Origin of the sequence: Mycobacterium sp., assembly GCF_025965855.1 — a bacterium.
GTDB lineage: Bacteria > Actinomycetota > Actinomycetes > Mycobacteriales > Mycobacteriaceae > Mycobacterium.
In genome coordinates this window covers 1-57,671 of sequence record NZ_JAOPWB010000192.1, presented here as the reverse complement: position 1 = coordinate 57,671, position 57,671 = coordinate 1, and the positions used below count along the sequence as shown (strand labels likewise).

General features: G+C 65.8%; 54 protein-coding genes and 2 pseudogenes (1 of these 56 running past the window's edge). 20 read left to right on the top strand and 36 right to left on the bottom strand.

From position 1 onward, the window contains the following. Both JWP83_RS16480 and JWP83_RS16475 read left to right on the top strand, forming a co-directional pair. A protein-coding gene (locus JWP83_RS16480; protein WP_297731855.1) for an SRPBCC family protein crosses the window boundary here: on the top strand, positions 1–185 show its 3' portion. 262 nt of this gene lie to the left of the window's left edge; 185 of the gene's 447 nt are visible here — the last part of the coding sequence; the start codon falls outside the window, past its left edge; it ends in the stop codon at positions 183–185. Continuing rightward, positions 169–726: a TetR/AcrR family transcriptional regulator gene (locus tag JWP83_RS16475; RefSeq protein WP_297731853.1), complete on the top strand. Its 558-nt coding sequence runs from the start codon at positions 169–171 to the stop codon at positions 724–726. Before JWP83_RS16480 ends, JWP83_RS16475 begins: the two co-directional genes overlap by 17 nt. On the opposite strand, the gene JWP83_RS16470 is transcribed toward JWP83_RS16475, so the two are convergent. Then, positions 686–1,258, bottom strand: coding sequence for a TetR/AcrR family transcriptional regulator (locus tag JWP83_RS16470; protein ID WP_297731851.1), 573 nt, complete (start codon positions 1,256–1,258; stop codon positions 686–688). The genes JWP83_RS16475 and JWP83_RS16470 overlap by 41 nt on opposite strands. A 101-nt stretch (positions 1,259–1,359) precedes the next feature. On the opposite strand from JWP83_RS16470, the gene JWP83_RS16465 reads away from it, so the two are divergent. Next, complete coding sequence (locus JWP83_RS16465; protein ID WP_297731848.1) at positions 1,360–2,298, top strand: SDR family NAD(P)-dependent oxidoreductase; 939 nt, start codon at positions 1,360–1,362, stop codon at positions 2,296–2,298. A 110-nt stretch (positions 2,299–2,408) separates the two neighbouring features. Here JWP83_RS16465 and JWP83_RS16460 read toward each other — a convergent pair whose 3' ends face one another. From JWP83_RS16460 to JWP83_RS16430, 7 genes are all read right to left on the bottom strand, one after another. After that, complete coding sequence (locus JWP83_RS16460; RefSeq protein ID WP_297731846.1) at positions 2,409–2,867, bottom strand: universal stress protein; 459 nt, start codon at positions 2,865–2,867, stop codon at positions 2,409–2,411. Between the two features lie 156 nt (positions 2,868–3,023). Then, a complete protein-coding gene (locus tag JWP83_RS16455; protein WP_297731887.1) occupies positions 3,024–4,577 on the bottom strand; it encodes an NAD(P)/FAD-dependent oxidoreductase in 1,554 nt (517 codons plus the stop codon). Positions 4,578–4,691: 114 nt separating this feature from the next. Then, on the bottom strand, positions 4,692–5,429 hold the full coding sequence (locus JWP83_RS16450; RefSeq protein WP_297731844.1) for a TetR/AcrR family transcriptional regulator: 738 nt from the start codon (positions 5,427–5,429) through the stop codon (positions 4,692–4,694). Between the two features lie 198 nt (positions 5,430–5,627). Continuing rightward, a complete protein-coding gene (nrdE, locus tag JWP83_RS16445; protein ID WP_297731841.1) occupies positions 5,628–7,793 on the bottom strand; it encodes a class 1b ribonucleoside-diphosphate reductase subunit alpha in 2,166 nt (721 codons plus the stop codon). Further along, positions 7,763–8,215, bottom strand: coding sequence for a class Ib ribonucleoside-diphosphate reductase assembly flavoprotein NrdI (nrdI, locus tag JWP83_RS16440; RefSeq protein ID WP_297731839.1), 453 nt, complete (start codon positions 8,213–8,215; stop codon positions 7,763–7,765). Before nrdI ends, nrdE begins: the two co-directional genes overlap by 31 nt. A 41-nt stretch (positions 8,216–8,256) precedes the next feature. Next, positions 8,257–8,496 (bottom strand): glutaredoxin-like protein NrdH, encoded by a 240-nt coding sequence (gene nrdH / locus JWP83_RS16435; protein WP_297731836.1) that lies wholly within the window; start codon positions 8,494–8,496, stop codon positions 8,257–8,259. A 510-nt stretch (positions 8,497–9,006) separates the two neighbouring features. Beyond that, a complete protein-coding gene (locus JWP83_RS16430; RefSeq protein ID WP_297731834.1) occupies positions 9,007–9,573 on the bottom strand; it encodes an NAD(P)H-dependent oxidoreductase in 567 nt (188 codons plus the stop codon). A gap of 90 nt (positions 9,574–9,663) precedes the next feature. On the opposite strand from JWP83_RS16430, the gene JWP83_RS16425 reads away from it, so the two are divergent. Together JWP83_RS16425 and JWP83_RS16420 are read left to right on the top strand one after the other, a co-directional pair. After that, positions 9,664–10,266 (top strand): TetR/AcrR family transcriptional regulator, encoded by a 603-nt coding sequence (locus JWP83_RS16425; RefSeq protein WP_297731832.1) that lies wholly within the window; start codon positions 9,664–9,666, stop codon positions 10,264–10,266. A gap of 7 nt (positions 10,267–10,273) precedes the next feature. After that, the gene (locus JWP83_RS16420; protein WP_297731830.1) at positions 10,274–11,311 is read left to right on the top strand and encodes a DNA polymerase IV; all 1,038 of its coding nucleotides are present in this window, start codon (positions 10,274–10,276) and stop codon (positions 11,309–11,311) included. Here the strand turns inward: JWP83_RS16420 and JWP83_RS16415 are convergent. Both JWP83_RS16415 and JWP83_RS16410 read right to left on the bottom strand, forming a co-directional pair. Then, positions 11,273–12,187, bottom strand: coding sequence for an SDR family oxidoreductase (locus tag JWP83_RS16415; protein WP_297731828.1), 915 nt, complete (start codon positions 12,185–12,187; stop codon positions 11,273–11,275). The genes JWP83_RS16420 and JWP83_RS16415 overlap by 39 nt on opposite strands. Before the next feature lie 18 nt (positions 12,188–12,205). After that, positions 12,206–12,862 carry a TetR/AcrR family transcriptional regulator gene (locus JWP83_RS16410; RefSeq protein ID WP_297731826.1) on the bottom strand — a complete coding sequence of 219 codons (657 nt, stop codon included), beginning with the start codon at positions 12,860–12,862 and terminating at the stop codon, positions 12,206–12,208. A gap of 126 nt (positions 12,863–12,988) precedes the next feature. Here JWP83_RS16410 and JWP83_RS16405 point away from each other — a divergent pair, with 126 nt between their 5' ends. After that, the gene (locus JWP83_RS16405) at positions 12,989–14,470 is read left to right on the top strand and encodes a cytochrome P450 (RefSeq protein WP_297731823.1); all 1,482 of its coding nucleotides are present in this window, start codon (positions 12,989–12,991) and stop codon (positions 14,468–14,470) included. Between the two features lie 6 nt (positions 14,471–14,476). On the opposite strand, the gene JWP83_RS16400 is transcribed toward JWP83_RS16405, so the two are convergent. The 4 genes from JWP83_RS16400 to JWP83_RS16385 form a co-directional block, all read right to left on the bottom strand. After that, positions 14,477–14,953: a homocitrate synthase gene (locus JWP83_RS16400; protein WP_297731884.1), complete on the bottom strand. Its 477-nt coding sequence runs from the start codon at positions 14,951–14,953 to the stop codon at positions 14,477–14,479. A 334-nt stretch (positions 14,954–15,287) separates the two neighbouring features. Beyond that, on the bottom strand, positions 15,288–16,292 hold the full coding sequence (locus JWP83_RS16395) for a sensor histidine kinase (protein ID WP_297731821.1): 1,005 nt from the start codon (positions 16,290–16,292) through the stop codon (positions 15,288–15,290). Positions 16,293–16,399: 107 nt separating this feature from the next. Next, complete coding sequence (locus tag JWP83_RS16390; protein ID WP_297731882.1) at positions 16,400–17,833, bottom strand: FadR/GntR family transcriptional regulator; 1,434 nt, start codon at positions 17,831–17,833, stop codon at positions 16,400–16,402. A 33-nt stretch (positions 17,834–17,866) separates the two neighbouring features. Continuing rightward, positions 17,867–19,060 carry a thiolase family protein gene (locus JWP83_RS16385; RefSeq protein ID WP_297731819.1) on the bottom strand — a complete coding sequence of 398 codons (1,194 nt, stop codon included), beginning with the start codon at positions 19,058–19,060 and terminating at the stop codon, positions 17,867–17,869. Between the two features lie 64 nt (positions 19,061–19,124). Here JWP83_RS16385 and JWP83_RS16380 point away from each other — a divergent pair, with 64 nt between their 5' ends. Then, complete coding sequence (locus JWP83_RS16380; protein WP_297731817.1) at positions 19,125–19,457, top strand: OB-fold domain-containing protein; 333 nt, start codon at positions 19,125–19,127, stop codon at positions 19,455–19,457. A gap of 84 nt (positions 19,458–19,541) precedes the next feature. On the opposite strand, the gene JWP83_RS16375 is transcribed toward JWP83_RS16380, so the two are convergent. Both JWP83_RS16375 and JWP83_RS16370 read right to left on the bottom strand, forming a co-directional pair. Then, positions 19,542–21,707 (bottom strand): acyl-CoA dehydrogenase, encoded by a 2,166-nt coding sequence (locus JWP83_RS16375; RefSeq protein WP_297731815.1) that lies wholly within the window; start codon positions 21,705–21,707, stop codon positions 19,542–19,544. A gap of 109 nt (positions 21,708–21,816) precedes the next feature. Further along, positions 21,817–22,584 (bottom strand): SDR family NAD(P)-dependent oxidoreductase, encoded by a 768-nt coding sequence (locus JWP83_RS16370; RefSeq protein WP_297731813.1) that lies wholly within the window; start codon positions 22,582–22,584, stop codon positions 21,817–21,819. Between the two features lie 110 nt (positions 22,585–22,694). Between JWP83_RS16370 and JWP83_RS16365 the strand changes: the two genes are divergently transcribed. The 6 genes from JWP83_RS16365 (at position 22,695) to JWP83_RS16340 (ending at position 30,582) form a co-directional block, all read left to right on the top strand. Beyond that, positions 22,695–24,233, top strand: a complete 1,539-nt coding sequence (locus JWP83_RS16365; RefSeq protein WP_297731811.1) for an ATP-dependent DNA ligase — start codon at positions 22,695–22,697, stop codon at positions 24,231–24,233. A gap of 39 nt (positions 24,234–24,272) precedes the next feature. Then, entirely contained in the window at positions 24,273–26,525 is a 2,253-nt protein-coding gene (locus tag JWP83_RS16360; protein WP_297731809.1) for a carbon starvation CstA family protein, read from the top strand. 179 nt (positions 26,526–26,704) lie between these two features. Then, a complete protein-coding gene (locus tag JWP83_RS16355; RefSeq protein WP_297731807.1) occupies positions 26,705–27,004 on the top strand; it encodes a hypothetical protein in 300 nt (99 codons plus the stop codon). 229 nt (positions 27,005–27,233) lie between these two features. Continuing rightward, positions 27,234–28,763 (top strand): Hsp70 family protein, encoded by a 1,530-nt coding sequence (locus JWP83_RS16350; RefSeq protein ID WP_297731805.1) that lies wholly within the window; start codon positions 27,234–27,236, stop codon positions 28,761–28,763. 30 nt (positions 28,764–28,793) lie between these two features. Beyond that, positions 28,794–29,672 (top strand): polyphosphate kinase 2, encoded by an 879-nt coding sequence (gene ppk2, locus JWP83_RS16345; protein WP_297731803.1) that lies wholly within the window; start codon positions 28,794–28,796, stop codon positions 29,670–29,672. Positions 29,673–29,754: 82 nt separating this feature from the next. Then, on the top strand, positions 29,755–30,582 hold the full coding sequence (locus JWP83_RS16340; protein WP_297731801.1) for an oxidoreductase: 828 nt from the start codon (positions 29,755–29,757) through the stop codon (positions 30,580–30,582). A gap of 3 nt (positions 30,583–30,585) precedes the next feature. Here the strand turns inward: JWP83_RS16340 and JWP83_RS16335 are convergent, their stop codons facing one another. Then, complete coding sequence (locus JWP83_RS16335; RefSeq protein WP_297731799.1) at positions 30,586–31,542, bottom strand: LLM class F420-dependent oxidoreductase; 957 nt, start codon at positions 31,540–31,542, stop codon at positions 30,586–30,588. 359 nt (positions 31,543–31,901) lie between these two features. Here JWP83_RS16335 and JWP83_RS16330 point away from each other — a divergent pair, with 359 nt between their 5' ends. Continuing rightward, positions 31,902–32,147 carry a hypothetical protein gene (locus tag JWP83_RS16330; RefSeq protein WP_297731796.1) on the top strand — a complete coding sequence of 82 codons (246 nt, stop codon included), beginning with the start codon at positions 31,902–31,904 and terminating at the stop codon, positions 32,145–32,147. Here the strand turns inward: JWP83_RS16330 and JWP83_RS16325 are convergent. Both JWP83_RS16325 and JWP83_RS16320 read right to left on the bottom strand, forming a co-directional pair. Next, a complete protein-coding gene (locus tag JWP83_RS16325; protein WP_297731794.1) occupies positions 32,104–32,568 on the bottom strand; it encodes a DoxX family protein in 465 nt (154 codons plus the stop codon). The genes JWP83_RS16330 and JWP83_RS16325 overlap by 44 nt on opposite strands. Continuing rightward, a pseudogene (locus JWP83_RS16320) lies at positions 32,565–32,737 on the bottom strand (alpha/beta hydrolase); the annotation flags it as partial. The pseudogene JWP83_RS16320 and the gene JWP83_RS16325, both read right to left, overlap by 4 nt. Positions 32,738–32,864: 127 nt before the next feature. On the opposite strand from JWP83_RS16320, the gene JWP83_RS16315 reads away from it, so the two are divergent. Continuing rightward, positions 32,865–33,578 (top strand): hypothetical protein, encoded by a 714-nt coding sequence (locus JWP83_RS16315; protein ID WP_297731792.1) that lies wholly within the window; start codon positions 32,865–32,867, stop codon positions 33,576–33,578. Positions 33,579–33,752: 174 nt separating this feature from the next. On the opposite strand, the gene JWP83_RS16310 is transcribed toward JWP83_RS16315, so the two are convergent. Further along, positions 33,753–35,252 carry an MFS transporter gene (locus JWP83_RS16310; RefSeq protein ID WP_297731789.1) on the bottom strand — a complete coding sequence of 500 codons (1,500 nt, stop codon included), beginning with the start codon at positions 35,250–35,252 and terminating at the stop codon, positions 33,753–33,755. Positions 35,253–35,272: 20 nt separating this feature from the next. Here JWP83_RS16310 and JWP83_RS16305 point away from each other — a divergent pair, with 20 nt between their 5' ends. Together JWP83_RS16305 and JWP83_RS16300 are read left to right on the top strand one after the other, a co-directional pair. Next, positions 35,273–35,503, top strand: coding sequence for a hypothetical protein (locus tag JWP83_RS16305; protein ID WP_297731786.1), 231 nt, complete (start codon positions 35,273–35,275; stop codon positions 35,501–35,503). Positions 35,504–35,692: 189 nt separating this feature from the next. Next, positions 35,693–38,179 carry a glycogen/starch/alpha-glucan phosphorylase gene (locus tag JWP83_RS16300; protein ID WP_297731880.1) on the top strand — a complete coding sequence of 829 codons (2,487 nt, stop codon included), beginning with the start codon at positions 35,693–35,695 and terminating at the stop codon, positions 38,177–38,179. On the opposite strand, the gene JWP83_RS16295 is transcribed toward JWP83_RS16300, so the two are convergent. Continuing rightward, the gene (locus JWP83_RS16295; protein WP_297731783.1) at positions 38,176–38,988 is read right to left on the bottom strand and encodes an SDR family oxidoreductase; all 813 of its coding nucleotides are present in this window, start codon (positions 38,986–38,988) and stop codon (positions 38,176–38,178) included. The two genes, JWP83_RS16300 and JWP83_RS16295, sit on opposite strands and share 4 nt — an antisense overlap. A gap of 7 nt (positions 38,989–38,995) precedes the next feature. Next, positions 38,996–40,495, bottom strand: coding sequence for a PE-PPE domain-containing protein (locus tag JWP83_RS16290; RefSeq protein ID WP_297731877.1), 1,500 nt, complete (start codon positions 40,493–40,495; stop codon positions 38,996–38,998). A 101-nt stretch (positions 40,496–40,596) separates the two neighbouring features. On the opposite strand from JWP83_RS16290, the gene JWP83_RS16285 reads away from it, so the two are divergent. Further along, on the top strand, positions 40,597–40,878 hold the full coding sequence (locus tag JWP83_RS16285) for a hypothetical protein (RefSeq protein WP_297731781.1): 282 nt from the start codon (positions 40,597–40,599) through the stop codon (positions 40,876–40,878). 152 nt (positions 40,879–41,030) lie between these two features. On the opposite strand, the gene JWP83_RS16280 is transcribed toward JWP83_RS16285, so the two are convergent. From JWP83_RS16280 to JWP83_RS16230, 11 genes are all read right to left on the bottom strand, one after another. Beyond that, positions 41,031–41,669, bottom strand: coding sequence for a sigma-70 family RNA polymerase sigma factor (locus tag JWP83_RS16280; protein WP_297731780.1), 639 nt, complete (start codon positions 41,667–41,669; stop codon positions 41,031–41,033). Positions 41,670–41,704: 35 nt separating this feature from the next. Continuing rightward, a complete protein-coding gene (locus JWP83_RS16275) occupies positions 41,705–42,289 on the bottom strand; it encodes a MaoC family dehydratase (RefSeq protein ID WP_297731778.1) in 585 nt (194 codons plus the stop codon). A gap of 106 nt (positions 42,290–42,395) precedes the next feature. Then, on the bottom strand, positions 42,396–43,064 hold the full coding sequence (locus JWP83_RS16270; RefSeq protein WP_297731776.1) for an NADPH-dependent FMN reductase: 669 nt from the start codon (positions 43,062–43,064) through the stop codon (positions 42,396–42,398). A gap of 454 nt (positions 43,065–43,518) precedes the next feature. After that, the gene (locus tag JWP83_RS16265; protein WP_297731774.1) at positions 43,519–44,523 is read right to left on the bottom strand and encodes a pirin family protein; all 1,005 of its coding nucleotides are present in this window, start codon (positions 44,521–44,523) and stop codon (positions 43,519–43,521) included. A 2-nt stretch (positions 44,524–44,525) separates the two neighbouring features. Further along, positions 44,526–46,016 carry a CoA transferase gene (locus tag JWP83_RS16260; RefSeq protein WP_297731772.1) on the bottom strand — a complete coding sequence of 497 codons (1,491 nt, stop codon included), beginning with the start codon at positions 46,014–46,016 and terminating at the stop codon, positions 44,526–44,528. Positions 46,017–46,123: 107 nt separating this feature from the next. Continuing rightward, entirely contained in the window at positions 46,124–47,098 is a 975-nt protein-coding gene (locus JWP83_RS16255) for a 3-hydroxyacyl-CoA dehydrogenase NAD-binding domain-containing protein (protein ID WP_297731770.1), read from the bottom strand. A 15-nt stretch (positions 47,099–47,113) separates the two neighbouring features. Beyond that, entirely contained in the window at positions 47,114–47,998 is an 885-nt protein-coding gene (locus JWP83_RS16250) for a 3-hydroxyacyl-CoA dehydrogenase (RefSeq protein WP_297731768.1), read from the bottom strand. Between the two features lie 388 nt (positions 47,999–48,386). Then, positions 48,387–50,321, bottom strand: coding sequence for a potassium transporter Kup (locus tag JWP83_RS16245; protein ID WP_297731767.1), 1,935 nt, complete (start codon positions 50,319–50,321; stop codon positions 48,387–48,389). Between the two features lie 235 nt (positions 50,322–50,556). After that, positions 50,557–51,087, bottom strand: coding sequence for an NAD(P)H-dependent oxidoreductase (locus tag JWP83_RS16240; RefSeq protein WP_297731766.1), 531 nt, complete (start codon positions 51,085–51,087; stop codon positions 50,557–50,559). A 325-nt stretch (positions 51,088–51,412) separates the two neighbouring features. Beyond that, complete coding sequence (locus tag JWP83_RS16235) at positions 51,413–51,898, bottom strand: hypothetical protein (protein WP_297731765.1); 486 nt, start codon at positions 51,896–51,898, stop codon at positions 51,413–51,415. 138 nt (positions 51,899–52,036) lie between these two features. Beyond that, positions 52,037–52,714, bottom strand: coding sequence for an HdeD family acid-resistance protein (locus JWP83_RS16230; RefSeq protein ID WP_297731764.1), 678 nt, complete (start codon positions 52,712–52,714; stop codon positions 52,037–52,039). Between the two features lie 1,067 nt (positions 52,715–53,781). Between JWP83_RS16230 and JWP83_RS16225 the strand changes: the two genes are divergently transcribed. Together JWP83_RS16225 and JWP83_RS16220 are read left to right on the top strand one after the other, a co-directional pair. Then, positions 53,782–54,156, top strand: a complete 375-nt coding sequence (locus JWP83_RS16225) for an FHA domain-containing protein (RefSeq protein WP_367185647.1) — start codon at positions 53,782–53,784, stop codon at positions 54,154–54,156. Between the two features lie 595 nt (positions 54,157–54,751). Next, a complete protein-coding gene (locus JWP83_RS16220) occupies positions 54,752–54,898 on the top strand; it encodes a hypothetical protein (protein ID WP_297731763.1) in 147 nt (48 codons plus the stop codon). A gap of 553 nt (positions 54,899–55,451) precedes the next feature. Here JWP83_RS16220 and JWP83_RS16215 read toward each other — a convergent pair. The 3 genes and pseudogenes from JWP83_RS16215 to JWP83_RS16205 all read right to left on the bottom strand — a co-directional run bounded on the left by JWP83_RS16215 (position 55,452) and on the right by JWP83_RS16205 (position 57,615). Then, the gene (locus tag JWP83_RS16215; RefSeq protein ID WP_297731875.1) at positions 55,452–56,339 is read right to left on the bottom strand and encodes an LLM class F420-dependent oxidoreductase; all 888 of its coding nucleotides are present in this window, start codon (positions 56,337–56,339) and stop codon (positions 55,452–55,454) included. Positions 56,340–56,450: 111 nt separating this feature from the next. After that, a pseudogene (locus tag JWP83_RS16210) lies at positions 56,451–56,768 on the bottom strand (PPOX class F420-dependent oxidoreductase); the annotation flags it as partial. Between the two features lie 121 nt (positions 56,769–56,889). Continuing rightward, complete coding sequence (locus JWP83_RS16205; protein WP_297731762.1) at positions 56,890–57,615, bottom strand: SDR family oxidoreductase; 726 nt, start codon at positions 57,613–57,615, stop codon at positions 56,890–56,892. Between the last annotated feature and the right edge of the window lie 56 nt (positions 57,616–57,671).

Here is a 57,671-nt window from a genome sequence, read left to right as displayed (position 1 = left end):
ACTACGTCACCGCCCTACCTGGCGGCCGCACCCTCGTGCGCCAAGAGCTCGATCAGCGGGGTGTCCTCGGCGCGCTGGTCGGGCAGTTGACGGTCAAGCGCACCAAGCGCTTCCTCGCCATGGAGGCCAGGGGCCTCAAGGCCCGGTCCGAGCAGGCCAGCCGCGCCAATGGCCCGCACGCCTGACCTGGAACGGCGCCGGGAACTACTGCATGCGCTATTCGACGAGTTCGCCGCGAACGGCATCGGCGACCGCTCTCTGCGCGATGTCGCCGCCAAGGTCGGTACCAGTCACCGGATGCTCTTGCACCACTTCGGTTCTCGAGAAGGCCTGTTGATTGCGATCGTCGAGGAGGCCGAGCGCCGCCAGATGGCCCTCGTCCCCGATTTGCCGGTGAATCCGGCCGACGGCTTCGCCGTGATGTGGGCCGACCTCCGTCGCCCCGAATTGCGCCAATTGGAACGCCTCTTCTTCGAGTGCTATTCGCGCGCCGCCCAGGGCGAAAAGCCGTTCACGCGAATGATTCCCGGCGCCGTCGACGGCTGGCTGCGCGAGGTCGAGGCCACCGCCGACGTTCCCTACGACGGCGCGATGGCAAGGCTCGGGCTGGCCGTCACTCGTGGCCTGCTGCTGGATCTGGTGGCCACCGATGACGATGCCGGCGTGGACGCTGCCGCGCGGGCGTTCATCGAGCTTTTGGCAACACCGAGATCAGAGTGTCGATGAGTTCCTCGGCGCTGGTGTGCCACTTATCCAAATCCATGTGGCCGCTCAAGTCCAAACCCGTGATGCCGTGGGCGCTGGTCAAAACCAGCGCTCCATAGCGTCTCGCCCGCCGGGGACCGGTGATGCGACCCACGATGTCGAGAAACAGGTCCTGAGCGCGTTCGGCTGCCTGGACCGCTGCGGCCGGATCACCCGCCGGCGTGGTGAACATCAGGCGGTACAGGTGGGGCCGGGTGCGGCCGAGGGTGACCAGCGAAAGCAGAGCGGATCGCAAGGATTCCTCGGGGGAGTCGCCGCTGCTGACCAACACCTCGAGCGCATCGCCCAGTTCGCTCAAGGCATTGGTGGCCAGAACTGTGAGCAGCGATTCCTTGTCCGCGAAGTGGCGATATGCCGCCGAGCGTGACACGCCACTGCGAGCACCCACCTCGCGCAGCGTCACAGCCTCGACCCCGCCGAGGTCGAGGAGGACCCCCGCCGCCTCGAGCAACGAACGGCGTGTGGCCGCAGCACTCTCCGATCGTGTCGTCACTCGCCGAGCATAAGCCGCCGCTTGAGTTGACAACGTCAACTCAACTGCTAGTTTGAGATGACAGCGTCAACTCAAACGCCCACCATCGGATGGAGACCGCCATGAATGCCTCGAATCGCGCCGGCCGTCGTGAGCTGGTCGTCGTCACCGGCGCCTCGACCGGTATAGGCGCAGCCACAGCTAAAGAATTGGCCCGCAAGGGTTTTCACGTGCTCGCCGGTGTACGCCGCGAGGCCGACGCCGACGCGCTGCGCGGCTTGAGCATTGAGGGCATCGGAGGCATCGAGCCGCAAATCCTCGACATCACCGTTGAATCGGACGTGGCCGCGATCGCAGACCGCGTCGCGCGAGATCCGCTCCATCGTCCCCTTCGCGCGCTGATCAACAACGCCGGGATCGCGATCAATGCGCCAGTCGAAACGCTGCAGCCGGCCGAGTGGCGCCGCCAGTTCGAGGTCAATCTGTTCGGTCACATCGCGATGACCCAGGCATTGTTGCCGGCCCTACTCAGTAGCTCGGGCACCGTCGTGAACATCAGTTCCGTTGGCGGGAAGGTGGTCTTGCCGACTTATGGCGCATACGCCGGTTCGAAGTTCGCGCTCGAGGCGGTCAGTGACGCGCTGCGCCGCGAGCTCGGCCATGCCGGGATCAAGGTCGTCGTCGTCGAACCGGGCGCAGTCAAGACCGAGATGGCCGAGCGCGGCATCGCCGCCGCGGAGGGACTGAAGGCAAACATGACCGCGACGCAACTCGCACGCTACGGCGATCTCATCGCAGCCGTCACCGCACAAGCCCGGTCGTTCAACGACATCGGCGTTTCGGCCGAACACGCCGCAATGGTGATCGCCAAGGCCGCGACCGCATCTCGTCCCCGGACTCGCTACACCGTCGGACGCGACGCCGCGATCCTCGTGCGGATCGCCCGCGTGGTGTCCGACCGGGTCCTGGACCGCATCGTGCGCCTGAACCTTCGGTCCTTTGCAAAAGGCTCGGAGTCAACGGAACGGCACGGCGCGCAGGTAACTTCAGCCGACGTCTAGGCGATTAGCCCGGGTACAACTGACAACTTTAAACGAGGACCTGCTAGACGTTCGGGTTCGCTGATCATGAGGCGGTGACGCTTATCGACCTCAATGAGGCCGAACATGCTTCAGTCGGCGGTGTGGACGATCAGGACGTCGGTCTTGGCCCTGCGGGAGACTTCGGACGGGACTGACCCCAGCAGCCGGCCGGCGACGCTGCTGAGCCCAACGTTGCCGACGACCAGCAGGTCGGCATGGACCTCCTCGGCGAGCTGCACCAGCGCATTGATGGGGGCACCGACGATCGGCCTCTCCTGCACGTTCTTGGCCCCGACTCGGTGCGCGCGCTCCCTGGCGTTCTGCAGGATCGCGTAGAAGGGGGCCTCGCCCACCGTCCGGTAGTCCTGACCGTGGTCGCTCCCCGGCGGGATGGCGTAGCGACCGCGTTCCTCGGGGACGGGGGGATGCGCCGTCGCAACGATCAATTTCGCGCCGTGGTCCGCAGCGATCGCGGCTGCGCGGTCGACCGCACGCAGCGACGAATCCGAGCCATCGGTGCCGACCACGACGGTCTGATAGGCGCTCATTTCCCTCCCAGTGTAAAGCCCGACAACGGTTCAACCGCCAGACGAAGAAGAACGAATCGGTGAATAGCCCCGAGCCGCCGCGGCCTTCAGTCCCCCATTACTGAGTGGTTTCCCTTTAACAGTCCTGAACTGGGGTTATGCCTAACCGGCGGGGCCTCAGCCTTGAGCGGCCACCGCTGAGTGCTTGGCGCGGGATCCTGTCCGCACGCCGAAGAACCGGTACTCGCTGCGTTTGACCGATCGGGTCGCCCGCCAGTACTGCCAGGTGTAGCCGCCCCACAGGACGGTGTTCTTGCCGTGCTCGTCGAGGTACCAGCTGCTGCAGCCGCCGCTGTTCCACACCGAGCCCTTCAGCTGTTGCTGCAACTCGTCGTTGAACTTGTCCTGCGCGGCGCGCGTCGGGGCCAGCGCCTGGGCGCCGAGTTTGTCGCAGGTCTTGATCGCATCGGCCACGTAGTGGATCTGGGATTCGATCATGAACACCACGGAGTTGTGGCCGAGCCCGGTGTTGGGGCCCAGCAGGAAGAACAGGTTCGGCACGTCGGCGACGGTGATACCCCGATGCGCGCCGATGCCCTCGCGGTTCCAGCGGTCGACCAGGTCCTCGCCGTTGCGCCCCTTGATCTGGACGTAGGTATAGGAGTCGGTGACGTGAAAGCCGGTGCCGTAGACGATCACGTCCGCCTTGCGCTCCCTGCCGTCCGCCGTGACGATCCCGTCGGGCGTGATCCGGCTGATGCCGTCGGTGACAAGTTCGGTCTTCGGGTCGGCCACCGCACCGTAATACGTGGAGGAGTTCAGGATTCGCTTGCAACCGATGCGGTAGAGCGGGGTCAGCTTGCGGCGCAGCTCGCGATCCTTCACCGAGCGCCGGATGTTGTATTTCGCGTAGGCCTCGATGAACTTCAGCGTGTTCGGTCGCTTCGTCATGCCGAAGGCCAGCGCCTCCTGCGCCCAGTAGAGCGCGAGACGCACCGCTGCACGCAGCCCGGGAACGTTCGCCATGGCCCGGCGCAGCGCCGCGGGGAGCTCGGGATTGGACCGCGGCACCACCCACGGCGGGGTGCGTTGGTAGAGCTGAAGTTCGGCGACCTGCCCGACGATCTCGGGCACGATCTGGATCGCGCTGGCGCCCGTGCCGATCACGGCCACCCGCTTGCCGGTCAGGTCGACGCTGTTGTCCCATTCCGCGGAATGGAAAGCGGGACCGGCAAATTCGTCGCGGCCCTCGATGTCGGGGAACGACGGAACGTGCAACGCGCCGGCCCCGGAGATCAGGAACTGCGCGACGTACTCCCGTCCGTCGGTGGTGAACACGTGCCAGCGGTTCTCGTCGTCGTCCCAGTGGCCCCGGTCGACCAGCGAGTTGAACACGATGTAGCGGCGCAGCCCGTATTTCTCGGTGACCCCCTTGAGGTAGTCCCAGATCTCGGGCTGATACGAGAACGGGTTCTTCCAGTCGGGCTTGGGCTCGAACGAGAAGGAGTACAGGTGCGAGGGGATGTCGCAGGCGCAGCCGGGATAGCTGTTGTCGCGCCACGTGCCGCCGACGTCGTCGGCCTTCTCCAGGATGACGAAGTCCACGCCCTGTTGTTGCAGCCTGATCCCCATGCCCAGACCGGAGAACCCGGTCCCGATGATGAGGGCGCGGGTATGAACCGGCGTCGGGGCCTCATGCCCCGACAGAGGATAGGCCTCGGCTTGTGTGATGGCATCGGTCACGGTGGATCGGTCTTCCTGTTGGCTCACGCAAATACCCAGTACCCAGGGTATCGGATAAGGCGAGTGTTATCGACGGCCGCGGCGATGTCAACGCCGCGGGTGTCAGCTGGCGGCGGGGTTGCTGGGCACCACGCTGTGAATCGGCCGGTCGGGATCCAAGGAGATGCCCAGCGCCTCGGCGGTGCCGACGATGACCCCCATCATGATGGTCGTCAGGTGCGCGACGAATTGCTCGCGCGGCATGCGTCGCGGGCTGTTGGCGTCGGGGCCTAACCACCATTCGGTGGCCGACGCGGCCGATCCGAAGGCCGCGTGGCCGGCCAGTTCGATCGCCGCGTGGTCCAGCTCCATCTCCCGCAGCTCGTTGTCGAACATGTCGGCTATGGCCAGGGTGATCCCGCGGCCCTCGTCGAGGATCTGGGGGCTCGCTGCGGAGCGGCCCTGGATGAAGACACGCAGCACGTTGGGGTGCTGGTCGACGAGGTTGACGTACTCCTCGACGCTGCGCCGGGTCACCTCGCGGGCCGAATCCGTCCTCAGGTCGATCGACGGGAAGATCGCCGCCCACAACATGTCGCGCAGACGTTCGCCGATGGCCTGAAACAGGTCGGACTTGTCGTGGAAATGCCGGTAGATCTTCGGTTTGGCGGTGCCGGCCTCTTCGGCGATCTCCCGCACGCTCAGCTCAGGACCCAGCCGGTCGATGGCCCGGAACGCCGCGTCGACTATTTCGCCGCGCACCTTCTTGCGGTGCTCGCGCCAGCGTTCGCTGCGCGCGTCGACCTTCACCCCGGGCTTCACGCTCGGATGGGGTCGAGAGGGTCGGGGAATTCTCACCACATCAAGCACCATACCGCGCAGGAGTCGCTGACCTGGGCAGACCGGGCGTTCCGCGGCTCGCGATTGTGAATCTCACGACGCGACACGCCGAGCCGTCGCCAGATTCACACTCGGCACGGGGCGGTCGCGTCAGCCCGCGATAACGCGGCGCTTGCCGACGACTAATTGGCTTGTGGGCACCGCCGTGCCGGCGCGGCGTCACAGCATGCAGGAGACGCAGCCCTCGACCTCGGTGCCCTCCAGCGCCATCTGCCGCAGCCGGATGTAGTACAGCGTCTTGATCCCCTTGCGCCAGGCGTAGATCTGCGCCTTGTTCACGTCGCGGGTGGTGGCGGTGTCCTTGAAGAACAGCGTCAGCGAGAGCCCCTGGTCCACGTGCTGGGTGGCCGCGGCGTAGGTGTCGATGATCTTCTCGTAACCGATCTCGTAGGCGTCCTGGTAGTACTCCAGGTTCTCGTTGGTCATGTAGGGCGCCGGGTAGTAGACCCGCCCGATCTTGCCCTCCTTGCGGATCTCGACCTTCGACACGATGGGGTGGATCGACGATGTGGAGTGGTTGATGTAGGAGATCGACCCGGTCGGCGGCACCGCCTGCAGGTTCTGGTTGTAGATGCCGTGTGCGGCCACCGACTCCTTCAGCCGCTTCCAGTCGTCCTGAGTGGGGATGCGAATGTCCGCATCGGCAAAGAGCTGGCGCACCTTGTCGGTCGCCGGCTCCCACACCTGCTCGGTGTACTTGTCGAAGAACTCCCCCGACGCGTACTTGGACCGCTCGAAACCCTTGAAGTGCGTGCCTCGTTCGATCGCGATGCGGTTCGAGGCCCGCAAAGCGTGATACAGCACCGTGTAGAAGTAGATGTTGGTGAAGTCGATGCCTTCCTCGGAGCCGTAGAAGATGCCCTCACGCGCCAGGTAACCGTGCAGGTTCATCTGCCCGAGCCCGATCGCGTGAGAATCGTTGTTGCCCTGCTCGATTGAGGGCACCGACGTGATGTGCGTCTGGTCGCTGACCGCGGTGAGCGCGCGGATGGCCACCTCGATCGTCTGGGCGAAGTCCGGTGAGTCCATCGCCTTGGCGATGTTCAGTGACCCCAGGTTGCACGAAATGTCCTTGCCCACCTTGGCATACGACAAGTCATCGTTGAACAACGACGGCGTGGACACCTGCAGGATCTCCGAGCACAGGTTCGAGTGCGTGATCTTGCCCTCGATGGGGTTGGCCCGGTTCACGGTGTCCTCGTACATGATGTACGGATAGCCGGACTCGAACTGCAGCTCGGCCAGCGTCTGGAAGAACTCCCGCGCCTTGATCTTGGTCTTGCGGATGCGCGCGTCGTCGACCATCTCGTAGTACTTCTCGGTCACCGAGATGTCGGCGAACGGCACGCCGTAGACGCGTTCGACGTCGTACGGCGAGAACAGGTACATGTCCTCGTTCTTCTTGGCCAGCTCGAAGGTGATGTCGGGGATCACCACCCCCAGGCTCAGCGTCTTGATCCGGATCTTCTCGTCGGCGTTCTCCCGCTTGGTGTCCAGGAAGCGGTAGATGTCGGGGTGGTGAGCGTTCAGATACACCGCGCCGGCGCCCTGGCGCGCCCCCAGCTGATTGGCGTAGGAGAACGAGTCCTCCAGCAGCTTCATGATCGGGATGACACCCGAGCTCTGGTTCTCGATGTTCTTGATCGGTGCGCCGTGCTCGCGAATGTTACTCAGCAGCAACGCAACTCCCCCGCCGCGCTTGGACAGCTGCAGGGCGGAGTTGATGGATCGCCCGATCGACTCCATGTTGTCCTCGATGCGCAAGAGGAAGCAACTCACTGGCTCGCCGCGCTGCGCCTTGCCGGAGTTCAAGAACGTCGGGGTGGCCGGCTGGAAACGCCCGTCGATGATCTCGTCGACCAGCTTCTCGGCCAGCCCGGTGTCACCGGACGCCAACGTCAGCGCGACCATGACGACCCGGTCCTCGAAGCGCTCGAGGTACCGCTTGCCGTCGAACGTCTTCAGTGTGTACGAGGTGTAGTACTTGAACGCGCCCAGAAACGTTGGGAAGCGGAACTTCTTGGCGTAGGCACGGTCCAGCAACTCCTTGACGAAGTTGCGCGAGTACCGGTCGAGAACCTCACGCTCGTAGTAGTTCTCGCGAATCAGGTAGTCCAGCTTCTCGTCCTGATTGTGGAAGAAGACCGTGTTCTGGTTGACGTGCTCCAGGAAGTACTGGCGCGCCGCGAGCACGTCCTTGTCGAACTGAATCCTGCCGTCCTTGTCGTACAGGTTCAGCATCGCGTTCAGAGCGTGGTAGTCCGTCTCTTCGGGCGACACATGCGTGCCGGCGGCTACAGGCTCTGCAGTGACGGTTGGTGGCACGTCTGTTCCTTCCAGAAGTCGGCGAGACCGGCGCGGACGGCATCCACGTCGTCCGGGGTCCCCATCAGTTCGAAGCGGTAGAGGTAGGGAACGTCGCACTTGCGGGAGATGACGTTGCCCGCATAGGCGAATTCGGCCCCGAAGTTGTTGTTGCCCGCGGCGATGACGCCGCGGATCAACGACCGGTTGTGCTCGTTGTTCAAAAAGGCGATGACCTGTTTAGGGACGTAGCCACCGTCGTTGAGGTCCGGCGTGGCCCGGCCGCCACCGTAGGTAGGCAGTACCAACACGTACGGCTCGTCGACCTCGATGCGCCCGTGCAGCGGTATCCGCGTGGCGGCAACACCCAGCTTCTGCACGAAGCGATGGGTGTTCTCCGACACCGAAGAGAAATAGACCAGGTTGCGCCCGGGGATGTCCATGGCACCGCAACCTTCCTGACCTAATGCCTGCCGCTAACTGCTCAGGCGCTGAGCGCCGACCCCGCGAGCGCCTTGATGCGATCGGGCCGGAAACCCGACCAGTGGTCGTTTTCCGCCACCACCACGGGAGCCTGCAGATAACCCAGCGCCATCACGTAGTCCCGCGACTCGGCGTCCAGCGTGATGTCGACCTTCTGGTAAGCAATGCCCTGCTTGTCCAAGGCCTTGAAGGTCGCGCTGCACTGCACGCACGCCGGCTTGGTGTACACGGTGATGCTCATGGATGCCGCTCCTTTGCGGAAGGTGGGAACGTGTCACGGACTGGCAACTACTTGGTTACTGCAAAAACTCGGTCTTCGCTGTGTTCAGCGGCCCGTCAGGCTCCCAGATTCCCGTCCTGCGGCTGTCGTGGTCGAAGGACCTGACGAGCCGATTTTGGGAGGTTCACTAGGCCCGGCCGGCCTGGTGAACCTGGGATCTGCCGGTGCTCGAGACACTACACCTAGTGGCTGACAAGATCTGCAGATACAAGATGTTCTGAATAACAATTCTGAAATTCCCTGGTCGTAAGCGTTGAGACCGACACGCGCTCGGCGTGTCGCAAATCACAACGGGGTCGATGACGTCCATGCGGATTGGTATATCACCGGCTACCGACAACGCCGGGGCGCGATTGCCGCCGAGCACGGCACCAGCAAAGCCGCCAGCTTCAGCTGGCGGCTTTGTCTATCCGGCTATCGAAACGATGCTGGTCACCGGCGAAGCGGGTTGTTGACTATCCCTAAATGTATTCAGTTGACTTCGGCGGCGAGCTTGCCGACGGCGTCACGCACATTCGCCGAGAGCTCGGCATCTTGCGCGGGCGCCTTGCCTTCCAGGGTTTTGAAGGGCACGGACAGTTTGATCGTCTCGATCACGCGGGCACCGGCGATTCCGAACGACTTGCGGGTCGCGTCGTGCGCCCAGACCCCGCCGTACTGACCGAAGGAGCCCCCGATGACCGCCAACGGCTTGCCCTTCAGCGCGCCGTCGCCGAACGGCCGGGACAGCCAGTCGATCGCGTTCTTGACGACCGCCGGAAAGCTGCCGTTGTATTCCGGGGTCACCACCAGGGCGGCGTCCGCGCCAGCCGCGGCGGCGCGCAGGGCGGCCACCGGAGCCACCGGCGGGGCGTCGGTGCTCATTGCGTCGTCGATGTCCTCGTTGTAGAAGGGCAGCTCCCCCAGGCCCTCAAACACCGTGACGGTGACACCCGCTGGAGCGACCGCCGCCGCCAGCTCGGCGATCTGGCGATTGATCGACGCCGCGCGCAGACTGCCCACTAACGCCAGGACCTTGATGTCGGAGTTCTCTTCCACTGAACGGTTCCCTTCGGTTGTTGGTCTACATCCTCCCACGCACGAACCGGACTATAGTCCGGTTTATTCCGGCGGCGCTAAAGTGCAGGTGTGAGCAGTGTCGAGCGGTCGCGCGAGTTACCCGTATCCATTCCTCAGGAACGGGGCGACGCGGCGCGCAATCGCGCGCTCCTGCTGGAGGCCGCCCGCGGCCTGGTCGCCGAGCGCGGCGCGGACGCGGTCACCATGGACGACGTCGCCGCCGCGGCGGGCGTCGGCAAGGGCACGCTGTTCCGCCGCTTCGGCAGCCGCGCCGGCCTGATGATGGTGCTGCTCGACCAGGACGAGCGGGCCAGCCAGCAGGCTTTTCTGTTCGGCCCGCCGCCGCTGGGACCCGATGCCCCACCACTGGATCGGCTGGTCGCCTTTGGCCGGGAGCGGATTCGCTTCGTCCACGCCCACCACGAGCTGCTGTCGGAAACCAACCGCGATCCGCAGCTGCGCCACGCCGCGGCGGTCGCGGTGCAGCGCACCCACGTGCGGGTGCTCTTGCAGTCGGCGCGAACGACCGGCGACCTCGATGCCCAGGCCGACGCCCTGCTGGCCCTGCTCGACGCCGATTACGTGCAGCATCGGCTGAGCGACGGCGGCCACACCCTGGAAACGCTCGGCGACGCCTGGGAAAGCCTGGCGCGCAAGCTCTGTGGGCGGTGAGGGCCGCATGAGCTGGGTCCTGCACGTGGACCTCGACCAATTTCTGGCGTCGGTCGAGCTGCGCCGCCACCCCGAACTGGCCGGGCTGCCGGTCATCGTCGGCGGCAGCGGTGATCCGACCGAACCGCGCAAGGTCGTCACGTGCGCCTCGTATGAGGCCCGCGAATTCGGAGTGCACGCCGGCATGCCGTTGCGCACCGCCGCCCGCCGCTGCCCCCCAAACTCGGGGGCCACGGTCCTGCCGTCGGATCCGGCCGCCTACGACGCGGCCTCCGACCAGGTGATGGGCTTGCTGCGCGACCTGGGACACCCGGTCGAGGTGTGGGGCTGGGACGAGGCCTACGTCGGCGTCAAGGGTGGGGATCCGACCGAGGTGGCGGAACAGATCCGGACGGTCGTCTCGTCGGAAACCGGGCTGTCCTGCTCGGTCGGCATCAGCGACAACAAACAGCGGGCCAAGGTCGCCACCGGCTTCGCCAAACCGGCCGGGATCTTTGCGCTCACCGACGCGAACTGGATGACGGTGATGGCGGACCGTGCCGTCGATGCGCTGTGGGGGGTGGGTCCCAAGACGGCGAAAAAGCTTGCGGCCCTTGATATCACCACAGTGCGGGAGCTTGCGAACGCCGACGCGGAGCCGCTGATCTCCACGTTCGGCCCGAGCACCGGCCTGTGGCTGCTGCTGCTGGCCAAGGGGGGCGGCGACACCGACGTCAGCGCCGAACCGTGGATACCGCGCTCCCGCAGCCACGTCGTCACCTTCCCGCGCGACCTCACCGATCGGGCCGAAATGGATACGGCGGTAACGCGATTGGCGCGCCACGCATTGGACGACGTGCTGGTCGCGGGACGGATCGTCACCCGCGTCGCCGTCACCGTGCGGACCGCGACGTTTTACACCCGGACCAAAATTCGCAAGCTGCCCGAGCCGACCACCGACGCCGACACCATCACCGACGCGGCCCTGCGCGTCCTGGACCTCTTCGAGCTGGACCGCCCGGTTCGCTTACTCGGCGTGCGACTCGAGCTGGCCATGCCGCGGTAGCGGCGCCGGGCTGGGCCGCAGCGCACGCGTGAAGATCACGTTGACCTGGCGCATCGCCAGGCTGTAGGGCCACCACGCCAGCCGCTTGAACGCATACAGCGCGCGGATATCCGGCGACGTGTAGATCAGGTATCGGTTCTTTGCGACGCCGGCCAGGATCTTCTCGGCCGCCCTTTCCGGCGACACGGCGTGACCACTGAAGCGGTCCACCCAGCGGGCGACCCGGGGGTCCTCGCGGTCGACGCCCGCGATCTCGACCGTGTCGACCAACGGGGTCTTCACCGCGCCCGGCACCACCACCGACACCCCGATGCGGTGCCGCGCCAGGTCGAAGCGCAGCACCTCGGAAAGGCCGCGCAACCCGAACTTGCTCGCGCTGTAGGCGGCGTGCCACGGCAGCGCCACCAGCCCGGCCGCCGACGACACGTTGACCACATGGCCACCCCGGCCGGCCGCCACCATTGCAGGAACGAACGTCTCGATGACGTGGATCGGACCCATCAGGTTGATCGCGATCATCTTGCGCCACTGGTCGTGGGTCAGCCGGTCGACGGTGCCCCACGCCGACACGCCGGCGATGTTCAGCACGACGTCCATGCTCGAGTGCTCGGCGTGGATGTCGGCGGCGAACGCCACCACCTGGTCGTAGTCGGCGATGTCGAGCGTGCGGTGGGCGGGCACCCGCGCGCCGAGCGCGCGGGCGTCGGCCACGGTCAGTTCCAGACCCTCCGGGTTGCGGTCGGTCAGATAAAGTTCGGCGCCCTGCGCGGCCAACCGCAGGGCGGTCGCACGCCCAATGCCGCTGGCCGCGCCGGTGACAAGACACCGCTTTCCCGCGAAATACCGCCCGGCCGCCCGCGGAAGCCTTGGTGCCATGGCCGTGACCATACCGCGTTACTTCGGGCCGCCACCCCAGAGCGAATTCAGCCACAGCTGCTCGAGCACCCGCACCCGGCGCTCCACGTCGCCTTGATGACCTTCGCGCCCGGCGAGGAGCGGGTCGCCGCTCAGCGTCAGGGCGGTGGCGCCCGCCAGGGTGCGCACCAGCGTCGGAACGTCGTCGCTGATCGGATTCGCGGTCCCCGCCGTCATCTCCGCCTCGACGATCGCGGTGATCTGGCGCAGCACCACCTCGAACTGCCCCTCCAGGATGTCGCGAATCTGCATGTCGGTGTGGCGGGCCACGTTGCAGGCCGCCATCACCGGGTCGTTGTGCGCGTAGACCGCGGCGGCGCTGCGGACCATCCGCTTGGCGAACTGCTCCGGCGACTCGCCGGGCTGGCGCGGAGCAAAGTACTGCGTGAGCTCTTCGAGTTCCTCGGCGGCCTCGGCCATGATCTGGGCGAGCACCGCGTATTTGGAGTCGAAGTAGAAGTAGAAGCCGGATCGGGCCACCCCGGCTCGCAGGCTGATGGTGCTCACCGACAGCTCCGCGAACGGCTTTTCCTCGAGCAGATCGCGCACCGCCTGCATGATCGCCTGCCGGTGTTTGTCGCCCCGCCGGCGAAGGGCCGGTTCGCCCGGCTCCGAGTTGGCGGGGTGGCTGCTCACGCCCTCGACCTTGCACCACGCCGCCGCAAAAGCAAACTTGACAGCCGTCAAGTTTGTCCCGAAGGATGTTGATCAGTGACCGCTGTCACCCGCCCCGGGCCCGCAAAGGAGCGCAAAGGAGCCTCAATGCCCGCCACCATCAGCACCCCGCACTACCTGCTTGATCAGGCGCGGCGCCGATTGACCCCGTCGATCAACAACTTCCCCGGCATGGGCCTCGTCGAACGCAGGTTGCTGAACACCGAGTTTCCGGAGCACAAGCTCGCCGATCCGCCGCCGGGAAGCGGGCTCAAGCCGGTGCTCGGTGATGCGGGGCTGCCGGTCATCGGGCACATCATCGAGATGCTGCGCGGCGGACCGGATTACCTGATGTTCCTCTACCAGACCAAGGGCCCGGTCGTCTTCGGTGACTCTCCGGTCCTGCCGGGCGTCGCGGCGCTGGGCCCCGACGCGGCGCAGGTCATCTACTCCAACCGCAACAAGGACTACTCGCAGCAGGGCTGGGTGCCGGTGATCGGGCCGTTCTTCCGCCGCGGGCTGATGCTGCTCGACTTCGAAGAGCACATGTTTCACCGGCGGATCATGCAGGAGGCGTTCGTCCGGTCCCGGCTGGTTTCCTATGTCGAGCAGATGGACAAGGTCGTGTCTCAGACGGTCGCCAACGACTGGGTGGTCAACGATGCCCGCTTCCTCCTCTATCCGGCGATGAAGGAGTTGACCCTCGACATCGCCTCGATGGTGTTCATGGGGCACGAGCCGGGCGCCGACCGCGAGCTGGTGACCAAGGTGAACAAGGCGTTCGCCGTCACCACCCGCGCCGGCAACGCGATCATTCGCACCGGCGTCCCGCCGTTCACCTGGTGGCGCGGCCTGAAGGCGCGCGAACTGCTGGAGAACTACTTCCGCGATCGCGTCAGGGAACAACGCGGGAAGAACGGCAACGACCTGCTGTCGGTGTTGTGCCAAACCGAGGACGAGGACGGCAACAAGTTCTCCGACGAGGACATCGTCAATCACATGATCTTTTTGATGATGGCCGCGCATGACACGTCGACGTCGACGGCCACCACGATGGTCTACCAACTGGCCGCCCACCCGGAGTGGCAGGAGCGGTGCCGCGACGAATCGGACCGCCTCGGTGACGGTCCGCTCGACATCGACTCCCTGGAAAAGCTGGAGTCGCTGGACCTGGTGATGAACGAGTCGATTCGGCTGGTGTCACCGGTGCAGTGGGCCATGCGTCAGACCGTGCGCGACACGGACCTGCTGGGCTACTACATCCCCAAGGGCACCAACGTCATCGCCTATCCGGGGATGAATCACCGGCTGCCGGAACTCTGGACGGACCCGCTGAAATTCGACCCGGACCGGTTCACCGAGCCGCGCAACGAGCACAAGCGTCATCGCTACGCGTTCACGCCGTTCGGCGGCGGCGCGCACAAGTGCATCGGAATGGTGTTCGGGCAGTTGGAGATCAAGACGATCCTGCACCGCCTGCTGCGCGGCTATCGGCTCGAGCTGCCCCGCCCGGGATACAAGGCGGAGTGGGACTACGGCGGCATGCCGGTGCCCAAGGACGGGATGCCGATCGTGCTGCGCCCGCTCTGACGCCTTTCAGGCCACCAGCCGGTTGGCGCACGAGATCACCGCGCGCAGCGCCGACTGGGTCGGATCCTCCGAGAGGCCCATCGCCCACTCGGCGCGAACCCCGTCGCTGCCGCGGATAAACGTGACCGTCACCGCGCCCGAGCGCACCTGGTGAAACCGCAATGTCTCCACCGTTATCCCGCGCTCGTGCAGCATCGCGGTGAGAGCGGCGATCGGACCGCTGGCGGCGGCGGTCGACGTGCCGATGTGATCGCCGACGGCGATCATGGCCCGAAAGTTACGGGCCTGCGGACCGAGCCGCCCGGCGGGCCGCTCGGTGTCGGTGCAGGCCCAGTGCCCCAGCCGCAGCGGGCCGGCCGCGTGGCCATAGGTGGCGACGAAACCCTCCCACGACATGGCGTCGGCCTCCTCCCGCAGACCGCGCGGCAACAAGGCGCCGAAGTGGTGGCCGAACCAGGAGGCCGCGGGGCACTCGCGCGCCAATGACGAGGCAGGCCCGGAAAGAGAGATGGAAAGTGATTTGGAAAGAGGCACGGTGTCGGTCTTCTCTGATCAGCAGGAGCGACCGACGGTAGTAGCGTCCGACCCACAGCGGGGGGTCGGTCTGGGATCAGACCCCGCTGCGGGTGCTGGCTACGGCACGCTGAAGAAGACGCACGAGCGCCAACATTAGACGCCGCGCGCGGGCAATGCAAATCCATTTCACGCGGAACGGTAAAGCCTTGCCGGACAGATGCTTTCGTGGTCGATGCCGACAAGCATCCGGTGCGAAGCAACGCCCGACGACTTCGCGGCCACCGATCCGGCGCGATTTCCCCTATCCGTTCGGGCCAGCCGACGCGTCAACCCGCAGGTAGGCCTGGATCGTCGTCCCGGCCGGCGTGGTGTGTGTGCGCACCAAGTCCGATATGGCGTTGACCAGGAACAGCCCGCGACTGGCGGGGCCGCTCGGGCCCGGGTCCAGGCGTCCCACCAGCGGGTCGGCCAGCCGCCCGCTGTCGCGCGCCTCACAGACCAGATGCTCGTCTTGCCGCCAGAAGGCCAGTCGGCAAGCTCCGTCGGTATACATCAAGCTGTTGGTGGCGAGCTCGGTTGCGATCAGTTGCAGATCCTCGATGCCATCCTGGGACATTCCCACCCAGCCGGCGTAGTTGACGGCGAACGAACGGGCGGGGCGAAGGTCCGCGGACTTCCTGACCATGTACGTGACGGCCCCGGGTTTGGGGGCGAGCGGTCGGTTGCAGCGGTCCAGGACGTCGTCGGGCGCATATTCGGCGCTGCGGTGCAGCGCACCGCAGCTCCACAGCAGGGGGTGCGTCGCACGGGCATCCGCCAGCACGTCGTCGTCCAGCAGGCTCGCGTCGTAAAGGCACAACGCGGTTGCGGGGTATCCGTCGAGGGCCCCGTTGACCAGCGCCTCGTGTTCGACGCAGGCGACGATTTCATCGTCGGTGCGTCCCGGCCAGGCGAGCTGGCTCACGATGCGCACCCGCCGACCCGGGTGCTCGTCGACGAAGGAACCCTCCATGGCCATGAACCGGCTCGGGTTGCGGCCGATCTCGGCGATGTCGGCCATCCGCAGCTCCGCCGGGAATCCGCCGCCGGAGCCGGGCAACGCGTCACGCAGCAAGGCCAGCTTGTCGCCCGGGACCGCCACCAGAACCGCCTCGCCCCGCGTCAACCCGTCGACGACGAAGCGAACCACGAAGTCCAGGTACTCCCACCGCGACCGGTAGAGCAGCGCGGAATGAACGAAACCCGATTGGCCGGTTCCCGTCCCCCCCAAACCCCCCGTCACCCTCGCGCTCTCGCTTTCGATCACAAGTGCCAACCCCCTGCTGGACCGGCCATCCGTTGTCCCCCTCCCCATACCCCCGAAGGGCCTTTGGTATGCGCACGAACGCATCACATCGAGGCGGGCCCGGGGCCCTACAGCCACCAGGAGGCCGCGGCGTCCAGGTGCCGACGGATGCGGTAGCGGGCGAGGCTGTCGTCGCCGGCCTCGATCGCCTGCAGAATCCGCAGGTGTGCGTGCTCCACGGCGACGGCGTCGGCCCAGGTCGGCTCGGTTTGCGCGGTGCTGGACCAGTGCCGGCGAAACAGCTCGATGATGATCCGCAGGAAAAGGTCCAGCAGCGCGTTGCCGGCCAGTTGCGCCAAGCCGAGGTGGAACCGGACCTCCTCGGCGACGGCCTTGCGCACGTCGCCCTCCTGCGTGCCGGGATGGGTTGCCAGGAACGCCGCCACCTGCGACTCGGTTCGCCGCTTGACGACTCTGGCGACGTTGTCGATCTCGATGGCGTCGCGGACGCAGCGCAAGTCTTCCCGCGTCGGCTTGCGGTACTGCAGGTACAGGGCGATGGTGTCGATGCTGGCATCGGCGTGGGGTTTGGTGACGATCAGCCCACCGCCGGGCCCGCGACGCATTTGCGCGACCGAGTGATATTCGAGCAGCCGCACTGATTCCCGGAACACGGCGCGACTCACGCGGTAGCGCTCCAGCAGCGCCGTCTCCGTTCCGAAGACCGAGCCGACCTGCCAGCCGTCGGCGGCGATCTCGTCGCCGATGGTGGCCGCCAGCATCTCGGCCAGTTTGCCGTGGGGTACGTCAGCGTCGAGCCGGCGCGGCCCGCGCGCCCGGCTCCCCCCGCCGGGGTAATGCCGCTGCAGCCAGGCGGTCACCGCTTCCACGTGTCGTTCGCTGAGCGTCCTGGCCCGCGCCGCGTCGCCGGCGGTGACGGCGGCGACGATCCCGGAGTGGTCGTGGTGCATGTGATCGATCGCCTCGATGGCCTCGGTCGCCGAGTCGGCCCGCGACTGCAGGGCGTATCGCGTGGTGAGCCGCATCAGGATGTCGATGAACAGCTGCAGGACCGGGCTTTTCGACTGCTCCGCGAGCGCGATGTGGAACTCGTCGCGCGGCGCCGGCATACCCGGCCGCCAGTGCTCCTGCGCCCGCAACACCGCCCGCAACCGGTCGATGCCGGCTTCGTCGATCCGTTCCGCCGCCAGGGACGCCGCTAGGGGCTCGAGCACCAGGCGCGCGTTCAACAGGTCGACCAGCGTCGTGCCCAGATACTCGAGGTAGATCACCACGGCACGGGTCGCGGGGCCGGCATCCGGCTCGCAGATCAGCAAGCCGCCGCCCGGTCCGCGGCGCATCCGGGCGACCTGGTGGTGTTCGACGAGGCGAACGGCCTCCCGCAGTACCGATCGACTCACGCGAAAGCGTTGTTGCAGAGCCTGTTCGGAGCCGAGCGATTCGCCGATGGTCCAGCCGCGGCGAACGATATCCGCCTCGATGTGGCGGGCAACCTTCGAAGCCAGTTTGTTCGCCCGGCCGGCGTCCGGCTCGAGACTCAGTTGAGGCTCAATTGCACTCTCCCGCAGGTTATTTCAGCATGTCAGCAACATGCATCCCGCGACGGGCCCGCCGCCCACGGACACCACGCCGACCTCGGGACGTTTCGACACCTGGCGCTCCCCCGCCTCGCCGCGCAGCTGTAGGCACCCTTCGTGGAGCGCCCAATAGCCGTGCATGCGCCCGGCCGAGAGCTGGCCGCCGTAGGTGTTCAGAGGCAGTTGGCCGTCGCGGGCGATCCGCGCGCCGCCCTCGACGAACGGCCCGGACTCGCCGTCGCCGCATACCCCCAGGGCCTCCAGCCACGCGAGGCTGAGAAATGTGAAACCGTCGTACAACTCGGCCAGATCGAGGTCGGCGGGCGTCAACTGCGTGCGCGACCACATCTGCGCGGTCGCGTCCGACATCGCCATCTTCGGGTAGTCGTCGCGGTGGAACCAGCCACCGGCACCGTCGGATCCGCCGATCGCCTCCACCGCCACCGCGCGGTGCGGACAGTCGCGGGCGTACTCCGCGTTCGACACCACCACCGCGATCGAGCCGTCGATGGGGACGTCGCAGTCCAACAGCCCGAACGGGGTCGAAACCGGGCGGGCGCCCAGGTAGTCGGCCATGGTCATCGGCCCGCGGTAGACCGCAAGGGGATTCAGCGCGGCGTTGCGCCTGCCGTTGAGTGCCACCCAGCCCAGCTGTTCCTTGGTGGTCCCGTACAACTCCATGTGCCGACGGCAGTTCAGCGCCAGCCAGTTCGCGGCGGAATATGCCTGGGCCGCAACCAAATCGTTGACGTCGTCCATCGCGCCGACGGCCGGCCGCAGCGCGCCTTCGGGGCTATCGAACATCCGCGCAAGTGCCGGCGCGGGCGCATTTTCGTCCCGCTTGACCGGGACTGTTCCGCCGAGCATTTGTATCGTCCGGTAGACCACCACATGGTGCGCGCGTCGCTCGGCGACCGCGCGGCACGCCGACATCACCGGGCTCAGCAGGCCGCCGGTGCCGAAGCCCGCTCCGCAGTCGGCCGCCTCGATCCGCAGTTCGGCGTTGACGTCCCCGGCTGGCGTGTCGCCGAGGGTGGCGATCCCGTCGATGTCGGCCGGCGCCAGGCCGGCATCCTCGATGGCGGCGCGCACCGCCTCCATGGTCAGCTCCAGGCCGGGGATGCCGGTGCGACGGCCGATGCGCGAGATGCCGAGGCCGGACAAGATCGCGTCTTTTTCGAAATAGGTCATATGCACCGCCCGTCCAAGCAATCCGCCGCCCAGGTCCGAATCAATAGAGTGTACTGTATTGGCCGTGCCCGGCGAGTTGCTCATCGAACACTGCGATGAGTGCGCGCGCTGGGTGCACCCGTCCGCCGGGGAATGCCGCGACTGCGGCGGCCCGCTGGTGGCGCGGCCGGTATCCGGACGCGGCACCGTGTTCACCTACACGGTGAATCATCACCCGTATAACCCGGACATCCCGACGCCCTACGTGATCGCCATCGTCGAGCTCGCCGAACAGAGCGGGCTGCGGGTGGCCGCCAACATCGTTGGCTGCGAACCGGATTCGGTGACGTGCGGCATGCCCGTGGCTATCCGGCCCGAGAAGGGCAGCGGGGGCGCGCCGCTATTCGCTCCCGCGTGATTCCCCCGCGACGAGCGTGCGCAGAATGCCGCGTTGCGCGGCGTGTCTTTGTACAGACACGCACGCTCGCGGGGAGAACCGGGCCTAGTTGATCAGCGGATCGCGCGGCATCCCGAGGATGCGCTCGGCGATCTGATTGCGGGTCACCTCGGAGGTGCCGCCCGCGATCGTCATGCCGCGCGAGCCCATGATCATCCGGCCGACCACCGCGCCGGGCCCGTCGAGCAGCGCGACCTCGGGCCCCAGCAGCGTCGCCGAGATCGCGCCGCCCTCGACCATGTGCTCTGCCAGCTTCAGCTTGGTGACGTTGCCCTCTGGACCGGGACCCGCTCCCTCGACGCTGCGGGCGGCGCGACGCAGATTCAGCAGCCGCAGCGCATGATCCTCGGCGAGGTAGTAGCCGACCCGAACTTCGGCGCCCGCCAACCGATCCGCATGCTTCTGCGCCAGTTCGACGAGTTTCGCCGCCAGGCCCTCGTAGAACGAGCCGCTGCCGCCGATGCTGACCCGCTCGTTGCCCAGCGTCGCCCGCGCGACGGTCCACCCGGAATTCGGCGCCCCGACGACGTCATCGTCGGGCACGAACACGTCGTTGAAGAACACCTCGTTGAATTCCGAGCCTCCGGTGATCTGACGCAGCGGCCGCACCTCGACCTCGGGGGCCTTCATGTCGATGATCACGGTGGTGATGCCGGCGTGCTTGGGAGCGTCCGGGTCGGTGCGCACGGTGGCCAGGCCCCTGGCGCAGTACTGCGCCCCGCTCGTCCACACCTTCTGCCCGTTGATCTTCCAGCCGCCGTCGACCCGGGTGGCGCGGGTCCTGACGGACGCCGCATCCGACCCGGCTTCGGGTTCGGAGAACAGCTGGCACCAGACCTCGTCTTGACGCAGCGCCTTCTCCACGAATCTTTCGATCTGCCAAGGGGTTCCGTGCTGAATCAGGGTCAGGATCACCCATCCGGTGATCGAGTAGTCGGGGCGCTTGATGCCCGCGGCCCGGAACTCTTCCTCGATCACGAGCTGCTCCACCGCGTCGGCCGCGCGACCCCAGGGCCTGGGCCAGTGCGGCATCACGTAACCCGTCTCGATCAATTTGTCGCGCTGCGCCTTCGTGTCCAGGGCGGCGATCTCGGCGGCGTCGGCATGGATCCGGGTGCGCAGCTCTTCCGCCTCCGGCGGCAGGTCCAGGCTGTTGTCCCGGACGGCGCCGGCCGCGGTGCGCTCGAAGACGTCCCGCGCCGGTGCGTCCCCGCCGAACAGGGCCGCCGTCACGAGCGCGCGGCGCAGGTGCAGGTGCGCGTCGTGCTCCCAGGTGAAGCCGATGCCGCCGTGGACTTGGATGTTGAGTTCGGCATTGCGCGTGTAGGCCGGAAACGCCAGCGCCGCCGCCGCCGCGGCGACCAGGCGGAATTGCTCCTCATCCTCCCCCGCCGCGCGCGAGGCGTCCCATACCGCGGCGGTCGCCGACTCGGCGGCCACCAACATGTTCGCGCAGTGATGCTTGACCGCTTGAAAGGTTGCGATGGTCCGCCCGAATTGCTGGCGCACCTTGGCATAGGCGACGGCGGCCTCGACGCAGTCCGACGACCCGCCCACGGCCTCCGCGGCCAGCAGCGTCCGCGCCCGGGCCAGGGCCGATAGCCGCGCGCCCGCCAAGATGTCGTCGGTGGTGACGCTCACGCCTTGCAGGCGCACGCGTCCGGAGCGCCGGGTCGGATCGAGGTTGCCCGGCACGTCCACCGACACGCCGTCGCGCGCCCGGTCCAGCAGCAGCACGTCATCACCGGCGGCGACCACCAGCAGGTCGGCGAGCCCGGCACCCAGCACGATCCCGGCGTCGCCGTCCGCCACGCCGTCCTTGACCCGGACCTCGCTCTGTAGGCCGATCCCCGCGGTGACGGTTCCATCGGTCAGCCCGGGCAGCAGCCGCGACTTCTGCTCTGCGCTGCCCTCTTTGGCGATCACCGCCGACGCGATCACCGTCGGCACGAACGGTCCCGGTGCCACCGCGCGGCCGAGTTCCTCCACGACCACGACGAGCTCGGGCAAGCCGTAGCCGGTGCCGCCGTGCTCTTCGTCGACGTGCAGACCGAGCCAGCCGAGCTCCACCAGGTTCTGCCAGAAGCCGGGCCGGCCCTCGTCGGGCGCGTCGAGCAGGGATCGCGCCGCCCAGCGCGCCTTCTGTGACGTCAGGAACGCGCGGGCCACCCCGGCGAGTTCGCGATGGTCGTCGGTCAGGGCGATACCCATGAGGGGGCCTCCTCGCTACCGGGCTGACTGCCTGCCCCGCTCCGAGGGGGAGCGGGGCGGCTGGGTAAAGAGTGTACTCATTCCCGGGAAGGGCCTCCGCCGGGGGTGGTTACTTGGGCGCGAAGCGCTGTCCGGCGTCCAGCCGCAGGCACTGGCCGTTGAGCATCGGGTTGTCGACGATGGCCGCCACCAGCTTCGCGTACTCGATGGGCCGACCGAGGCGCTTGGGGAAGGCCGCGTCCTTGGTGAGCGCCGCCGCGAATTCATCCGGTATGCCCTGGGTCAACCCCGTGGCGAAAAGGCTCGGCGCGATCGCCAGCACCCGGATGCCCAGGGAACCCAGGTCACGCGCCATGGTCAGGCACATGCCGGCGATCCCGGCCTTGGCGGCGGTGTAGGCGACCTGCCCGATCTGGCCCTCGAAGGCCGCGATCGATGCCGTATTGATGATGACGCCGCGCTCGTCGTCCTCGGGCTCGTTCTTGGCCATGTGCGCGGCGGCCAGCCGGCTGATGTTGAAGGTCGCGACGAGGTTGAGGTCGACCACGGACTGGAAGGATTCGAGGTCATGGGGACCGGACTTGGTCATCGTCCGCTTGGCGATGCCGCCGCCGGCGGTGGTCACGATGACGTGCAGGCCGCCGAGCTTGTCGACCGCGGTCTGCAACGTCTCCTCGGTTCCGGCGAAGTCGGTGACATCGACCGGGTAGAACGCGCCACCCCCACCACGGAGGCCTTCGGCTACCTCTTTGCCGTCGGAGCCCTCGCGGTCGAAGATCGCGACCTCCGCCCCGCGTTCGGCCAGCAACTCGGCGCTGGCGCGACCCATCCCCGATGCGCCGCCGATGACGACGACCTTCTTCCCGTTGATCTCCATCCGGACCTCCTTTTAGGCTTGTCAGAATCCTTGAAATTTGTAACGTTAGGTAGGCACGCTAGCGTGTCCGTCCGGCAGGGTTGTCGGCGAGCCATGCCAAGCTGAGTCGCGTGCTCCTTCTCGACGTCGCAACCACGTCGCTTGATGTCGGCGGGACGTCGTCGCGGTTGACCAAGGTCGCCCACATCGACGATCTGCTGCGCCGTGCCGTCGCCGACCCCGGTGCGGTCGGGATCATCGTGTCGTGGCTCTCCGGTGAGCTGCGCCAACGCCAGATCGGCGTCGGCTGGGCGTCGTTGCGCTACCGTCCGCCGCCGGCGCCGCACCCAACGCTGACCGTCCTCGGTGTCGACGCCACCTTCTCCGAGATCGGGTCCGTATCGGGCAAGGGCGCGCAGGCCAGGCGCGCCGAACTCGTCGCGGGTCTGTTCGCCGCCGCAACCGAAACCGAGCAGGCCTTCCTGGTGCGGTTGCTCGGCGGCGAGCTGCGCCAGGGTGCGTTGGCGGGGATCATGGCCGACGCGGTGGCCAAGGCCACCGGGATCCCGGTCGCCGCGGTGCAGCGCGCCACGATGCTGGGCGGGGATTTGCCGGCGGTCGCGGCCGCCGGTCTTTCCGGTGGGGCGGAGGCACTGGACGCGTTCACCCTGCGCGTGGGCCGGCCGGTCAGCCCGATGCTGGCGCAGACCGCGACCGGCGTCGCCGACGCACTCCAACGTCACGGCGGCACAACCATTTTCGAGGCGAAGCTGGACGGCGCGCGAGTGCAGATCCACCGCTCCGGCGATGAAGTCACGGTGTACACCCGAAGCCTTGACGACGTCACCGCCCGGCTCCCCGAGGTCGTCGAGGCCACGCTGGCACTGCCGGCAACCGACCTGATCGCCGACGGCGAGGCGATCGCGCTGCGGCCGGACAACCGGCCGCACCGCTTCCAGGTCACCGCCTCGCGGTTCGGCCGATCCGTCGATGTGGCGGCGGCCCTTGCCGCCCAAGAGGCCGAACGCCTTTCGGTGTTCTTTTTCGACATCCTGCACTGCGACGGCCTGGACCTGCTGGACGCGCCGACCGCCGACCGGCTGGCCGCCCTGGACGCCCTGGTGCCTCCCGTGCACCGGGTCGATCGGCTGATGACGTCGGACCCGGCGCAGGCCGCCGCCTTCCTGGACGCCACCCTGGCCGCCGGCCACGAAGGGGTGATGGCCAAGGCGCCGGACGCGCCGTACCTCGCGGGGCGCCGCGGCGCGGGCTGGCTGAAGGTCAAGCCGGTGCACACCCTGGATCTGGTGGTGCTCGCCGTCGAGTGGGGATCGGGGCGCCGCCGCGGAAAACTCTCCAACATCCACCTGGGCGCGCGTGACCCGGCCACCGGCGAATTCATCATGGTGGGAAAGACTTTCAAGGGCATGACCGACGCCATGCTCGACTGGCAGACGGCCCGGTTCAGCGAACTCGCCATAAGCGGTAGAGAAGGTTATGTCGTGGAGCTGCGCCCCGAGCAGGTGGTCGAGGTAGCCCTGGACGGTGTCCAGAAATCGTCGCGCTACCCCGGCGGCCTGGCGCTGCGGTTCGCGCGGGTAGTGCGCTACCGCAACGACAAAGGACCCGCCGAAGCCGACACCATCGACGCGGTGCGCGCGCTGTACTAAAACACACGTTGTCAACCTTGCGCGCGTAGGGTTTTCGCCGTGGCAGTCAAAGAGCACGACAAAGGCGTCAGCTTTATCCACACCGACGAAGATCTCCCGCCCGTCGCGATCGTCGACCGCTCCCCCATCACCATCCGGCACAAACTCGTCTTCGGGGTGATCGCGGTCCTCGGTGCCATCGCCTGGGCGATCATCGCGTTCGCTCGCGGCGAGACGGTGAACGCCGTCTGGTTCGTGGTCGCAGCGATCTGCACCTACATCATTGGCTACCGGTTCTATGCCCGGTTGATCGAGATGAAGATCGTTCGGCCGCGCGACGACCGCGCCACGCCGGCCGAGGTCCTCGACGACGGCACCGACTACGTGCCCACCGACCGGCGCGTGCTGTTCGGCCATCATTTCGCCGCCATCGCCGGCGCGGGACCGCTCGTCGGTCCGGTGCTCGCCACCCAGATGGGCTACTTGCCGGGCAGCATCTGGATCATCGTCGGCGCGGTGTTCGGTGGCTGCGTGCAGGACTACCTGGTGCTCTGGATATCCACCCGGCGCCGGGGCCGTTCCCTGGGCCAGATGGCCCGCGACGAGCTGGGCGCCGCGGGCGGGGCGGCCGCCCTGCTCGGGGTTCTCGTCATCATGGTGATCCTGATCGCGGTGCTGGCGCTGATCGTGGTGAAGGCACTGGCTCAGAGCCCGTGGGGCGTGTTCTCCATCGCCATGACCATCCCCATCGCCTTGTTCATGGGCTGCTACCTGCGGTTCCTGCGTCCCGGGCGGGTCGCCGAAGTATCCGTGATCGGCTTCGCGCTGCTGCTGACCGCCGTGGCGTCCGGCAACTGGGTCGCCGAAACATCCTGGGGCGCATCGTGGTTCACCCTGTCCCCGCTCACGCTGTGCTGGTGTCTGATCATCTATGGCTTCGCCGCGTCGGTGCTGCCGGTGTGGTTGCTGCTCGCGCCGCGCGACTACCTGTCGACGTTCATGAAGGTCGGCGCCATCGCGCTGCTCGCGCTCGGCATCTGCATCGCGCGGCCGGAGATGCAGGCGCCCGCGATCTCGCAGTTCGCCACCAGGGGCAACGGTCCGGTGTTCGCCGGCTCGCTGTTCCCGTTCCTGTTCATCACCATCGCGTGCGGCGCCCTGTCCGGGTTTCACGCGCTGATCTCATCCGGGACGACGCCGAAGCTGCTGGAGAAGGAAAGCCAGATGCGGCTGATCGGCTACGGCGGCATGATCACCGAATCGTTCGTCGCCGTCATGGCGCTGATCACCGCGTCAATCATCAACCAGCACCTGTACTTCACCATCAACGCGCCCGCCGCGCAGACCGGCGGCACCGCGGCCACCGCCGCGGAGTATGTCAACAAACTCGGCCTGTCGGGCGCCCCGGCCACAGCCGACCAAATCGGTCAGGCCGCCGCCAGCGTGGGCGAGAAGTCGATCGTGTCGCGCACCGGCGGAGCACCGACGCTGGCCTGGGGAATGTCCGAAGTGCTGCAACGCGTGTTCGGCGGCGCCGGTCTCAAGTCCTTCTGGTACCACTTCGCGATCATGTTCGAGGCGCTGTTCATCCTGACCACCCTCGACGCGGGCACCCGGGTTAACCGCTTCATGCTTTCCGACACGCTGGGAAACTTCGGTGGTCCGCTGGCCAAACTGCGAAACCCAAGCTGGCGCCCCGGCGTATGGATCTGCAGCCTCGCCGTCGTCGCCGCCTGGGGCACCACCCTCCTGATGGGCGTGACCGATCCGCTGGGTGGCATCAACACGCTGTTCCCGCTGTTCGGGATCGCCAACCAGCTGCTCGCAGGGATTTCACTGACCGTCATCACCGTGGTGGTCATCAAGAAGGGCCTGCTGAAGTGGGCCTGGATCCCCGCGATTCCGCTGCTGTGGGACCTGGTGGTCACGCTGACCGCGTCGTGGCAAAAGATCTTCTCCGGGGATCCGGCGGTCGGCTACTGGACCCAGCACTCGCAGTACTTAGCCGCAAGGAACGCGGGGAAGACCGCCTTCGGTGCGGCGAAGAACCCGCATCAGCTCGACGAGGTCATCAGGAACACGTCCATCCAGGGCACGCTGTCGATCCTCTTCGCGCTGGTTGTGGTCGTCGTGTTCATCGCCGGAGTTGCCGTCGCGCTCAGCGCAATTCGCGGTGGCGGCAGGCCGCTGACCGAGGAAGACCCGGTGCCGTCGAAGCGGTTCGCGCCGTCCGGCCTGATTCCCACCGCCGCGGAGCGCGAGCTGCAACGGCAGTGGGGCGCCGGCAGGGGCGAGCCGGGCGATCCGCACTAACCGGCGTCCAGACCTGCGTCGGTTGGCGCTCAGGAGCTTGAGCGCAGCGCCGCCCGCTCAGTTCCCGCGAAAGAGGTAGTCAACTACTCACGACCAGAGGTGCTCGTCGACCGTACGGTAGTTGCACCATCGACCGACTCACCCCGTCATCGATGCCGTACCGGAAACGAGGTACACCAATGTCGGTATCAGCAACGGGACTCGCTGGCACAGCCGATCCCGTCGAGGAGCCCATAAGTCAAGCCCCATCGGTTGAGGCGTCGTCCACCGAGGTTCTGATCAGCACACAGCAAGTGGTCTTCGGCACCGCGGCCACCGCGGGGGTGCGCCGCGAGAGCATCGGCGCCCGATTCGTCGCCATCATGCGGCGAATGGTCATGACGTCAACGGATGAAGCAAGCCCGCAGCGAAGGCACCACCCGAAGCATTACGCATTCCTCGAGCAGGCCCTCATGGCACGCGAGATGGACAGATTATGAGCGTCGTCGTCGCTGCAGCTTGCGCTGCGCTGATGATGATCGTCGCGACGGGAATCTACAACCTGCAGTGGTGGCTTGAGCGTAGCGACTACAACCGTCATTTCGAGGATTGACCGCCCACCCCTGCGACCGGTCAAGGCTCCATCGGCTCGCCGGACGCCGCCATCACAGCGGCGCGCCGGGCGGAAACATTGCGCCGAAGTGTGCTGCGCGGTCCTAACATTGCGAGATGAGAGTCGGTATCGACTTCGGCACCACCCACACCGTCGTCGCGGCAGTCGACCGGGGCAACTACCCGGTCGTCTCGTTCGACGGGGTGGACGCCTGGCCCTCGCTCATCGCCGCCGACGCCGACGGGCAGCTGCGATTCGGGGTGGACGCCGCCGCCGTCCGCCACGAGCCCGGGTGGTCGGTGCTGCGATCGTTCAAACGCCTGCTCAACGAGGCCGGACCGCAGACTGAGGTGACCCTGGCCGGCCGCGACCATCGGCTGGCCGACCTGCTCACCGGTTTTCTGGCTCAGCTGAAAAGCGACCTGCAGCGGCACTCGAACGCCACCCTCGCGCGCGGCGAGACCATCGAGGCCGCGATCAGCGTGCCGGCGAACGCCTCCAGCGCCCAACGCCTCCTGACGCTGGACGCCTTCGTCGCGGCGGGTTTCCACGTTGTCGCGCTGCTGAACGAGCCGTCGGCCGCCAGCCTCGAGTATGCGCACCGGTACCGCTCCACCATCACCGCCAAACGGGAGCACGTCCTCATCTACGACCTCGGCGGGGGCACCTTCGACGCGTCACTGCTGCGGATGACCGGGCACGAGAACGAAGTCGTCGTCAGCGAAGGCATCCAGCGTCTCGGCGGTGACGACTTCGACGAGGCGATCGTGGACCTCGTCCTCGGCAGGCTGAACCTGCACGGGGTGGATCCGCCCACGCGCGAGCTGCTCAAGGAGGAGTGCGCCGCCCGCAAGGAAGCCGTCGGGCCGCAGACGCGCCGTTTCCTGGTGGACCTCACGGGGATTGACGCGGCCGACCGGCCCCCGTTCTCCTGCGGTATCGACGACGTCTACGCGGCGTGTGCGCCGCTCGTCAACAAGACGACCGACCTGCTGCACCGCGTTCTGCACGATCCGGCGCCGGGCGGCAAGGACGTGGCCTGGTCGGAGGTGGCGGGCATCTACGTGGTGGGCGGGGCCGGGGGCTTCCCGCTGGTTGCCCGGATGCTGCGCACGGCCTGCGGTGAGAAGCGGGTGAAGCGCTCGCCGCACCCGTTTGCGGCGACGGCCATCGGCCTGGCGGTATTCCTCGACAAGGAGGCGGGTTTCGCGCTGTCCGAACGCTTTTCGCGGCACTTCGGGGTCTTCCGCGAGGCGCAGGCCGGCACCGACGTGGTCTTCGACCCGATCGTGCCCAAGGACGCGTCGCTCCCGGCGGACGGGCGCACGCCGCTGGTCGTCAGGCGGATGTACCGGGCGGCGCACAACATCGGGCACTTCCGGTTCGTGGAGTGCAGCCGCCTGGTCGACGGGCGGCCCGACGGCGACGTCACGCCCTACGATCCGGTGCTCTTCCCGTTCGATCCGGCCCTGCGCGACCGGGACGACCTCGGGCGCCAGCCGGTCGGCCGCTGGAGTGAGGGCCCGGACGTCGAGGAGCGCTACGTGGTCGCGCCCAGCGGCGCGGTGGAAGTGACGCTGACGACGCAGCCGGCCGGCTTCAAGCGCACCTTCCGGCTGGAGCGGTGTGCCGCCGCGAGTGTGTGAGCGGATGCCGCACGGGCTATAGCTCGAAGTATGGCCGAGATAGATCTGGACGACCTTTCGACGCCCGACCACGGCTACACCGTGAACGACCAAGACGACGACGATCCCGTCCTGCTCGATCGGGAGGGCAACCACGTCGAGACGTGGCGCGAGCGATACCCGTACGACCACCGGATGCCGCGCGACGAATACGAGCGCCTGAAGCGCCGCCTGCAGATTGAGCTGCTGAAGCTGCAGAACCACAGCAAGCGCATCGGCGCCCGGCACGTGATCGTGTTCGAGGGACGCGACGCCGCCGGCAAGGGTGGGACCATTCGGCGATTCATGGAGCACCTCAATCCGCGCAGCGCGCGGGTGGTGGCGCTGGAGAAGCCGTCCGAACGCGAACGAACGCAGTGGTATTTCCAGCGCTACATCACCCACCTGCCGGCCGGCGGCGAGATCGTGTTGTTCGACCGCTCGTGGTACAACCGCGCGGGCGTGGAGAAGGTGATGGGCTTCTGCACGCCCGACCAGTACGCCGAATTCATGGACCAGGCGCCTCGTTTCGAACAGATGCTGGTCGTAGACGGGATAAGCCTGACCAAGTTCTGGTTCTCTGTGTCGCCCGCCGAGCAGCGCACCCGGTTCGCGATCCGCCTGGTCGACCCGGTGCGGCAGTGGAAGTTTTCGCCGATGGACATCGAGTCGGTGAAAAGGTGGGACGACTACACCGCGGCGAAGGAGGCGATGTTCGAAGCAACCGATACCGACGACGCGCCGTGGATCGTGGTCAGGAGCAACGACAAGAAGCGGGCCCGGATCAACGCCATGCGCTACGTCCTCGCCAAATCCGACTACGACGACAAGGATCATGAGCTGGTGGGCGAGCCGGACCCTCAGATCGTGGGCCGCGCCCTGACCGACTGAGTTGCGAACCGAACGTCGAGTTGTTGCGCTGGAATGCGTCTGATAGCCCAATAACTCGACGTTGGGTGCAGAAAGGGGAGTCATGTCGACCTGGCTCATCACCGGCTGCTCGACGGGGCTCGGCCGCGCGCTCGCCGAAGCCGTCATCGGGGCCGGGCATAACGCCGTCGTCACCGCCCGCGACCCCGCAAAGGTCGCTGACCTCGCCGGCGCCGCGCCCGAGCGGGTGCTCGCCGTCGCGCTCGACGTCACCAACCCCGCGCAGGTCACCGCGGCCGTGCGCCAGGCCGACGAGCGGTTCGGCGGCGTGGACGTGCTGGTCAACAACGCGGGCTACGGCTATCGCGGCGCCATCGAAGAAGGCGACGACGCCGACGTTCGCGAGTTGTTCGAGACGCACTTCTTCGGCGGCGTCGCGATGATCAAGGCTGTCCTGCCCGGGATGCGGGCGCGCCGCGGCGGCGCGATCGTCAACATCTCCTCGATCGGCGCGACGGTGACCCCGGTGGGATCCGGGTACTACGCGGCGGCCAAGGCCGCCATCGAAGGGATGAGCGGGGCGCTGCGCGGTGAGCTCGCGCCGCTGGGCATCTCGGTGACGGTCGTCGAGCCGGGCGCGTTTCGCACCGACTTCGCCGGTCGCTCGCTCACCCAGTCGCCCACGGTCATCGACGACTACGCGGGCACCGCCGGGCAGCGCCGCAAGGAAAACGACACCATGCACGGCAACCAGGCCGGCGATCCCGCCAAGGCCGCCGCCGCGATCATCGCCGCTGTCGAATCGGACGAGCCGCCCGCGTTCCTGCTGCTCGGCCCCGACGCCCTGGCCATTTACCGCTATGTCGCGGACGCCCGCGCGGCCGAGATCGCGAAATGGGAAGAGCTGACGAGCGGCACCAATTTCGACTGAGCCTCAGCCGCGCACCTGCGGCAGCACGTCGCGTTCCCACGCCGCGAAGAACCCGTCCATGTCCGGGCCGATCTGCTGCACGTATACCTCGTCGATGTCGGCGTCGATGTACTTGCGCACCTGCGCGGCGTGCTTGTCCGGATCCGGCCCGCACGCGACGCTCTCGGCGACCTTGTCCGGGGGTACCAACGACATGAGCGCGGCGAAGTCCTTGGGACGCGGCAGGATCTGCGAGGTCTGACCCGGGAGCCCCTCGTTGGCCCACAATCGATGCGCCACCTTCAGCGCGGCGTCGGGATCCGCGTCCCAGCTGACCTTGGTACCGGCCTGCACCGGCTTGTCACCGCCCCCGGACTCCCGGAACACCTTGACCAGCTCCGCCTCGGGCATGGCGAGCGCGAATCCGTCGCCGATCCGCCCGGCCAACTCGGCGCCCTGCGGGCCGAACCCGGAGACGTAGATCGGCACCGGCTGCTCCGGGCGGGTGTAGATGCGCGCTTCTTGCACCTCGTAGTGCTTGCCGTGATGGCTCACCTCGTGGCCGCGGTGCAGCAACCGGATGACCTCGACCGCCTCCTCCAGCATTTCCTGGCGCACGCCGACGGACGGCCACCTATCGCCGAGGATGTGCTCGTTGAGCGCCTCACCGCTGCCGACCCCGAGCACGAAGCGGCCATCGAGCTGCACGGCCGCGGTGGCCGACGCGTGCGCGATGATCGCCGGGTGCGTCCGCACGGTCGGGCAGGTGACGGCTGTGCTGACGGGCAGCGACGTCGCCTCCGACAGCGCGCCGATCACTCCCCACACGAACGGGCTCTGGCCCTGCTCGTCGTTCCACGGATGAAAGTGGTCGGAGATCCACAGCGCGTCGAATCCGGCTGCCTCCGCACGCTTGGCCTGGTCGACCAATTCCTTGGGGCCGAACTGCTCACAGGACAGGAAATATCCGATCTTCGTCATGCCGGCGGGCTACCCGCTGGGCGGTGGCTTATGCACCGTCGTTCGAATGTCGGCCACCGTCGACGCGTCTGCTACGTGAATCAGGTTGCGATCCAACGTGTTCCGCTTCGCTACCACATCCGCCACACTCGTCGGGCCGCCGGGAGCACCACTCTTGGTGCCCGCCTCGCAGCGACAACTCTGGGGCTCATGTGACACATGGGATTGTGGGCGCGCGGCCGGCCTCCGGCACGCGTGGCGAGAATAGCTTCGCCGTTCAGGAAAGGGTATCGGTGGCGATCGGAGGAGATCATCGGCCAGCTCAGACGACCTGCCAATGACAAGATTCCCTGGTCACGCGAACGGGAACCTCATGAAGCATGGCCACGCCCCGAGAGGTCATCGAACTTATCGACGCACTCGCCGAAGACGTCTACGACGCTTACAACAATCCGCGCATTTACCCGGCGCCGGAGAAAGCGAAAGCGTTGACGGCGGCGCGATACCTGGCCAGAAAGCTGGTCGGGAAGGGCTGGCGGAGAGGCGGCGGTGTCTACCTGCCCTGGTGCCCCTACGGAACCGTCACGTGTTTTGACCCGGAACCGCACCGCCACTGCGAGATGTAGGGCGCCCCCCGCGTAGGGCGTCGACCGAACAGCTCCCCCCGCCGGTGAAGACCAGCAGAAAGAAACCGAAGCAGAAAAGTATCGCCAGAAGTCCACCGTTGCCGGCCGGTGGATCCCCGATGGGCCAGAGCGCTTTCGGTTGATGCATCCAGAAATAGGCGACCGCCATTTCCCCCGACGCGACGAAAGCGGCGGCGCGGGTGAACAATCCGGCTGCGATCAGGAGCCCCGGGACAAACTCGATCACGCCGGCGTACCACCCGGGCCACGCTCCGACATCGACGGGCCATGCCGGACGGACGGGCCAGCCGAAGAGCAGCATCGAGCCCTCGGCGGCGAAGAGCAAACCGTAGACCAACCGAAAAACGCTCAGCACGGCCGGCGCAAAGTGGGCGAGACGTCGGTCGAGAGTCTTGGTCACGATCCACACCTTACGATCGCAGCCCCATCGAGTAGGCGTCGCCAGAGGCGATGTCGGGGCTGCGGCGATACAGGCCGGCCTCCGCGCGCGGGTCCGGTGAGACGTCGACGACGCCATAGCCGACGAGCACCGGAACGTCGATCTGTGCGGCGTGCTCGGCGACCCCGCCGGCGACAGCCCATCGCCGGGGTAGCGCTTTGACCTGGCTGGACTTCAAAAAGTAACGCCGCGCCGCTCCTTTCAGACATTCAAGGAATCACCAGGCGCTCTCGAAATGGACTTGAGATGGACACGGCATGATTGGCACCCGCACTGCGGCCGCGGCCCGCGCCGCCGGCGTCGCCATGCTGGCCGGTGCGGCCGCGCTGGGCCTCGCGGTGGGCACCGCGCATGCCACACCGGGCCCGCCTCGCGGCGAGGGCACGGTTTACGGCAACCCTTGGGCCGCCGCCCCGTTCTGGCGCTACCAGGGATATGACGACGACTGCGTGGAAATGGCGGTCTCCGACGTGGTCGGTGAGCTGACCGGTCAGCAGCCCTCCGAGCAGGCCATCGTCACGCTGGCCCAATCCACCGCCAGCACCGTGCACTCCGGACCGATCTACACCGAGCCGAAGGAGCGCCAGCCCGGCAGCGGCACCTCGTTCGACGACGAGCTGGCGCTGCTCGCGCACTACGGCGTCCGCGCCGGGTCAACCGACAGGGAAAGCGCGGCAAAGTCCGGTGTGCCCACCGGGATGACGGCGCTCGAGCAGGATCTGGCCAAGGGCGGCAAGGTGATCGTCGGCGTCAACTCCGAACTCATCTGGCGCGAGCCCGTCGAGGACAAGACCCCGGACGGCCAACCCGAAGCCAACCACGCCGTGGTGGTCACTGGTGTCGACACCGCGGCCGGCGTCGTGCACCTCAACGACAGCGGCATACAGGAGGGCCGGGACGAGCAGGTGCCGATCGACGTCTTCGCACGGTCATGGGCGAGCAGCGACGACCAGATGACCGTCACCAGTTAGGGACGGGAGCCACATTCAGCAGGCTTACCAGCGCGTCGGTAACCTCGCGGGGGCTCCGTCGACATCCCACATCGTCGTTGCCATCACCCCGGAATCTATTGGAAAATCACCGCGCGCTGGCCCGCGCTTCGAGGCGGGTGGCGGTCGATAGGAGGCACCGCCGTTGGGGACCCACTACGCGGCGTCCCGGGCGCTTCCGGGCTGCCGGGTGCACGGGTCTTGGCACGCGTGGTTGATTCCGGGCAGCACCTGGTGGGCGAAGTCCGCGCCGGTGCGCACCGTCAGCGCCGCAATGAATGCGCCGACCAGGCAAACCGCTGCGGTGATGATCATCGCCACGGAGAAGCCGGGGCCGAGCGGCTGCCCGGGGCCGGCGCGGATGCCGGCCGCGACGGGCAGCACGGCGATGGCCAGTAGCCCGGCAAGGCGGGCAATGGCGTTGTTGACGCCGGAGGCGGTGCCGGCGTAGGTGTCGGGGACGGCGGAGAGAACGGCCGCGGTCAACGGCGCCACGGTGATCGCCAGGCCGACGCCGAACACGACCACGGCGGGCAGCACCGCGCCGAGATACGTCACCCCGGGCACGATCCGCGCCATCAACGCCAAACCCGCCGCGGCGATCAGCGGGCCGACCGTCATGGGCAGCCGCGGCCCGGCCCGCTGCCCGAGCGCGCCGGCCCACGGCGAACCGATCAGCATGATGATCGTCGTCGGCAGCATCGCCAGCCCCGCCGCGAGCGCGGAGTAGTGCAGGCTTTGTTGCAGCTGCAGGGCCAAGAGGAACAACGCGCCGCCAATGGCGGCGTAGACGGCCAGGGTCGTCAGGTTGGCGCCGGTGAATTGCCGGGATCGCAACAGCTTCAGGGGCAGAAGTGGCGATTGCGCGCGCCGTTCGATCGCCGGAAAAGCAACCAGCGCGGCCGTGCCGATAATGGCGGCGGTCGCCGTGACGAATGTCCAACCGCGCGAAGGAGCCTCGATGAGCGCGTAGATCACCCCGGACAGCCCGACCGTGACAGCCGCGGTCCCCAGGATATCCGGGCGGCCCCCCGCCGCGGTTGGATCGCGCGATTCGGGGATCTGCCGGGCGGCGATCCACACCACCGCCACGGCCAGCGGAAGGTTCAAAAAGAACACCCAACGCCACGACGCCGCATCGACAAGCCAGCCGCCAATGAGCGGACCCAGCGCCGTCGTGACACCGGACATGCCTGCCCAGATCCCGACGGCCCGGCCCCGGTCGTCATCGGTGATGCCTGCGTCGATCAAGGCGAGGCTGCCGGGAACCAGCGCCGCCGCGCCGACACCCTGCACCAACCGGGCGCCGACCAGCCATCCGATGGTCGGCGAAAAACCGCAGACGACAGAAGCTGCGGTGAAGACGACCAGCCCGGCGATGAAGACCCGTCGGCGGCCATAGCGGTCGCCCGCGGCGCCTCCGGCGAGCAGCAACGCACTCAGCGTCAGGAGGTAACCGTCGAGCACCCATTGTTGACCGGTCAGACCCCCACCCAGGTCGCGCCCGATGGTCGGCAGCGCGACGTTGACGACGGTGCCATCGAGCAGCGCAATGCCCGAACCGAGGACGGCCGCGGCGATCAGCCAGCGCGCCCGGGCCGACGCCAACGGCAGTTGGCCCGGCTCAACGGGTTCACCGCTCCTGGCTTGCCCCACGGCTAACGATTGTGCAACGGATGGGCGCTAAGGCCCTAGGATCTCGGCATGCCGATTCTTGGAAACGCGACGGTCGTCGCCGCGCGAGTGACGAGGGCGACGTCCTGTCCGACCAGAACATCGCCACGCTGAAAGCACCGTCAGCCGGCGCGATGCTCGAACTCCGCGCGCCGGTCGCTCCTCAGCTGGGCGACATGCTGGCCGCGGCGTGCGTCGACTTCTCCGTATTGCCCCGCGGATACATCGCATAACCGGCTGCCCACCGGAACGCCGTTTCGTCGCCGCCGCGTGGGCTGGCGTTCACTTCGCGGACGTCAATTGCGCGCCTGATGTGCAAACACCGCTGCCAGACTGACGGCCGGCGCGCGGCCAGGCGCTACCACTGTCGATAGGGAGTAGGACCCAGGATGACCGATGTCGAGCAGACACCCTCCGAGGGAATGTCCCCCAGCCCCACGCGGGCCGACCTGGTCGAGCACTCCCGCACCGGGATGGGCGCGGCCGCGCTCCAGCGCGCGATCGCCGATCACCTGCGCTACTCGGTCGGCCGTCCCGCCGCGGCCCTGCGCCCCGAGCACTACTACCGGGCGCTCGCGCTGGCCGTGCGTGACCGCATGCAGGACCGCCGGGTCGCGTCGACGCAGACCTCACTCGATCTCGGTCGCAAGGTGACCTGTTACCTGTCAGCCGAATTCCTCATGGGTCCCCAGCTGGGCAACAACCTGCTCAACCTCCAAATGGAGCGCGCGGCCAAGACCGCGCTCGCGGCGATGGGCCAGGATCTCGACGAGGTTCTGGCTTGCGAGGAGGAACCGGGACTGGGCAACGGCGGCCTCGGCCGGCTGGCCGCGTGCTACCTGGACTCCCTGGCCACCCTCGAGCGTCCGGCGATCGGCTACGGCATCCGCTACGAATTCGGCATCTTCGACCAGGAGATCCGTGACGGTTGGCAAGTCGAGCAGACCGACAACTGGCTCAACAACGGAAACCCTTGGGAGATCGCCAAACCCGACGTCAACTACCTCGTCAAGTGGGGCGGCTACGCCGAGCACTACACCGACGAGGCCGGCCACGACCGTGTCCGCTGGGTGCCGGGCCGGCTGCTCAAAGGCGTCGCATATGACACGCCCATCCAGGGCTACGGCGTCAACACCTGCAACGTGCTGACGCTGTGGAGCGCCCGGGCCGTCAAGTCGTTTGCGTTGGAGGCCTTCAACACCGGCGACTACTACAAGGCGGTCGAGGACGAGGTCACGTCCGAGACGGTGACGAAGGTGCTCTACCCCAACGACGAGCCGGAGGCCGGTAAGCGGCTGCGCCTGCTGCAGCAGTACTTCTTCGTGTCCTGCTCGCTGCAGCATGTGCTGCACATCATGGACGACCTCGCCGACGCGGGCGTCAGGGAACTCCCCCAGCGATTCGCCATGCAGCTCAATGACACTCACCCCTCGATCGGCGTCGCCGAGCTGATGCGGCTACTGGTCGACGAGCGCGAGCTGGACTGGGACGAGGCGTGGGACATCACTGTCGCGACGTTCGGGTACACCAACCACACCCTGCTGCCCGAGGCGCTGGAGACCTGGCCCCGGGAGATGTTCTCCGAGTCGCTGCCCCGCCACCTCGACATCATTTACGAGATCAACCGCCGCTTCCTCGACGAGGTGCGCACCCGCTTCCCCGGCGACCAGGACCGAGTGCGCCGGATGTCGCTGATCGGCGAGGACGGCGGCAAGAACGTCCGGATGGCGCACCTGGCGACCGTCGGCAGCCACGCCATCAACGGCGTCGCCGCGCTGCACTCGGAGTTGCTGAAAGCCAGTGTCCTGAAGGACTTCTACGAGTTGTGGCCGGAGCGGTTCAGCAACAAGACCAACGGCGTGACACCACGCCGCTTCCTGGCCCTGGCCAACCCCGGGCTGCGGGAGCTGCTGGACCGTACCGTCGGTGAGGGCTGGCTGACCGACCTGGGCCGCCTGCGCGGGCTGGAGCCGTTCGTCGACGATGCCTCCTTCCGCCAGCAATGGCGCGACATCAAACGCAACAACAAGGCGCGCCTGGCCAAGTACATACGTTCGGTGACGGGCGTCGAGCTGAGCCCGGACTGGATGTTCGACGTCCAGGTCAAGCGCATCCACGAGTACAAGCGCCAGCACCTCAACGTCCTGCACATCGTCGCGCTGTACCAGCGACTGAAGCAGAACCCGGGGCTGTCAATTCCCCAGCGGGCGTTCGTATTCGGCGGCAAGGCCGCTCCCGGCTACTTCCTGGCCAAGCGAATCATCAAGCTGATCAACGCCGTCGGGGAGACCGTCAACGCCGATCCGGACGTCAACCGGTTCCTCAAGGTGGCGTTCGTTCCGAACTTCAACGTGCAGAACGCGCACATGATCTACCCGGCCGCCGACCTGTCCGAGCAGATCTCCACCGCCGGCAAGGAGGCGTCGGGCACCGGGAACATGAAGTTCATGATCAACGGGACCCTGACCATCGGCACGCTCGACGGGGCGAACGTCGAGATGCGCGACGAGGTCGGGCCGGAGAACTTCTTCCTGTTCGGCCTGACTGAGCAGGAGGTCGGGGCGGTCAAGGCCAACGGGTACCGCCCGGCCGATTACATCGATGGCAACGACGAGCTGCGCGCGGTGCTGGATCTGATTGCGGGCGGGACCTTTTCGCACGGGGACACCGAGGTGTTCCGGCCGCTGGTGAACAACCTCCGCTACGACGACCCGTTCCTGGTCTGCGCCGACTACGCCTCCTATGTGGACTGCCAGGAGCGGGTGAGCGCGGCGTGGCAGGACCGGGACTCGTGGACGAAGATGTCCATCCTGAATACCGCACGCAGCGGCAAGTTCTCGTCGGATCGCGCCATCACCGAGTACTGCGACGAGATCTGGAACGTCTGGCCGCTCACCGTGACGATCTAGTGGTAGCCGGGCAGATCCGGCACTCCACTGGCGGTCAACCAACCGCCGCCGTCGACGACCAGGACGGCTCCCGTCACGTAGGACGCCGCGTCGCTGGCCAGGAACAGCACGGTTTCGGCCACCTCGGTGGTCGAACCGGGACGCCGCAGCGGGTTCTGGGTGATGCGGTGCTGGTTATCGCCGGCGATCCTCTTCACGCCCTCGGTTCCTGACATCGCCCCGGGAGCAACGACATTCACCCGAACCCCATCGGGGCCCCATTCGATCGCACAGGCGCGGCTCAGCGCGTCGACGCCGGCCTTGGCCGAAACGACGTGCGCTTGCAGGGCCATGCCGCGGTATTGGATCGCGGCGCTGATGTTCACCACCGCGCCGCCGTGATCACGCAGCCAAAGGTCGTACGCCGCCTTCGATAGGTTGAAGGTCCCCAGTAGGTCGATGTCGACGACGGCCTTGAATCCGTTTGGGCTCAGCCCGCTTATCGGCGCGGGGAAGTTGCCGGCGGCATTGTTGACGACGACGTCGAGCCGGCCGAACGTCCGCAGCACCTCCTCGACGACGGCCGTGACCTCATCGTCACGGCGGACGTCACAGACGCCGTATGCCGCGTCGATCCCCTCCTGCCGCAACGCCGCAACCGCCGCCCGAAGATTGGGTTCCTTGCGGCTGCAGATGGCGACGCGGGCGCCGTGGCCGCCCAGAACGCGGGCAATCTCCAGGCCGAGCCCGGTTGCACCGCCGGTGACCAATGCCACCTTTCCCTGCAGGAGGTCCGCCCGGAAGGGGCTGCGGCGGGTGGTCACATCCATGTTCGCCTCAGCTATCCCAACTCGGGATCAGACCCAACGCGCGCATCAACTGGCCCTCGTACCCGGTGAGCAGCGAGACGCCGGTGACCGACGACTGCGGCAGCGGGAAGTTCAGGCCGGGGTCGAGCGCCGGGTTGAACGGGTAGCCGGTGGGCATCATCGACTGCGGCAGGAACCCGAGATCCACCAGCGCCGCCTGCGGCCCCTGCACCCCGCCGTGAACCAAATCCGGGACGATGGTGAACGGGTCCGGCAGTTCGAACAGGCTGGCCGGGGTGGGGATGTTGGCGTACTCCCCCGACCCGTAGCCCATGTCGACGATCACCCGCAGATCCGGCTGCAGCAGATCGGCCAGGGCGTTGCCGTATGGCGGCGGCAGGTACAAGCGCAGCGGTGCTACGAGCGGCAGGTTCTGCGTCAGCAACTCGTAGTAGGTGGTGGCACCGGCGTAGCCGGGTGAGGTCGGCAGTTGGATCGCGTTGGCGATCTGCCCCGGTGTCAGGTCGACGTAGTCGTGCGTCCCGTGGAAGAGCGCGAACCCCATGAACGCGTTCAGGTCGCTGACCGGGTTGAGCACATACTGCGGCAAGTTGGTCACCATGTCGTACTGGTTGGTGAAGATCACCGTGGGGAACGGCGAGTTGGGGGGCGTCGCGCCGTTGAACAGTACGTCGAACAAAGGGATGTACAGGCCGGGGAAACGTTCGAAGAACCCACCGTTGGGGTTGCCGGGGTCACCGGTCAAAAAGAACGAGAGTTTGCTTGGATCGGGCGGATTGGCCACGGCCATGAGGTTGCGGATCTCGTCGGTGGCCACAAGGGAACTTTGTGAGGTGCCGTAGACGATCACCTTGTTGCCCGCCGAGAGTTCGGTGTTGATGGCGGTGTTGAGCAACTGCACGCCCTGCGCCACCGACTGGCCCAGCGTCAGGTTCCCGAGTTGCGGGGTGAACGGCCAGAACTGCTCCGGTGTGAAGATCGACTGCCCCGGCGCCCCGGTGAGTGGCGACAGCGTCGGATTGTCCAGGAAGTTGGTCATGATGGAGCTGACGTACTGAGCGTTCGGCAGGGGGAACGTGGTGCCGCCGACGATGAGCGCCACCGACCCGCTCGGCGGCACGATCAGCGGCGGAATGCTGGCGGGAGCGGCGACGCCTTCGGCCTGCGCCAAGAAGGAGGTAAGGGGCGATTCCAGCTCGCCGATCTCGTCGCGCAGCGCCTGCTGCGCGGCCTGCTCGGTCTCGGTGTAGGCCACGCCCGCCTCACCCAACAGTTGCATGAACCGCTGCTCGAACGCCTGGCCCTGGGCCGCCAGCTCCCGATAGATCCTCGATTGATCGATGAACAGCGGCGTGATCGCCGCGCTCACCTCATCGGCCCCGGCGGGCAGGATGCCGCCCGTCCGCAGCGCCGCGAATGCGTTGGCCTCTTCGAGCGCGGCGCCGAGCTTGCCGACGTCCTCCGCCGCCGACGCCAGTCCCTGGGGAACAATCTGCACCCAGACCATTCTGGTCAACGACGGCGAGGGCCGAGACCTCTTTGACGAATTCCTGCCAACGCCGAGCTTTACACTGGGCCGGCGGAAGAGCGACTGAAGGTGAAAAACCGGTGAGAATCCTGACGAAAATCGCGGCCGGCGGGCTCGTCGGCGTGGCGTCGCTGTTCGGCTCGGGTGTCGCCCACGCCGATACCAGCCAGCAAAAAGAAAAAGAGGCGTGCCAGCTGATGGACGACCCGGCCGGCCCCGAATCGGGTTACGCGCCAGCCGAATACGCCTTCATGATGCTGCGCGCCAAGATGTCTGCCGAGGACGCGCGGAATGCGATGTCCTTGGGGGCCCAGGACTTGTGCCCCAGTCACATCACCGACCTGCCGGCCAGCTGGCGGTAATCCGTATCGTCCCTCGAGTGGAGCTAAGGGTGCTCGAACCCCTGTAGTTTCCTGCAGAAATGCTGCTAGAACTGCAGCGATTCTTCATCGGCCGCGTTACGCGGGGTGTCCGTGTGCTGGCAGCGGACCCTGATCAGTGCCGAGGGTCGAGATCACGCGGTAGCGGGAAGTGTCTGGGGGCTACCTTGGCCGGCGACGCCACCGAGCAGCTCGCGCAGTCGTCGCCGACCCCGATGAAGCCGCGAAACCACGGTTCCGTGCGGGGCATTTGTCAGAATCGCGATTTCCTTGTACGCCAGCCCCTCGACGTCGGCGTAGTACACGACTTCGCGAAACTGCCCGGGCAGTGCTTGCATCGCGGCTTTGATGTCGTTGTCCGGCAGAAGATCCAGTGCGTGATCCTCGGCGGAGCGCATTGCCGATGCCGTCGAGCGTGCGCTGGCCTCGGTCAGGTACGGATCGGTGAGCTGCTCCGTGGAGTAGGGCACCGGTTGACGTCTCTTTCGGCGGTAGCCGTTGATGTAGGTGTTGGTCAGAATCCGGAACAGCCATGCATTCAGGTTTGAGCCCGACCGGAATGAATCGAAATGGACGTACGCCTTCATGACGGTCTCTTGCACCAGGTCATCAGCGTCCGCGTGATTTCGGCTCATGCGAAGCGCGTGCCGGTAGAGCAGACCGCGCAGCGGAATGACCTCACGCCCGAACCGCGCACTCAATTCGGCATCGACCGCTCTCGGAACAGGCTCGCGGGCCAGGTTCTTCCTCGGGTGAGACTGGGTCGCGGTCATCGTTATCCTTCCGTAGGTTTGAAGCGCGGGAGCTGTCAGGCCGGCCTGAGCCGACGAGATGCGGGAGAACGCCGCGGTCTCGTTGGTTCGCAAGTACGCGGATACCGTTGCCGATGTCGGGTTTCGTCGGTAGCTAATCTTTGAGCACGCCGAAGCAGGTACTTGTGCTGACCCGACAGCACGAGTTGCCCACTCTGGTTGTGAACGGTGACCGCCGTGACCACGATGCCGTCGTTGCCCTTCGGCTCCAGGCCGGTGATCGTCAGCGCCCGGTACAAGGTGTCCCCGGAGTGCACCTCGGCCAGGAAGGTGCAGGACAGTTCAAGAAAGCTGATGAACACCTCGCCGATGAAGTGCGGGAACAAGGTGGCTCCCGGGGCGGTGAAAGCCAGCACCTGGAGGCCGTGGACAACCGGCGCGACATGTCCGTGCTTGCGCGCCCACTCGGCGTCGTAGTGCACCGGGTGATTGCCCATAGAGACCGTCTGGAAGGCCGCGGCATGGGCGTCCGTCAGGGTGCGGCTGGGGCCCCTGAAGACTTCGCCGATGCGAAGGTCCTCGAACGTCCTGGCCGGGACGATCAGGAACGCGTTGGGGTCGAAGTCGGTAATAGCAGTCATCGCAGTCTTTCTGCCCAGGAGATGATTCTGGACAACTTCATCATCGAGCGAGTCATCGGGCTGGTCGATGGTGCTGGGCACAATGCCACCACTTGCCACCAGTGGTTCACCAGCGGGATGTGAACCATGCGGATTTCGCCGACGATCTGTAGGTCCGCGCGGGACCGTTCATGTCGTTCCAGTCATGGGTTCCGCCGCTCTTGTCAGCCCCGTGAGGTAGCGCGGTGAGGACACGGGTGACGAATACACCGAAAGCTTCCATGAAATCGCGCAAGAACTGCTCGGTCCCTTTGTCCGTCAGCTCCCCCAGTTGGGTGATCAAGCCAGGAGTGGCTTGGATGTAAGCCTCGGGCGCTGTCATCTGTGGTGAATCGCAGAAGCTCAGCGCGCTGCGCAGACTCTGTTGGCCGACAGCCGTTCCGATCTTGCCCGGGGAGGCGCCGATCACCGCCGACGGCTTATGCGCGAAAGAGTTGGTTCCATGCGGGCGGCTGGCCCAGTCGATGGCGTTCTTCAGGACGCCCGGCATGCCGCGGTTGTACTCCGGCGTAACGAAGAGCAGCGCGTCGACCGCCGCGATCGCATCCTTGAGCGCTCGGCCCGCCGGCGGGTAATCGGCGTCAAAGTCGCGGTTGTACAACGGAAGATCCCCAATCGGAATCTCCACGAACTTCAGATGTGTGGGCGACAATAGAACGAGCGCCTTCGCCAGCGTGCGATTGATTGACTCGGTTGAAAGGCTACCGACAATGTAGCCAACGCTATAGTCGCTCATACGTTTTGCACCACTTCCACTCCGCTCGATTCGGTTAACTTGAGCATCCTGGAAGTCCCGTCCCTCGTCGAGGTCGACGTACACAACGCCGATACCGTTTCGTGGTGCCGGTCGACAACCGACAGTATGAGGCGCACACATGTGACCCAGTCAGGGATGCCCTGTCGTGCCCGAATCAGGGTGTAGCTCCATGGTTATTCACGTATCACCGCTGCTGCGGTCAATGCCCCGCCGTTAGCGAACGACCCACGCCGGCAACGATCGGGGATCACTGCCCGGCGGTCGATTCGCGGTGGTCGGCGAGACCCCGGTGAGGCGTGCCGCCTTCATGGCTCGTGGGGCCCGCGCAGACGTCGCTTCTCCGTGTCTCACCGTGGATTGGGGATGGTCGGCAGTGGAGTGATTCTTGCCTGCGGTCGATGATCCGAACCGACAACGCGGGGCCGTTGAGGCCTTAGATCCCGGTTTGCTCGGCGCGCATCGGGGCCGGGTCGGGGACGTGAGGCATCAGCGCATCAGTTGGGATCTGACCGAACAATCCGGCCTCGAAGTCCTCCAGTGCCTGACCCAGTTCGGCCGCGGTGTTCATCACAAAGGGCCCATACGCCGCGACCGGTTCGCCGATGGGCTGGCCACCCAAGATGAGCAGCTCCAATGCCGGACTTTGCGAGTCTTGATGGTCATTGCCGCGGACCTCGAACCAGTCGCCGCGGCCGAACACCGCCAGCTGACCGGCCTGTATCGGTCGCCCCTCGGTACCCACGCGCCCGGCGCCCGCGAGGACGTAGGTGAGCGCGTTAAAGGACCGTTCCCACGGCAATTGCAGTCGGGCGCCAGGCAATACGGTCGCATGGATCAGTCTGATCGGAGTATGTGTCGACCCCGGGCCTCTGTGGCCGCCGACCTCGCCGGCGATGATCCGAGCGAGCGCGCCCGCATCGGCAGATACCGCCAGCTGGACAGCGGAGGCGTCGATGCCCTGGTAGGCCGGCGCAATCATCTTCTTTTTCGCGGGCAGATTCACCCACAGCTGCACACCATGGAACAGGCCGCCCGACATCACCAGCTCCTCCGGCGGCGTCTCGATGTGCAAGATCCCCGAGCCGGCCGTCATCCATTGGGTGGCCCCGTCCTCGATCATCCCACCGCCCCCATGGGAGTCCTGGTGCTGAAAGCGACCGTCGATCATGTAGGTCACGGTTTCGAACCCCCGATGTGGATGCCAAGGCGTGCCTTTGGGTTCACCGGGCGCGTACTGCACCGCGCCCATCTGGTCCATGTGCACGAACGGATCAAGCAGCGCACGTGATACCCCGGCAAATGCCCTGTGGACGGGAAAGCCTTCGCCTTCAAGGCCGATCGGCGCGGTGGTCACGCTCAGCACGGGACGCTCAAGAGCGTCCAGCGGCGGCGCATCAAGCCGGGGTAACCGCAAATAGTCGGCCGTCACAGCGGGCACGATCAACTCCTGTCAGATCCCAGCCATTGCGGCTTCGATGACCCGTGCGGCACCAACACCGTTCGGTATGACTCTTTCGTGCGCGACATGACCACCTGGTCGGTCATTCCCTGGTAGGTACCGAGCGGAGTTTCTGCGGTAAACAAATCGGGCGCGACATACATGTGCTCGTCGCTCGATCCAGCCCTCGCCGCGGCGTATTCCTTGCCGAAGATGCCAAGAGAAAGCAGCCACAGCACGGTTCGGGTCAAAGACACCACGACCCGATAGCTGCCGCCCTCCGTCGCGCGCCTGCGCAACGCTTCGAGTACGCCGACGGTCCCGAGCCAACCCACCACGTTGTCGCAAATGGGGACAATCGCAGGCGATTTGGGGAAAGTAGGTGTCCCTTCGATACAGAAGACACCCGATACGGCTGCGCCGATCTCGTCGAAGCCGGGGCGGTTCGACCATGGCCCTGTGTCGCCATGCAGGATCACCTTGGCGTGGATAAGTCCGGGTTTCTTCGCGCACAACTCTTCGGCAGAAAGACCGTTTCGCTCCAAATAACCGGGGCGCTTGTTGGCGAAGAAGACGTCGGCGTTCCTGAGCAGGTCGTCGAACTTGGCGCGATCTGCCTCGGAGCCATCCAGGATGGTCGAGCGCATCCCCACCTGCACATCCCAGGCGAAGGCCTCGAGCTCGGTGGCGTTGGGCCGCCAGATGTTAAGGACGTCCGCGCCGTACATGGCGAGATCGCGTCCCATCGCGCCTCCCGCAATCACATGCCCCATGCCGAGCGCGCGAATGCCGTCCAACGGATTCTGTCCGTCGGTGTTGAACGGCATGGGCTCGCAGTCGCCGATCTTTTCCACCGTGATCAAGGGCATTGTGGAGAGGATTTCGGTGTATTGCGGCTCAGTGAGAAACTCTTCGGTGGTTCGCACCATCGCGAGCACGAGACCTTCTTCTGCCGCCGCCGCCTCCAAATCGTCGGCGCGCCATTGCAATATGGCATTCTCGATGGACGCGAGGCTATCGGTGCACCTGAGGAACTTGAGCGTGTCCGTCTTCGATCGGGGATAGAAATCCAACGCGACCACGTAGCGCCCATCTCGTGTCTTGCGGAAGAGCGGGATCTCGAGGAACGGGTTGCCCGCGAATCCGCCCATCGCGGGCGGGCGTCCGTTCATTGTTTCCCATTTCCCGTCAAAGAAACCGCAGAACCGTCGAAGCGCTTTGCGGACGTCACCGTGGATGTCCTGTGCTTCTCCGGTTCTCTCCCGCCATAGGGCTGCCGCGGCGACAGACTTCGCGGCCAGGCCGATCGCGGCCATTGCACCAAACCGATGGGGGCTGGGAAGGATCGGGTCCTGCCCGTAGAACGACAGGCGTCCTCCGCAGTCCGCGGCAGTCAGTCCGATGTCGCCCAGTACATCGTTTGTGTTCGCCAGCAGATCGTAGCCGGCTGACTGTGCCGGATTGTTGAGTGCCGATTCGAGCGCCGCGGTCAACTGAGAATTTCCGCACCCCTCTTGACTAAGGTCAGGTTTGATTACGGTAGTCATGCCTCTTCCATTTCGACTCGCGATTGCGTGATGCGCTTGCTTAGACCGTTCCCCTATGCGCCAACGGATTTCGTCGCCGCCAGGGTGGCGCTCACGCCGTTCGCTCGCAGCCGAAGCAGCCCGATTATCACCTCGTTCTCTTCTCGAGCGAGCTCTTCGACGGGGCGCCCGTCGGCTTCGCGCATGACACCGTCAACGATGGTCTGCTTGAGTTCGGGCGTGACCTGGGGGTTTCCGAGTGTCTGCATCATTGCCGCAAGCGGGTCCATGAGCTGCTCCATGAAGTGCTTGATACCACCCGCCCCTCCGCCTACATGCCATTGCAGGCTTTGGCCCATCACACCCCACCGAAGTCCGGGTCCGTAGGAAACGGCGATGTCGGTTTCCTCGACGCTCAGCACGTCTTGTTCGACGAGGTGGAGAATCTCCCGATAGAGTGCGGCCTGGAGCCGGTTGGCCACGTGTCCGGGCAGTTCCTTGCGTAGACGAATGGGCTTCTTGCCGATCGACGCATAGAAGCGCATCGCTTGCTCGATGGCGTCGGGCGATGTCTTGGTCCCGCCCACTACTTCCACAAGTGGCACGATGTGGGGCGGATTGAACGGATGGCCAACGATGACCCGCTCCGGGTGCTTGCAGGCCGATTGCATCACGCTTGGCGTTATCCCCGACGAACTCGACGCGATGATCGAATCGAGGGGCGTGGCTTCATCCATTTCCGTGAACAACCTGATTTTGAAGTCAGGTCGCTCGGGACCGTTCTCCTGGACGAAGTCGGCCTTCGCAAGCGCCTGCTCCATGTCTTTGGTGAAGCTCAAGCGATCGCGGGATGCGCTGGGCGACAGGCCGATTTCTTCGAGCTGTCCCCAAGCCGCGTCGACGTACTTGCGCAAGTTGGCCTCGGCGTTTGGAGCGGGGTCGGTCGCAACGACGTCGAACCCGCGCGCCAAATACTGAGCCGCCCAGCTGGCACCGATGACTCCCGTCCCGACCACTGCAACACGACGAATTGGTTTTTCGAATGACATGATGTTGTCTCCCTTTCACGAAGATTCGGTGTAGGCGATGCCGGTCAGGTTTCCTTGAGCGACGAGCAGGGCCTTCTCGTCCGAGCCATCGAGGTTGGCCGAAAGGACATTGCCGCCGAAATCGGTGATGAACATTCGGTCGCCCTTCAGATCCAGGGCGATACCGATTCCCTCCATCAAGTGCGTGAACACGATCTCGGGCGCGGGCCGGCCGTTCGCGTCCGAATCCATCGGGGCGCGATTCACGGTGGTGCCGCGCGGCGGGTCGCCGCGGTCGGTCCAATACATGACCCGGTTGTTGAGGTCGAGGTCCAGATCGATCGGCTCGGGAAGCCCGTCGTACAGAACTTCGATATCTGTTCGATTGGACGTCGTCTGTCCTGCGGGGACCTCGATGCCGGCGCGGCAAAGGCGACCCTTGCCGGCGTTGTCCGGCCCTTTTTGCGTCCAGTAGACCTTTCCGCCATCGAGATCAACGGCCACGCCCACACACCACCTCGATGCGTCCGGCCCCGGTCGGGAGTCGCCCTGGCTTGTGTCCACGAGGGTCTCGATGTCGGAGCCGTCGAGATCGGCGCGCATCACACGCATGCCCTCGCGGTCGCACCAGTACAGCTTTCGGCTCTTCTTTTCGAGCTGGATCTGCTTGGGCGTGAACGTGCAGCCCCGGGGAACGATCGACGTTCGATTCCGCCCATCAAGGTCGGCCCGCTCGATGGAGCCGTCGTTCGCCTTGGGGTTGCCCATGTTGGTCCAGTAGATATGTCCCGCCGCGACATCGACCGCGATGCCATCGGGGAGTCTGCAATCGGTGACGATGACCTTGCGCCCCGAGCCGTCCGAATTGAGCGTCACGATGCGGTTGTCGCTGAGGTCGAGAAGGAACAGCCGACCCACCATGGGTGTCTCGCCGGATGGATGTCGCGATGTCTGCTTTTGTGAACTGACCATGTGCTTTCACTCCAAGTAATCAGTCGGATTCCGAGCTGAGCGCACTATTTGACTTCTACGCCAAGCCATTCCATCCTCGCGCGGGTCTCCGAACACGTCGATATGGGCGGTGACAACGATCGGCAGCAAGCTTTGTCGAGCGGGCCATCGTCTCGGCGCGGGCGGCGCGTCGGTTTTCACTCACCATTGAACCCATCTTGGGGCGCTGTGGTTCCGAACGTGGGTGTAAAAGCCTTCTCCGACCGATCGTGCCGGCACCATCCATGGTGAGGCGGGGTTGAGCTGATCCGGGTTCGAACGGGATGTCTTGGTTGGTTTTCGGGACATCGAAGTAATGTCAAACTTCGATCCGTGACCCTACGATGAGGGTCCGGTCTGGGGGCAAGCGGAAGTGCTCGGTGGCGTCGGTGCTCAGCCTGGACGTGGCGATGAAGAGATTCTTACGCCATGCGGGCATGGTCGGCTCCCTGCCATTCGTCAGTTCGATCTTCGACAAGAAAAACGAGGCGTCATCGATCGCGATCCATCCCTCGGTTTTCGTCGCCTCGAGCAGATGTAACGCGTGGCGCACGTCAGGCGTCTCCATGTACCCGAAACGTGCGGTCACGTAGATGATTCCGTCGTGAGGGTCGCCGAGCGGGTCGATATCGATGCGGTCAGAATCGCTGACCCGCGGGATTGGCCTCGTTTCGATCGTCACGATCACCACGTGCTCGTGAAGAACATGGTTGTTTTCGACGTTTGCGCGCAGTGCCAACGGCGCGGTCTTGCCGCCGCGTTTGAGGAAGACCGCCGTGCCTGGGACGCGCAGTAGCCCACGGTGCCTTGATAATTGATCGACGAACGCCTGCAGTGGCCCCTCTGCGGTCTCACGTTTGCGGGTCACGATCGTGCTGCCGATCTGCCAGCTCGTCATGATCGTGAACACCATCACGGCGATCAGCAGCGGCAGCCATGCACCGTGGACGATCTTCGTCAGGTTCGCGGCGAAGAACAGCAAATCAACAGACAATAGTGCGCCGCCGCCGCCAAGGATGAGCCACATCGGCGCCCGCCATCGTTTGCGCGCGATGTAGAGGTAGAGCAGCGTCGTGATCGTGATCGTTCCGGTCACAGCCATTCCGTAGGCATAAGCCAGTGCCGCCGAGCTGCGGAACGCGAACACCAGGATCAGCACGGCCGCCATCAGCAGGCCGTTGATCCATGGCATGTAGACCTGACCGATCCTCGACGCGGACGTGTGCACCACCCGTAGCCGCGGGAGGTAACCGAGCTCGACGGCCTGCGAGGCTAGCGAAAAAGCCCCCGTGATCACCGCCTGCGACGCGATGACCGTCGCGGCGGTCGCCAACAGCACCATGGGCAGTCGCGCCCAGCCAGGGGTGAGCAGAAAGAACGATGCACTCGTGGTGGCCTTGTTGGCAATCACCAACGCGCCTTGGCCGAAGTAGTTGAGGGCCACTGCCGGCAGGACCACGAACAGCCAGGCGCCGGTGATCGCCTTGCGCCCGAAGTGGCCCATGTCGGCGTAGAGCGCCTCCGCGCCGGTGACTGCAAGCACCACCCCGGCCAACGAGAAGAACGCCGTACCGAAGTTGCCCACCATGAACTTCACCGCGTACACCGGGGAAAGCGCGGCCAGTATCTGCGGATGGTCCAGGATGCCGTAGACCCCGCAGGCGCCGATTGCGACAAACCAGCCGATCATCACCGGCCCGAAAAGGCGTCCCACGGCATCGGTTCCGCGGCGCTGCATCGCGAACAACGCAACGATGATGATCGCGGTGATCGGGATGACCCACCCCTGCAGCCCTGGATCGGTCACCTTCAAGCCCTCCACCGCGGAGAGTACCGAAATCGCCGGCGTGATCATGCTGTCACCGCAGAACAAGGCGGCACCGAACACGCCCAGCGTCGCCAGCACCACCGCGATGCGACCGCTTCGCGCACCCCACCGACGCACGAGCGCGATGAGCGCCATGATGCCGCCCTCGCCGTCGTTGTCGGCGTGCATCACCAGCGTGACATAGGTCAGCGTCACGATGATCATCACCGACCAGAAGATCAACGACACGACTCCGTAGACGTTGTCCGTGGTGATCGGCACAGGGTGGGGGTCGTCCGGATTGAAGATCGTCTGGACGGTGTAGATCGGGCTGGTGCCGATGTCGCCGAACACGACACCAAGCGCACCGACCACGATGGCCATACGAGCCGATTGCCTCACGCCCCGCGCGCCACCCGCCGAGGTGTTTTCGACCTGTGTGAGCATGCTGAGTCCCCGATCGCCGATACCGGAATTCGTTGATCCGATTCTTGTCCGTGAAACCCGCCGAGCCGATGTGTGGGAGAACAACATCTCAGCCACAACGGTGTCGCCAGATACCGTCAGAACGGGAAACGGTGCGCACCCACAGGCTTGGCGCCGGACGCAGCACAGATCAAGGCCCTCGACGAGCCGGTTGTGCTGGCCTGCCGGGGAGGAACTGTGTCACGCGGTCTCATGGTCAACCCGCTGCTGCAGTGCTGCCTCCGTGCACTTCGTCTGCGAGCTTTTTGACCGCTTCGCGCAAAGTCGGCACCGTTAGTGGCTCGATCACCCGGGGGCCCAAAACTCCCTGGGTGTCGTTGATTTGACGCGACCAGACGCCGCTGTAGCACCCAGCGGTTGCGCCGATGACGGCAAGCGGCTTGTCATGCAGTGAAGCGCCGCGCCACCGACGCGTCAGCCAGTCGATTGCCCTATTTGCAATCGCGGGAAGTCGGCCGTGGTAGCTCGTGACGACGAGCACCGCATCAGCCTCAGTAGCGGCCATGCGCAAGGCCACGACCGCGTCCGGGGTCCCGTGGGTTTCCAACGTGTCGTTGTAGCGGGGCAGGCGGCCAAGGTCGTCGACCACGTTCACCATGATCCCGTCGGGTGAGCTGTCGATCGCGTGGCGGCTCAGCTCACGGTGGACAGGACCCGCGGGAAGACCGACCAACACCAGCACGGTGATCAGGTCCGGATATGCATTTGGAATTTGTGGAGCCGCCATCATTACAATCCTGTCTGCCTTCGATGTGAAGCAGTCGCCTGGAGTCCGGCGATTGCGTGTGATGACTTCATCGTCCGATGGGCCGCAACGCCTGTCGATGTTGTCGCCAACAAGTCCGCCCCACAGCCGATGTCGGTGGGTACACCCGGGACAGACGGACCTGGGTTGTGACATCAAACTCGCGTGACGCATCGTGAGCCGCGGAATCGGCGTGCGCCAATAATTCGAGCGAAGTGGTGGCCGGTCAGTGGGAATTGAGATACAACGGCGTCGTTGCACCGTCGGAATGCGAACGGAAGCGCGACTGACCGCTCTGGCCGAGCGGTCATGGTTTAGGGTTTGTCCGCCCGCCGTCGTCGTCGATGAGGCAGCGGATGTCGCGCTCCCAGGCCGAATCACGCCGACGGTCAAGGCGTGAGCGTTCCGCGCAGACCAGTACGGCCACCACAAACACCACCGTTTGCCACGCCCCGTAGGCGACACCGACCGCTTCCACGCCGGCCTGCGACGTCGGCGCAGGCGCATCGACGCGATCGCCGTTAGGGTCCACCCAAATCGTCAGCGGATCACCGGTTTTGACGGCGTGATCCCAGTTGAAGCTGCCGGTGTGTTCAGTGTCATTGGCTTGCCATCGGGCGTTCACCCTGGCCGCCGCGTTATCGTCGATGCCCGGAACGAACACACTGTCGTCCGTGGCTCTGGCCGTCACCGCATGGCGGGTCTGAGCCTCCGCGACGTATACGTGGCTGCGCGCATCATGCACTGCCGTACCCAGCGCCCCCGCACAGGCGGCGCTGAACACCGCGACCAAGATTCCCAGCGCAATAATCAACAGCTCGAGGCGGTCGACGCCACGCACTAGCGGATTGCGCCCGCATGCGCCTAGAACCCACCATCTGTGGCCGTATCCGACGCTTGGCATGACCACTCCCTCGGTGAGACAGACCGGTCAGCTACTCGGAACGGCCGCGTCGGGTGCTGGGTGGTTGTTGGTGACCCCCAGTCGATCGGCCAGCCCTTGCGCGGCTGTGACACCGCGTCGCCCTTTGTGGATCGAGAAGGCTAGGGCGATCTCGCCGATGCCGTGCACCAGCGCCCCGGCTGCGACCCACGCCACCAAGACCACCACGGAGACGTTCCACGACCCCGCCGCCCAGAACCCCAACGCCAGCTCAATGACTCCGCAGATCAAGAGCACCCACCACCCGGATACCGCGCCGCCCGCGAAGGCCATGACGATGTCGAAGGAGCCGCGGAAGATGAAGTAGAAGCTGATGATGGCGGCCAGTGTGACGAAAGTGGCGCCGAGATTCATGAAGGACACCACACCGACCACGATGAGCAATGCCGCGAGCAGCACGTGCGCAATGCGCCAGCCAGTGGACGAGGACACCGCCCCGATCATGATCTCGTTGACGGCGGCGACCAGGCAGTACGCGCCGAACAGCACGGCCACCGCCGCGACCGTGGTGTAGTCGAAGCGCAGGATCACGATGGAAAGCACGATCCAGGCGGCACCGGTGACCAACAGCAGCCACCATAGCCGGGTCTTGGAGACGGCGTCCTGGAAGAAATCACCCACTGGACCAGCGGATGTCGTGGTGGCCTGACGACCGGTCTCGCTCATGAGAACTCCTTATATCTTCGATTGAGAGAGCTCCGCCAAACCCTCCACGGCGGCTGTGAATCAACAGTGCTCTAGGCCGTGAACAATCACGACGTGTCGTGACACAACATCTACGTCGCGACGCTGTCCCCGCGGACAACGCCCTTACGGACCCGCACTTTTCCCGGCATCGGCTGGGCGATAGGGCAGACCACGTCCGGTACCGAAAACCCGAGACATGCACACGATTCCCGCGACGACGGAAACGTGTGGAGCACAACGCCGACGCCACCCTGCCCAAGAGCGATCTTCGACGCGCGCTGTGCCCTAGGCCGATTCGGCCAGCGTTGTGTTGGTGACTAGCCACTTGTCGAAGATCGTGTATCGCCGGACGATGACGCGTGGCGGCCGCAAACCGACGATTGACTTAGCGGGCGCGATAACCCGTTACGGGCTGCGCCTCACCGGGTGATCCTGTTCCGGATTCGGCGGCGCTCACGTGAAACTCATCGATACGCGATGTCGGCGAACCGTCAAGCGAGATGGGACCTGCATGACGGCAGTTGGGGGCAATTCGCCGAATGTAGTCGACAGCGACATTGATGCCCTCGCCGTGCAATTCCTCGAGTCTGATTACCCCGACGGCGAGCGTGCTGCCGAGCCGCTCAATCGACGGTTGGACTGCTTCCTTTGGCCGAAGCGCATGAACCCCGGTTCGGCGAACACGGTGAGCTCGCGTGCCACGTCTTCCTGGTTGTACCGGTTTGGTGGGAACGCCACGGCGGCAGCGGCGATCTGCGGAGCGCCGCTGGTGAAACCAATCGGGTCTGCGGATGTGAAATACATTGTTTCGGCGATAGATCTGAAGACAAACGACCTCCCGTCGAAGGATCCCGAATTGGCCAAGTGTGTTCGCCGCTACACCGGCGGCCCGGCCACGTTGTCTCACGCCATAGCGACGGCCGCGCCCGCCGACGTCAGGATGGACTTACGTGGTAGCCGCGGGTGTGGTTGCCCGATGCGAGACGTCAACTCGCGGAACGCACGATCCAAGCGACACCGCCAGAACAGTCCGGAAGGAACAACGCGTGACCCAGACCGAGGACAACCAGACGTTTCGAGAAAACATCGTCGAAGGCGCAGTGGACGTCGAATGGACCAGCCCCGCGATGCTCGTCGTTAGCCGCGGCCCCGATGCCGGTTCGCGGTTCCCGCTGCATCAGGCGGTCACGACCGTGGGCCGCGATCCACGTAGCAACATCTTCCTCGACGACGTGACCGTCAGCCGGCGCCACGCTGAATTCCGTTTAGAACAGAGTGAATTGCAGGTCTTCGACATGGGCAGTCTCAATGGCACCTACGTCAACCGCCAGCCGATCGATTGGGCGGTGCTGACCAACGGCGACCAGATTCAGATGGGCAAATTCCGACTGGTGTTGCTGATCCGGCCGACGACGGAGTGACACCGAAGACCATCGGCGGTCGGCGAATCAGCTTGTTGTCCAGTCCAAATGGCGGCACGACACTGATATGATCGTTGACTGGTCCGGCGTGGGTTTGCACAACTACGCGCACCGAGCACTGCACTTTGACGACCCACAAATAGGACGAAACTTGTATGTGCTGCCTGTACAGAGTGACTGGTTTGCGCAGGGAGTATTTTCGCCGTACAGGTACGCCACTTGCTTTATCGACACCTAACGTCCGGGGCGAAACCAGCGCTGGACGCCGCCGGCCGTCTGAAAATTGGTCGACCGTGAAGAAACAGCGACTGAACCACACCGCGTCAGCCGAGCCGTCCTTCGGGAGGCCCGACCGACACCGCGGCCAGGCAGCGCGTTGTAATCAAGGAATCCGTCGCTTAAAGTCACGAAATGACCTCTGCCACAGCACTTCTCTGTCTGGCATGGAATGCTAGTGGCCCACGTAAACGCCCACGACGGGTCGACGATGTGCCCGCAACAACCGAACGCGTGTCATCGCTTCGCAGCGATGCGGCTAGCGACTGTGGCGCGCCGACACGTACTCTCGCGCAGCCTCCGCCGCAAACCGGATGGCATGGCCCTGATGGTCATGTGCCAGATGCGCTTGATCTGCCGCCGCCAGAATATCTTTCGCCTCCTGAAACTTGGCGGCTTCACGATGGTGCCGTGCGGCGTGCTCGTGATGTTCAGCCGCCTTTTGATGAAGTTTGCTTTGCACTGACATGGTGGTCTTTCTTGGTTGGTTGGTTGCTCGTTGTGCTCCCCCATCGTGGGGTGCACGCACGCGGGGAGTCATTGTCCGACGACCCACGATGTTCGGCGAGTCATTGGTCGCTTCAACAACCGATCGACGCAGCCAGTCAGCGCGACAAACACGATCGACGCCTTTGCTGGGACCCATTAACCGTGACTCGGCTATCGGACTGGAGGCGATATGGAACCCGTTCCGATGCTTAGACGGACGCGGAAGTGCGGTCACTCTCGACGACTTCTCTGATCGTCGCTGGATAGCACTCGCTTGCCTCGTCAAGTCGGAATCCCGTCTGCTCTCAGTCCATTCGCGACGGACTGATCGGCGCGCCCTTCGGCCCCGCTGACGCGGTATGCGGCGGGTGACGTATTCGCTTCTATCTCTCGGTTTTTCAGCGCCGCCAGTACCACCACGACGCAGGCCGCTATGACCGCGAGGCCGAGACAAACTCCCGCCTGAAGGGCCACCAAAAAGACTTAACCCAGCACCGCCGGGTAGATCAGCACGGTGTCAACGTCGCGCTTCACGCGGGCCTCGCCTTCAGGCCAAGCGGCCCAGCCAGTTCGGTCAGCGTCGGCAACAGCTGGTCAGGCCCGCCGAGCACTTGCATCACGACGTGGTTGGCCCCGGCCCGGAAATGCTCGCCAAGGCGCTTGGCGATGTCGTCGGGGGTGCCGTAGGCGACCAGGGCTTCGATGAACTTGTCGCTGCCGGGCGGGGCGAGGTCGGCGTCGGTGAAACCCAGCCGCTTGAAGTTGTTCACGTAGTTCGTGAGGTTGAGGTAGTTGTACGTGTTCAGAACCTTGCGGCCGACCGCGAGAGCCTTCTCGGCGTCGGCGACCGGCAGCACTTTGTGCTCGGGTGCCAGCAGCGCATCCGGCCCGATGATTTCGCGGGCCTGTGCGGTGTGTTCGGGTGTGGTGTTGTACGGGTGCGCCCCGGCGGTGCGTCCAGCGGCCAGCCTCAGCACGCGCGGCCCGAGCGCGGCGAGCACACGCTGATTGGCCGGCACGCCATATTCGTCTAGCTCGTCGAGGTAGTCGACCAGCGCGTCGTAGGGCTTGCGATATTGCTCGGTGTGCTCGGGATGGCCCGCCCCGATGCCGAGCACGAACCGGCCGGGGTGGGCGGTATTGATGCGGTGGAACGACTCGGCGACGGTTTTGGCGTCCGCCGTCCAGATGTTGACGATGCCGGTGGCAACCTTTAGCGCGGTGGTGGGCTCCAAAAGCGGCTCGGCGAACGACAATTCGGCGGCCGGCGATCCAGTAACCCATAGCGTTCCGTAGCCGAGGCGGTCGATTTCCTGGGCCTGCTCGGGGCTGACTGCCAGTCCGAGGTCGAGGAAACTGCTGCCTGGGTCCCAGGTAAAGACGCCGAATCGGCCAAGGTCGATGTTTGGTGTTGGCATTGGTGTGCTCGCCGTATTAATGCTTGCTGAACCCGGTCGGGCGCACCATGTGACCACCCAGTCCGGGGCGTCGGAGGGAACCTCGCCCCGGGGCGGGGCGTCGGGCGGAGGTTCGTCGCCGCTGTAGCGGTTGGCGATACGCCGAAAGAAGCTCGCCGCCGGATCGGGCAAGATGCGCTCGACGTCGCCGCGCACTTCCAGATAGCGGTACGGATTGTCGGGATCCGAGATCGACATGGCAATCCGCGGGTTGCGTTGTACATTGCGGTACTTCTGCCGCTTGGTGGTATGCGCGAACCGCAGCAGCTCGCCGTCCCAGTCGAACCACATGGGACTCACTTGCACCGAACCGTCGGGCCGGGTCGTCGCCAAATGCCCGTACAGCGGGCGTTCAAGCAGATCGTCGTAGCCGGCGGGAACCGCAACCATATTCGCTCCTATCTAGATTTGTTCTGTGCCGACGATTCCGGGGGAAATCGTCGAGCGACGTGTTTCGGACGAAAGCTGTTTCACCGCAGGGGTACTCGAGGTCGACAGGCTCGCGCGGTGGTTAGACCTGTGCCATGCCACCATCGACGCTCAGTTCGACGCCGGCCACGAAGCTGCTGTCATCGGAGGCCAAAAACAGTGCAGCGGCTGCGATCTCTTCGGGGCGGCCCAACCGGTTGAGTGGTACCGCCGCGGCGAACTGTGCCTTGTCGGGCTGACGGTCCAACATCGGAGTGTCGATCGGGCCCGGGCTCAACGTGTTGAACCGGATGACGCGATCGTTGAACTCGCGGGTCCAGGTTCGGGTATAGGACCGCAGCGCGGCCTTGGTGGCGCTGTAGGCGCTGTAACCGGCAACGCCCATGTGGCCTGAGGTCGAGCCGATCAGAATGACCGAGCCGCCGGCGCGGATCAGCGGCAGTGCCTTTTGCACCGTGAACAGCGTTGCGCGGGCGTTGAGGTTGAAGGTGGCATCGAACTTCTCCTCGGTGATCTTGCCCAGCATTTCGGCCTCCACCCGGGCCGAATTCGCCACCAGGATGTCCAAGCCACCCTCTTTGTCGAGGACAGTCGCGAACAACTTGTCCAGGTCGGCGCTGTTGGTGACGTCGCCGGCGACGGTCCTCAGGCCGTCGCCGATCATCGCTTTGGCCTTATCCAGCTCGCTTCGGCGGCGGCCCATGATGAAGACGCGGGCGCCTTCGTCGACGAACCTCCGTGCGGTCGCCAACCCGATACCGCTGTTGCCGCCGGTGATCACGGCGACCTTGCCAGCCAGTCGCACCATCAGTTGATCCTCCAATTTCGTGTTGTGTGCCGGACTGTGCCAGGTCAGTAGTCGGC

Coding starts and splice junctions, on each gene's coding strand:
- JWP83_RS16475 (WP_297731853.1), top strand. CDS start 169: ATGGCCCGCACGCCTGACCTGGAACGGCGCCGGGAACTACTGCATGCG.
- JWP83_RS16465 (WP_297731848.1), top strand. CDS start 1,360: ATGAATGCCTCGAATCGCGCCGGCCGTCGTGAGCTGGTCGTCGTCACC.
- JWP83_RS16460 (WP_297731846.1), bottom strand. CDS start 2,867: ATGAGCGCCTATCAGACCGTCGTGGTCGGCACCGATGGCTCGGATTCG.
- nrdI (WP_297731839.1), bottom strand. CDS start 8,215: ATGGACATCCCCGGGCGCAACCTGGTCTATTTCTCTTCGGTGTCGGAG.
- nrdH (WP_297731836.1), bottom strand. CDS start 8,496: ATGAGCATCACCGTGTACACCAAGCCGGCGTGCGTGCAGTGCAGCGCG.
- JWP83_RS16420 (WP_297731830.1), top strand. CDS start 10,274: ATGAGCTGGGTCCTGCACGTGGACCTCGACCAATTTCTGGCGTCGGTC.
- JWP83_RS16415 (WP_297731828.1), bottom strand. CDS start 12,187: ATGGCACCAAGGCTTCCGCGGGCGGCCGGGCGGTATTTCGCGGGAAAG.
- JWP83_RS16405 (WP_297731823.1), top strand. CDS start 12,989: ATGCCCGCCACCATCAGCACCCCGCACTACCTGCTTGATCAGGCGCGG.
- JWP83_RS16385 (WP_297731819.1), bottom strand. CDS start 19,060: ATGACCTATTTCGAAAAAGACGCGATCTTGTCCGGCCTCGGCATCTCG.
- JWP83_RS16375 (WP_297731815.1), bottom strand. CDS start 21,707: ATGGGTATCGCCCTGACCGACGACCATCGCGAACTCGCCGGGGTGGCC.
- JWP83_RS16370 (WP_297731813.1), bottom strand. CDS start 22,584: ATGGAGATCAACGGGAAGAAGGTCGTCGTCATCGGCGGCGCATCGGGG.
- JWP83_RS16355 (WP_297731807.1), top strand. CDS start 26,705: ATGTCGGTATCAGCAACGGGACTCGCTGGCACAGCCGATCCCGTCGAG.
- JWP83_RS16350 (WP_297731805.1), top strand. CDS start 27,234: ATGAGAGTCGGTATCGACTTCGGCACCACCCACACCGTCGTCGCGGCA.
- ppk2 (WP_297731803.1), top strand. CDS start 28,794: ATGGCCGAGATAGATCTGGACGACCTTTCGACGCCCGACCACGGCTAC.
- JWP83_RS16340 (WP_297731801.1), top strand. CDS start 29,755: ATGTCGACCTGGCTCATCACCGGCTGCTCGACGGGGCTCGGCCGCGCG.
- JWP83_RS16335 (WP_297731799.1), bottom strand. CDS start 31,542: ATGACGAAGATCGGATATTTCCTGTCCTGTGAGCAGTTCGGCCCCAAG.
- JWP83_RS16330 (WP_297731796.1), top strand. CDS start 31,902: ATGGCCACGCCCCGAGAGGTCATCGAACTTATCGACGCACTCGCCGAA.
- JWP83_RS16315 (WP_297731792.1), top strand. CDS start 32,865: ATGATTGGCACCCGCACTGCGGCCGCGGCCCGCGCCGCCGGCGTCGCC.
- JWP83_RS16305 (WP_297731786.1), top strand. CDS start 35,273: ATGGGCGCTAAGGCCCTAGGATCTCGGCATGCCGATTCTTGGAAACGC.
- JWP83_RS16300 (WP_297731880.1), top strand. CDS start 35,693: ATGTCCCCCAGCCCCACGCGGGCCGACCTGGTCGAGCACTCCCGCACC.
- JWP83_RS16295 (WP_297731783.1), bottom strand. CDS start 38,988: ATGGATGTGACCACCCGCCGCAGCCCCTTCCGGGCGGACCTCCTGCAG.
- JWP83_RS16290 (WP_297731877.1), bottom strand. CDS start 40,495: ATGGTCTGGGTGCAGATTGTTCCCCAGGGACTGGCGTCGGCGGCGGAG.
- JWP83_RS16280 (WP_297731780.1), bottom strand. CDS start 41,669: ATGACCGCGACCCAGTCTCACCCGAGGAAGAACCTGGCCCGCGAGCCT.
- JWP83_RS16275 (WP_297731778.1), bottom strand. CDS start 42,289: ATGACTGCTATTACCGACTTCGACCCCAACGCGTTCCTGATCGTCCCG.
- JWP83_RS16270 (WP_297731776.1), bottom strand. CDS start 43,064: ATGAGCGACTATAGCGTTGGCTACATTGTCGGTAGCCTTTCAACCGAG.
- JWP83_RS16255 (WP_297731770.1), bottom strand. CDS start 47,098: ATGTCATTCGAAAAACCAATTCGTCGTGTTGCAGTGGTCGGGACGGGA.
- JWP83_RS16250 (WP_297731768.1), bottom strand. CDS start 47,998: ATGGTGGGTCGGCTGTTCCTTCTCGACCTCAGCGACAACCGCATCGTG.
- JWP83_RS16245 (WP_297731767.1), bottom strand. CDS start 50,321: ATGCTCACACAGGTCGAAAACACCTCGGCGGGTGGCGCGCGGGGCGTG.
- JWP83_RS16240 (WP_297731766.1), bottom strand. CDS start 51,087: ATGGCGGCTCCACAAATTCCAAATGCATATCCGGACCTGATCACCGTG.
- JWP83_RS16230 (WP_297731764.1), bottom strand. CDS start 52,714: ATGAGCGAGACCGGTCGTCAGGCCACCACGACATCCGCTGGTCCAGTG.
- JWP83_RS16220 (WP_297731763.1), top strand. CDS start 54,752: ATGGCCCTGATGGTCATGTGCCAGATGCGCTTGATCTGCCGCCGCCAG.
- JWP83_RS16215 (WP_297731875.1), bottom strand. CDS start 56,339: ATGCCAACACCAAACATCGACCTTGGCCGATTCGGCGTCTTTACCTGG.
- JWP83_RS16205 (WP_297731762.1), bottom strand. CDS start 57,615: ATGGTGCGACTGGCTGGCAAGGTCGCCGTGATCACCGGCGGCAACAGC.